Annotated in this window: 53 protein-coding genes (2 of these 53 cut by a window edge); 39 read left to right on the top strand and 14 right to left on the bottom strand. The window is 51.1% G+C overall.

Annotated elements, in window-relative coordinates:
* Positions 1-191, top strand: partial view of a bifunctional 2-methylcitrate dehydratase/aconitate hydratase gene (locus AC0YN4_RS29315; protein WP_475837444.1) — the final stretch only. Its footprint begins 1,252 nt before the window's first position; only the last 191 of its 1,443 coding nucleotides appear in the window; its start codon lies off the left edge, out of view; the stop codon is at positions 189-191.
* 275 nt (positions 192-466) lie between these two features.
* On the opposite strand, the gene AC0YN4_RS29310 is transcribed toward AC0YN4_RS29315, so the two are convergent.
* Positions 467-2,284, bottom strand: coding sequence for an APC family permease (locus tag AC0YN4_RS29310; RefSeq protein WP_475837443.1), 1,818 nt, complete (start codon positions 2,282-2,284; stop codon positions 467-469).
* 231 nt (positions 2,285-2,515) lie between these two features.
* Between AC0YN4_RS29310 and hisJ the strand changes: the two genes are divergently transcribed.
* From hisJ to AC0YN4_RS29285, 5 genes are all read left to right on the top strand, one after another.
* Positions 2,516-3,346, top strand: coding sequence for a histidinol-phosphatase HisJ (hisJ, locus tag AC0YN4_RS29305; RefSeq protein ID WP_475837442.1), 831 nt, complete (start codon positions 2,516-2,518; stop codon positions 3,344-3,346).
* A 112-nt stretch (positions 3,347-3,458) separates the two neighbouring features.
* Complete coding sequence (locus AC0YN4_RS29300) at positions 3,459-4,199, top strand: MgtC/SapB family protein (RefSeq protein WP_475784256.1); 741 nt, start codon at positions 3,459-3,461, stop codon at positions 4,197-4,199.
* A 17-nt stretch (positions 4,200-4,216) separates the two neighbouring features.
* On the top strand, positions 4,217-5,155 hold the full coding sequence (locus AC0YN4_RS29295; protein WP_475837441.1) for a metallophosphoesterase family protein: 939 nt from the start codon (positions 4,217-4,219) through the stop codon (positions 5,153-5,155).
* A gap of 170 nt (positions 5,156-5,325) precedes the next feature.
* Positions 5,326-5,883: an SLOG family protein gene (locus AC0YN4_RS29290; RefSeq protein ID WP_475837440.1), complete on the top strand. Its 558-nt coding sequence runs from the start codon at positions 5,326-5,328 to the stop codon at positions 5,881-5,883.
* A 15-nt stretch (positions 5,884-5,898) separates the two neighbouring features.
* Positions 5,899-6,237 carry a DUF1904 family protein gene (locus AC0YN4_RS29285; RefSeq protein WP_475837439.1) on the top strand — a complete coding sequence of 113 codons (339 nt, stop codon included), beginning with the start codon at positions 5,899-5,901 and terminating at the stop codon, positions 6,235-6,237.
* 49 nt (positions 6,238-6,286) lie between these two features.
* On the opposite strand, the gene AC0YN4_RS29280 is transcribed toward AC0YN4_RS29285, so the two are convergent.
* Positions 6,287-7,048 carry a helix-turn-helix transcriptional regulator gene (locus AC0YN4_RS29280; protein ID WP_475837438.1) on the bottom strand — a complete coding sequence of 254 codons (762 nt, stop codon included), beginning with the start codon at positions 7,046-7,048 and terminating at the stop codon, positions 6,287-6,289.
* 175 nt (positions 7,049-7,223) lie between these two features.
* Between AC0YN4_RS29280 and AC0YN4_RS29275 the strand changes: the two genes are divergently transcribed.
* The gene (locus tag AC0YN4_RS29275; protein ID WP_475837437.1) at positions 7,224-8,141 is read left to right on the top strand and encodes a nucleoside hydrolase; all 918 of its coding nucleotides are present in this window, start codon (positions 7,224-7,226) and stop codon (positions 8,139-8,141) included.
* 171 nt (positions 8,142-8,312) lie between these two features.
* Here AC0YN4_RS29275 and AC0YN4_RS29270 read toward each other — a convergent pair whose 3' ends face one another.
* Positions 8,313-9,296 carry a M15 family metallopeptidase gene (locus AC0YN4_RS29270; protein WP_475837436.1) on the bottom strand — a complete coding sequence of 328 codons (984 nt, stop codon included), beginning with the start codon at positions 9,294-9,296 and terminating at the stop codon, positions 8,313-8,315.
* 247 nt (positions 9,297-9,543) lie between these two features.
* Here AC0YN4_RS29270 and AC0YN4_RS29265 point away from each other — a divergent pair, with 247 nt between their 5' ends.
* The 5 genes from AC0YN4_RS29265 to AC0YN4_RS29245 all read left to right on the top strand — a co-directional run bounded on the left by AC0YN4_RS29265 (position 9,544) and on the right by AC0YN4_RS29245 (position 12,762).
* A complete protein-coding gene (locus AC0YN4_RS29265; protein WP_475837435.1) occupies positions 9,544-11,172 on the top strand; it encodes a glycoside hydrolase family 26 protein in 1,629 nt (542 codons plus the stop codon).
* Between the two features lie 166 nt (positions 11,173-11,338).
* Positions 11,339-11,515: a hypothetical protein gene (locus AC0YN4_RS29260; RefSeq protein WP_475784264.1), complete on the top strand. Its 177-nt coding sequence runs from the start codon at positions 11,339-11,341 to the stop codon at positions 11,513-11,515.
* A 108-nt stretch (positions 11,516-11,623) separates the two neighbouring features.
* On the top strand, positions 11,624-11,836 hold the full coding sequence (locus tag AC0YN4_RS29255; RefSeq protein WP_475784265.1) for a hypothetical protein: 213 nt from the start codon (positions 11,624-11,626) through the stop codon (positions 11,834-11,836).
* Positions 11,837-11,925: 89 nt separating this feature from the next.
* Complete coding sequence (locus AC0YN4_RS29250) at positions 11,926-12,390, top strand: MEKHLA domain-containing protein (protein ID WP_475784266.1); 465 nt, start codon at positions 11,926-11,928, stop codon at positions 12,388-12,390.
* A gap of 18 nt (positions 12,391-12,408) precedes the next feature.
* Positions 12,409-12,762 (top strand): MmcQ/YjbR family DNA-binding protein, encoded by a 354-nt coding sequence (locus tag AC0YN4_RS29245; protein WP_475784267.1) that lies wholly within the window; start codon positions 12,409-12,411, stop codon positions 12,760-12,762.
* A gap of 50 nt (positions 12,763-12,812) precedes the next feature.
* Here AC0YN4_RS29245 and AC0YN4_RS29240 read toward each other — a convergent pair whose 3' ends face one another.
* Positions 12,813-13,595 carry a lipase family protein gene (locus tag AC0YN4_RS29240; protein ID WP_475784268.1) on the bottom strand — a complete coding sequence of 261 codons (783 nt, stop codon included), beginning with the start codon at positions 13,593-13,595 and terminating at the stop codon, positions 12,813-12,815.
* 155 nt (positions 13,596-13,750) lie between these two features.
* On the opposite strand from AC0YN4_RS29240, the gene AC0YN4_RS29235 reads away from it, so the two are divergent.
* Positions 13,751-14,941, top strand: coding sequence for a PP2C family protein-serine/threonine phosphatase (locus AC0YN4_RS29235; RefSeq protein ID WP_475784269.1), 1,191 nt, complete (start codon positions 13,751-13,753; stop codon positions 14,939-14,941).
* 1,277 nt (positions 14,942-16,218) lie between these two features.
* On the opposite strand, the gene AC0YN4_RS29230 is transcribed toward AC0YN4_RS29235, so the two are convergent.
* The 5 genes from AC0YN4_RS29230 to AC0YN4_RS29210 all read right to left on the bottom strand — a co-directional run bounded on the left by AC0YN4_RS29230 (position 16,219) and on the right by AC0YN4_RS29210 (position 20,382).
* Complete coding sequence (locus AC0YN4_RS29230; RefSeq protein ID WP_475784270.1) at positions 16,219-17,436, bottom strand: magnesium transporter CorA family protein; 1,218 nt, start codon at positions 17,434-17,436, stop codon at positions 16,219-16,221.
* Between the two features lie 150 nt (positions 17,437-17,586).
* The gene (locus AC0YN4_RS29225) at positions 17,587-18,324 is read right to left on the bottom strand and encodes a sigma-70 family RNA polymerase sigma factor (protein ID WP_475837434.1); all 738 of its coding nucleotides are present in this window, start codon (positions 18,322-18,324) and stop codon (positions 17,587-17,589) included.
* 41 nt (positions 18,325-18,365) lie between these two features.
* A complete protein-coding gene (gene rsbW, locus AC0YN4_RS29220; protein WP_090985166.1) occupies positions 18,366-18,845 on the bottom strand; it encodes an anti-sigma B factor RsbW in 480 nt (159 codons plus the stop codon).
* 33 nt (positions 18,846-18,878) lie between these two features.
* On the bottom strand, positions 18,879-19,202 hold the full coding sequence (locus AC0YN4_RS29215; protein WP_091225376.1) for an STAS domain-containing protein: 324 nt from the start codon (positions 19,200-19,202) through the stop codon (positions 18,879-18,881).
* Positions 19,203-19,278: 76 nt separating this feature from the next.
* On the bottom strand, positions 19,279-20,382 hold the full coding sequence (locus tag AC0YN4_RS29210; RefSeq protein WP_475784272.1) for a LacI family DNA-binding transcriptional regulator: 1,104 nt from the start codon (positions 20,380-20,382) through the stop codon (positions 19,279-19,281).
* 369 nt (positions 20,383-20,751) lie between these two features.
* On the opposite strand from AC0YN4_RS29210, the gene AC0YN4_RS29205 reads away from it, so the two are divergent.
* The 19 genes from AC0YN4_RS29205 to AC0YN4_RS29115 all read left to right on the top strand — a co-directional run bounded on the left by AC0YN4_RS29205 (position 20,752) and on the right by AC0YN4_RS29115 (position 45,059).
* Positions 20,752-22,353, top strand: coding sequence for a hypothetical protein (locus AC0YN4_RS29205; protein ID WP_475784273.1), 1,602 nt, complete (start codon positions 20,752-20,754; stop codon positions 22,351-22,353).
* Between the two features lie 280 nt (positions 22,354-22,633).
* Positions 22,634-24,367, top strand: coding sequence for a type 2 periplasmic-binding domain-containing protein (locus tag AC0YN4_RS29200; protein WP_475837433.1), 1,734 nt, complete (start codon positions 22,634-22,636; stop codon positions 24,365-24,367).
* Between the two features lie 82 nt (positions 24,368-24,449).
* Positions 24,450-25,424 carry an ABC transporter permease gene (locus AC0YN4_RS29195; RefSeq protein ID WP_475837432.1) on the top strand — a complete coding sequence of 325 codons (975 nt, stop codon included), beginning with the start codon at positions 24,450-24,452 and terminating at the stop codon, positions 25,422-25,424.
* A gap of 12 nt (positions 25,425-25,436) precedes the next feature.
* Positions 25,437-26,315, top strand: coding sequence for a carbohydrate ABC transporter permease (locus AC0YN4_RS29190; RefSeq protein ID WP_475837431.1), 879 nt, complete (start codon positions 25,437-25,439; stop codon positions 26,313-26,315).
* Between the two features lie 7 nt (positions 26,316-26,322).
* Positions 26,323-27,975 (top strand): glycoside hydrolase family protein, encoded by a 1,653-nt coding sequence (locus AC0YN4_RS29185; RefSeq protein ID WP_475837430.1) that lies wholly within the window; start codon positions 26,323-26,325, stop codon positions 27,973-27,975.
* Positions 27,976-27,996: 21 nt separating this feature from the next.
* A complete protein-coding gene (locus AC0YN4_RS29180; RefSeq protein WP_475784278.1) occupies positions 27,997-28,746 on the top strand; it encodes a phytanoyl-CoA dioxygenase family protein in 750 nt (249 codons plus the stop codon).
* A 24-nt stretch (positions 28,747-28,770) separates the two neighbouring features.
* Positions 28,771-29,973: an enolase C-terminal domain-like protein gene (locus AC0YN4_RS29175; protein WP_475837429.1), complete on the top strand. Its 1,203-nt coding sequence runs from the start codon at positions 28,771-28,773 to the stop codon at positions 29,971-29,973.
* Between the two features lie 118 nt (positions 29,974-30,091).
* Positions 30,092-30,625 carry a general stress protein gene (locus AC0YN4_RS29170; RefSeq protein ID WP_475784279.1) on the top strand — a complete coding sequence of 178 codons (534 nt, stop codon included), beginning with the start codon at positions 30,092-30,094 and terminating at the stop codon, positions 30,623-30,625.
* Positions 30,626-31,210: 585 nt separating this feature from the next.
* A complete protein-coding gene (locus tag AC0YN4_RS29165; RefSeq protein ID WP_475837428.1) occupies positions 31,211-32,305 on the top strand; it encodes a LacI family DNA-binding transcriptional regulator in 1,095 nt (364 codons plus the stop codon).
* 310 nt (positions 32,306-32,615) lie between these two features.
* Positions 32,616-35,468: a beta-galactosidase gene (locus AC0YN4_RS29160; protein ID WP_475837427.1), complete on the top strand. Its 2,853-nt coding sequence runs from the start codon at positions 32,616-32,618 to the stop codon at positions 35,466-35,468.
* Between the two features lie 85 nt (positions 35,469-35,553).
* Positions 35,554-36,471: an ABC transporter permease gene (locus tag AC0YN4_RS29155; protein ID WP_475784348.1), complete on the top strand. Its 918-nt coding sequence runs from the start codon at positions 35,554-35,556 to the stop codon at positions 36,469-36,471.
* Between the two features lie 11 nt (positions 36,472-36,482).
* Positions 36,483-37,388 carry a carbohydrate ABC transporter permease gene (locus AC0YN4_RS29150; RefSeq protein WP_090985138.1) on the top strand — a complete coding sequence of 302 codons (906 nt, stop codon included), beginning with the start codon at positions 36,483-36,485 and terminating at the stop codon, positions 37,386-37,388.
* A gap of 110 nt (positions 37,389-37,498) precedes the next feature.
* Positions 37,499-39,127 (top strand): ABC transporter substrate-binding protein, encoded by a 1,629-nt coding sequence (locus AC0YN4_RS29145; protein WP_475837426.1) that lies wholly within the window; start codon positions 37,499-37,501, stop codon positions 39,125-39,127.
* 813 nt (positions 39,128-39,940) lie between these two features.
* Entirely contained in the window at positions 39,941-40,465 is a 525-nt protein-coding gene (locus AC0YN4_RS29140; protein ID WP_475784283.1) for a sigma-70 family RNA polymerase sigma factor, read from the top strand.
* Positions 40,462-41,583: a hypothetical protein gene (locus AC0YN4_RS29135; protein WP_475837425.1), complete on the top strand. Its 1,122-nt coding sequence runs from the start codon at positions 40,462-40,464 to the stop codon at positions 41,581-41,583. The genes AC0YN4_RS29140 and AC0YN4_RS29135 overlap by 4 nt, the downstream gene beginning before the upstream one ends.
* Positions 41,580-42,560 (top strand): ABC transporter ATP-binding protein, encoded by a 981-nt coding sequence (locus tag AC0YN4_RS29130; protein ID WP_475837424.1) that lies wholly within the window; start codon positions 41,580-41,582, stop codon positions 42,558-42,560. The genes AC0YN4_RS29135 and AC0YN4_RS29130 overlap by 4 nt, the downstream gene beginning before the upstream one ends.
* Positions 42,557-43,390, top strand: a complete 834-nt coding sequence (locus AC0YN4_RS29125) for an ABC transporter permease (protein WP_475837423.1) — start codon at positions 42,557-42,559, stop codon at positions 43,388-43,390. Before AC0YN4_RS29130 ends, AC0YN4_RS29125 begins: the two co-directional genes overlap by 4 nt.
* Positions 43,391-43,414: 24 nt before the next feature.
* Positions 43,415-44,341, top strand: coding sequence for an ABC transporter ATP-binding protein (locus AC0YN4_RS29120; protein WP_475784287.1), 927 nt, complete (start codon positions 43,415-43,417; stop codon positions 44,339-44,341).
* On the top strand, positions 44,334-45,059 hold the full coding sequence (locus tag AC0YN4_RS29115; RefSeq protein WP_475837422.1) for an ABC transporter permease: 726 nt from the start codon (positions 44,334-44,336) through the stop codon (positions 45,057-45,059). The genes AC0YN4_RS29120 and AC0YN4_RS29115 overlap by 8 nt, the downstream gene beginning before the upstream one ends.
* Before the next feature lie 57 nt (positions 45,060-45,116).
* On the opposite strand, the gene AC0YN4_RS29110 is transcribed toward AC0YN4_RS29115, so the two are convergent.
* Entirely contained in the window at positions 45,117-46,007 is an 891-nt protein-coding gene (locus tag AC0YN4_RS29110; RefSeq protein ID WP_475837421.1) for an AraC family transcriptional regulator, read from the bottom strand.
* A 157-nt stretch (positions 46,008-46,164) separates the two neighbouring features.
* Here AC0YN4_RS29110 and AC0YN4_RS29105 point away from each other — a divergent pair, with 157 nt between their 5' ends.
* The 5 genes from AC0YN4_RS29105 to melA all read left to right on the top strand — a co-directional run bounded on the left by AC0YN4_RS29105 (position 46,165) and on the right by melA (position 51,924).
* Positions 46,165-47,730: a HEAT repeat domain-containing protein gene (locus tag AC0YN4_RS29105; protein ID WP_475837420.1), complete on the top strand. Its 1,566-nt coding sequence runs from the start codon at positions 46,165-46,167 to the stop codon at positions 47,728-47,730.
* A gap of 42 nt (positions 47,731-47,772) precedes the next feature.
* Positions 47,773-48,054 (top strand): hypothetical protein, encoded by a 282-nt coding sequence (locus tag AC0YN4_RS29100; RefSeq protein WP_475837419.1) that lies wholly within the window; start codon positions 47,773-47,775, stop codon positions 48,052-48,054.
* Positions 48,055-48,163: 109 nt separating this feature from the next.
* Positions 48,164-49,345 carry a SulP family inorganic anion transporter gene (locus AC0YN4_RS29095; RefSeq protein ID WP_475784292.1) on the top strand — a complete coding sequence of 394 codons (1,182 nt, stop codon included), beginning with the start codon at positions 48,164-48,166 and terminating at the stop codon, positions 49,343-49,345.
* 57 nt (positions 49,346-49,402) lie between these two features.
* Positions 49,403-50,302 (top strand): helix-turn-helix domain-containing protein, encoded by a 900-nt coding sequence (locus AC0YN4_RS29090; RefSeq protein WP_475784293.1) that lies wholly within the window; start codon positions 49,403-49,405, stop codon positions 50,300-50,302.
* Between the two features lie 113 nt (positions 50,303-50,415).
* On the top strand, positions 50,416-51,924 hold the full coding sequence (gene melA, locus AC0YN4_RS29085) for an alpha-galactosidase (protein WP_475837418.1): 1,509 nt from the start codon (positions 50,416-50,418) through the stop codon (positions 51,922-51,924).
* Positions 51,925-51,988: 64 nt separating this feature from the next.
* Here the strand turns inward: melA and AC0YN4_RS29080 are convergent, their stop codons facing one another.
* The 4 genes from AC0YN4_RS29080 to AC0YN4_RS29065 form a co-directional block, all read right to left on the bottom strand.
* Positions 51,989-52,765, bottom strand: a complete 777-nt coding sequence (locus tag AC0YN4_RS29080) for a pirin family protein (RefSeq protein WP_475784349.1) — start codon at positions 52,763-52,765, stop codon at positions 51,989-51,991.
* Positions 52,766-52,807: 42 nt separating this feature from the next.
* Positions 52,808-53,200 (bottom strand): DoxX family protein, encoded by a 393-nt coding sequence (locus AC0YN4_RS29075; protein ID WP_475837417.1) that lies wholly within the window; start codon positions 53,198-53,200, stop codon positions 52,808-52,810.
* Positions 53,201-53,282: 82 nt separating this feature from the next.
* Entirely contained in the window at positions 53,283-53,726 is a 444-nt protein-coding gene (locus tag AC0YN4_RS29070) for a MarR family winged helix-turn-helix transcriptional regulator (protein ID WP_475784296.1), read from the bottom strand.
* 241 nt (positions 53,727-53,967) lie between these two features.
* Positions 53,968-54,708, bottom strand: coding sequence for a hypothetical protein (locus AC0YN4_RS29065; protein ID WP_475837416.1), 741 nt, complete (start codon positions 54,706-54,708; stop codon positions 53,968-53,970).
* A 350-nt stretch (positions 54,709-55,058) separates the two neighbouring features.
* Between AC0YN4_RS29065 and coxB the strand changes: the two genes are divergently transcribed.
* Both coxB and ctaD read left to right on the top strand, forming a co-directional pair.
* On the top strand, positions 55,059-56,102 hold the full coding sequence (coxB, locus tag AC0YN4_RS29060) for a cytochrome c oxidase subunit II (RefSeq protein WP_475784298.1): 1,044 nt from the start codon (positions 55,059-55,061) through the stop codon (positions 56,100-56,102).
* 11 nt (positions 56,103-56,113) lie between these two features.
* A protein-coding gene (gene ctaD / locus AC0YN4_RS29055) for a cytochrome c oxidase subunit I (protein WP_475784299.1) crosses the window boundary here: on the top strand, positions 56,114-57,671 show its 5' portion. It continues 353 nt past the right edge of the window; the window shows 1,558 of its 1,911 coding nt (coding positions 1-1,558); it begins with the start codon at positions 56,114-56,116; its stop codon lies off the right edge, out of view.

Genomic DNA, 57,671 nt, shown 5'->3' with positions numbered 1-57,671 from the left:
TGACGGAATATCCAATTGGCCACAGGCGTAGGAGAGACGAAGGTATCCCACTGTTAAAGCGGAAGTTCGAGTCCAACCTGCTGACGCGGTTCTCACCGGAGCAGACAGCACGGATTATAGCAGTGTGCGAAGACCCGCAGCTGCTGGAACCGATGAGCGTGAGCGCGTTTCTAGAGCTATTCGCCCCTTGAAGAGAACCGACTCGCTAACTTAGGAGTCGGTTATTTGTTAGCCGCGGTGAACGCGTCAGCTAACTATCGCTAACCTGCTCTAAGTTACTCGTAAGCCTTGGCGGCTCTCAGCCGCCGAAACCCCTCGCCCCTCGACCTCGACAAACGCCTCTTGAGAATCGAAAAAAGCGACTCTCAGAGTCAAAAAAGCCGAAAAACAAAGCCGAGAGTTCAAAAATCGAACTCTCGGCCGCGAAAGTAGGCGGGGACAGCAGACAGCCCCTTCCAAAAATTAACTAACGGTGCAACCGGTAAGGAACCGTCGCAATAACAACGTCCTTCTGGTTGAATAGGTACGCGCGAAGCAGCAAACTCGATTGGTTGTGCAGAATGTTATGCCACCAGTGCCTCGTGATGAATTGCGGAATCAGCACGGTGATATGATCCGTTTCCTGCGTCTTCCATTCGACCGTCTCGATGAAGCGGACAAGCGGGCGGATAATGCTGCGGTAGCTCGATCGCAGTACGATCAGCCGCACGCCGGGATCCCACTCTTCCCATTTCTTCTCGAGCCGCTCGATTTCTTCCTCGTCGAACCCGACATAGACGGCAACCACATTATCCGTCAGCGATTTGGCATAACTGATGGATTGCAGAACAACCTTCGTAATACCAGCGACCGGAACTACGATAGTGCTGCCTTTAATGGCCGGCTTCTCTTTATCAATGTTGATGCGAAGCTCGTCCGCGGTGTTCATATAGTGGCGGTTGATCTTGTAGAACCCGATAATAACGATCGGCAAGAAGATGAAGACCATCCAAATCTGGCTAAACTTCGTGAAAATAAAGATTAACGTAATGATGAGCGTGGTCAACATCCCAATTGTATTAACCGTCAGCCCAACGCCCCAGTTCGCCGGTTTCAGCTTAATCCAGCGGACCATCATCCCAAGCTGCGAGAGCGTGAACGGGATAAATACCCCGACCGCATAGAGCGGAATAAGATTTTCAGTGTCCCCGTGGAACAGGACAACCAAGAGCGCGGAGAACACGCCTAGAAAAATAATCCCGTTCGAGAACCCGAGCCGATCTCCGCGCACCATAAACGCATGAGGCATATACTTGTCTTTGGCCAACATGAACGCGAGCAGCGGGAAAGCAGAGTAGGCCGTGTTAGCCGCAAGGAACAGAATCAATGCGGTAATCCCTTGAATGGCATAATAGAGGACACCTCGTCCAAACGTCGCATTCGCGATTTGGGAAACGACGGTCTCCGTAGCGCTTGGCACGATGCCGTACCAATAAGCGAGCAAGCTGATACCGATGAACATCGCGCCGAGAATGGTACCCATCATGATCAGCGTTGTTGCGGCATTGCGCTCCGCCGGTTTCTTGAAGTTCGGGATCGCATTGGATACGGCCTCAACGCCGGTTAGCGCCGAACACCCGGAGCTGAATGCCTTAAGTAACATGAATAAGCTGATGTTGGACACCGCGGCGCCGATCTCCGGCACATCGGCATGGACGCCGCCTACGATTACTTTTACAACGCCTGCGATAATCAATACGAAGATCGCGCCGACGAAGAGATAGACGGGATAGGCAAGTACGGAAGCGGACTCCCCAATCCCCCGCAAATTCATGACCGTTAGAAATACGATCATAATTAAGGCGATGCTGACCCGATGATCATGCAGCGAAGGGAATGCGGATGTGATGGCGTCCGTTCCTGCCGATGAACTAACGGCTACGGTCAGAATGTAATCGACCAGCAGCGACCCGCCTGCAAGCAGCCCGGTGGAAGTACCTAAGTTATCTTTGGCCACGACATAAGCGCCGCCGCCTTTGGGATAAGCGAAGATGGTTTGACGATACGAAATGATTAGTATTAGTAATAGACCGAGCACGGCAATGGATATCGGAATGGAGTACCACACTGCGGCAAATCCGGCAGCCATGAGTACGAGCAAGATCTGCTCCGTTCCGTACGCGACCGACGACAAGGCGTCGGAGGAAAGTACGGCGAGTGCTTTAAGCTTACTGAGCTTCTCGCCTTCTAGTTCTGCGCTTTTCATCGGCCGCCCGATAAGAAGTCGTTTGAATCGGCTGATCATACATGTTCCTCTCTTCTTTGCATGGGGCATGGAGTGAAAAATTTACAAGGATTTCTATTTTAGATTAACCTAAATGAACAGAATTCATTATAACAGAAATGCCGCTTGTTGGAAGAAGCAGTTTTGCGTGCGTCGATGCTTATTGAAGGCATTCTTCAAGATGATATACTGAGTAGGTACATATTGCCATTCGGGCAGTCATTATGCGGTTAGAGGAGTTGGTAGAGCAGCATGTCAAACGTAATGAAATGGGATGGGCATACGCATACAAAGTTTTGCTACCATGGCAGCGATGCACCATCGGAACACTATGTGGACCGTGCCATTGAGCTTGGTTTTACACGATATACAATTAGCGAGCATCCGCCGCTTCCCGCAAATTGGGTGCAGGATGCGAAGCTGATGTACGAGCTTGCCATGCCCGGCGAGGAGCTCCCTCTCTATATGGCTTATGCGAAGTCGATCAAGCAGCAATATGAAGGGAAAATCGAAATCGCCGTCGGCCTCGAGCTGGATTATTTGCAAGGCGCGCTGCCGTTTACGGAAGCGATCATCGAGCAGTACCAGCAGCAGCTGGAGGATGTCGTTTATTCAGTTCACTACTTACCGGGTAAAGACGGTATGTATTGTGTTGATTTCACGGCAGACGATTTCACGGCAAACCTCTTAAGTTACTACGGCACGATGGAGAAAGTCGTCGACGAATATTATAACCACGTCGAAGCTGCAATTGCTTTCGCGAGTAAGCTTCCGATGCGTAAACGGATCGGTCATATTAATTTGATTGAGAAATTCGCACTCAAGCTCCCGCCGATCGATGAAGCACAAATTCGGAGCCGCTTGACGACCATCTTACCGCTGCTGCAACAAGGAAATATCGGGATCGACGTCAATACGGCGGGTCTTCGTGTGCCTAGCTGCGGCAAGCCTTATGTGCCGGAATGGTTCATGCAGGCATGCATGACCAAGGGAATTGAACTGGTTTACGGCTCGGACGCACATCGTCCTGAGCATGTCGGCTCCGGCTGGGATTGGTTTGAATCGCAATTTGCACGCAGCTAGAAGCTCTGGGCTTATGTAAGGAATATATATTTTTTCGGCCTATCAGTAGGCATTCGCTGTCGCTTTGCGTATAGATAAGCAAAGGACCATAAACCAAGAAGGATTGACGCATATGGGAGAAACAGCGGTTCAAGTGTACGACCCCAGCATTTGGCAAATCAGTTATTTGGAGCTGACGATTCGATTAGTGCTGGCGCTATTTCTAGGTGGTTTGATCGGCTTAGAACGCGAGCTTGGCGGACATTCAGCCGGATTTAGGACACATATTCTCGTTTGTTTGGGATCAGCGGCGATCGTCTTGTTATCGATGTACGGATTTGCTGAGTTTGCTTCCGATCCGAATGTTCGGCTCGATCCGGCCCGGTTAGCGGCGCAGGTGATCAGCGGGATTGGTTTTCTTGGTGCAGGGACGATTCTGCGAACAGGGATCACGGTTTCAGGACTTACGACGGCAGCCTCGCTGTGGGTGGTTGCAGCGATTGGACTTACGGCAGGTGCGGGATTCTATTATGGCTCTGCAGTACTCACACTGCTAGTCGTGGTCAGCTTGTTTTTCCTGAATAAGTTCGAGAAGAAGTTCTCGCGAACCAAGCGCAAGCAGGATCTGGTGATGAAAATCAATAAAGATTCCGCAAGCCTGAACAAAGTAGTCACTCAGCTTCACCACTTCGGCATCCAGATCAGCAAAATCATCGTCGAGAACGAAGAAGCCGCGCAAGGCGATTTCGGCGAGATGCTGATTGTCCGCATGCAAGTGAAGCTTAATTATAAGAAGCGGTTCGAGGAAGTCATCGTTTCGCTTGCTTCAATTGAAGGCGTTATCGGGATTGAAGCCGGTGGAGAATCGCTTTAAGATGGGAGATGATTCAGATGGGGAAAGAACTGCATTACCGCGAGGACGGCACGTTTACCATCGTGCAATTTACAGATCTTCATTGGCAGAACGGGGAGCCGGGCGACATCCTGACTCGATTGCTGATGGAGCGGGTGCTCGACAAAACTTCTCCAGACTTGGTCATCTTTACAGGCGATGTGATTTACAGCGATGACTGCATCGATCCGAAGCAGTCGTTCCGCGAGGCGGTGCGTGAAGTCGATGCCCGGGGAATCCCGTGGGCAGCCGTGTTTGGCAACCATGACTCCGAGCATGAGGTCACGCGAGAAGAGTTGATGGACGTCCAATTGGAGCATGAGCATTGCGTGAGTCAGGCAGGACCGGAGGGGATTACCGGTGTAGGTAATTTCGTGCTGCTGGTCAGAGAGCCCGGCAGCGGCAAGCCGCATCATGCCCTCTACCTGCTCGACAGCGGGAGCTATTCCGAGAATCCGAATCTTGAGGGGTATGCCTGGATCAGCCGTGACCAGATCGATTGGTATACGGAGCAATCCGCGGCACTGACGGATGCAAACGACGGTGAGCCGCTTTCCTCGCTCGCATTCTTCCATATTCCTTTGCCCGAATACGACGAAGTATGGCGCAAAGAGCTGTGTTATGGCAGCAAATACGAGAATGTCGCATGCGCGCCGATCAATTCCGGCATGTTCACGGCGATGGTGGAGATGGGCGATATCGTAGGAACTTTTTGCGGGCATGATCATGTCAATGATTATTGGGGCGAAATGTATGGCATCAGCCTTTGTTACGGCCGGGCCAGCGGGTATCAGACCTACGGCCGGGAAGGCTTCCCCCGGGGCGCGCGCGTCATTAAGCTGAACAAGGGAGCGCGGGCGTTTACAACCGAGATCCTGCTGGATGATGGGACGGTCATTCGCGAGCCGAAGGCACATTACCCGAAAGGGATGGAATAGAATGACGGAGCTGTCTCGAACGTGCGCTGATGCGCGGTTTGAGACAGCTTTTTCGTTGCTCGGAGCAAGTGACCGGGCTGTGAATGCGTCCAAAAGTTCGTGACAGCTGGTGAAATTTTGCCACTCGTATGCTACCCTTATCTGGAAGAGTAGGCGAGGAGCAAACCGCGATGAAGCAGGTACTGATTACAGGCTATAGAGCAACAGAGCTGGGCATCTTCTCGGCCAAGCATCCCGGCATCGCCATTATCAAGAAGGCGCTGAAGAAGCAGATTACGGCTCTTGCGGAGGATGGACTGGAGTGGGTGATTGTAAGCGGCGGCTGGGGTGTGGAGCTGTGGGCAGCGGAAGTGACCATCGAGCTGAAAGCCAGCTACGAGAGCTTGCGCCTCGCGATTATTACGCCTTTTCTGGAGCAGGAAGAGAACTGGAACGAGCAGAAGAAAACGACGTACAGCGAGATTCTGGCTGGCGCGGATTACGTGAGCGCTATCTCTAAGCAGAAATATGATGGACCATGGCAGTTCAAAGCGAGAGATCGTTTCCTGCTCGATAACTCCGAAGGACTCATTCTCATCTATGATGAGGAACAGGACGGGTCGCCGCGTTATGTGCTGGAGCTGGCTAAGCAGCATGCCGAGATCACGCCTGACTACCGGATCATTACGATATCCGGCTACGATTTGCAAAGCATTGCAGAGGAAGAGCAGCTGCATGAATATGAGTAAAAGCGAGGATGACCTATGCCCCAATTAAGCGTACGAGGCGTTGAAACGTCTATTTTGGTGGAAGTGAGCAAGGATTTGGTCGAAGAAATGGCCGGTATCTGTCAGTGTGGCACCGATAATTTCACCATTGACGGGCTGCATATGATTTCTGTGTTCGGAGGCGAAACGGTGCCGACTTATCCGTTCGTCGAGATCGCTTGGTTCGATAGGGGGCAAGTCATTCAAGATGAGCTTGCCCATGCCGTAACGAAACATCTGAATAAGGCCGGTGTCGGTGAAGTTGAGGTTGCGTTCAAGGTGTATCAAGAAACCGCCTATTATATCAACGGTCGTCCTTGTGCGACGCCGGAATAGCGCAGCTGCAATCAGTTAGCGGCTGCCTGCTACCTGCTGCCTGAAGTCTTTAAGTCTTAGCGATTGTTCGGCTCTGTCTGAAGGTGCGAGGTGACTCGCCCTTCTCCCTTTTGAACATTGTACAGAATTGAGCATCGTTCGAGAAACCGCATTCCATTGCTATGGTAGTGACAGGGAGTGCGGAATGCAGGAGCAGATGCTCGGCTTTCTGAATGCGCTTACGGAGTAAATAGGAAATAGGCGATACACCGAATTTATCCTTAAACAGATGCCGGAAGTGGTGGTAGCTGTAGCCGACCATTTCAGCCAATTCTTCGATCGTAATCTTCTGGTTGCAGTTCTCGTCGATGAACGCGCGCGCGTATAGAAGATGATCAACCGATCCTCCCGATGTGCCGGTATTCGAGGCTCGCTGATGCGCGATTACGATGGAGCTGATGTAATGATTCAACTGGTCGGCATAATAAGCGCGCTGTTCCTGCATTTCCTCAATCATCTTCAATAGAAGCGGCAAGATGGGGGAAGAGGGATCATCCTCATAGAGCCCTTCTTGTACCTGCAGCTCCCTCCTAGATAACCGAAAGCCGACAAAAATAACATCCGTATCCTCTGTTCGCCGCTCGTCATGCAGTGTACCTGCCGCAATGATCGTATACGTGCCGGGTGTGTAGGTATAGACCGTATCGTTGAAGCGTGTAACGCCTTTCCCCGTTTGATAATAGACCAGCTCATAGCAGGTATGATCATGCATCGGCATATACGAATGCGCGTGCCTCGTAGCTTGAAACAGAAAATCCATTTGTGCCAGCATCCTACATGCTCCCCTCCTGTTATCCTAGCCAAATCATGCAAACAAACAGCCATATCCTATAATCTTCATCTGCGGTATTCGTTGTAGAATAAGCGTAGCAAGCGAGAAAAATCCTGCATTCATAACCACATCATAAAAGGAATACAGGATATATTCAAGGAGGATGACAAGGGACATGGCCGAATTTCCAAAATTGCCTCAGCAAAAGCTTCTACAGCGTTTAGAACATCCACAGCGCAAGGTTCGCATGGTATTGGATACGGATACATATAACGAGATCGACGATCAATTCGCCGTCATCTATGCATTGAAATCACCGGAGAGCGTCACGGTTGAAGCTTTCTATGCCGCTCCATTCTTCAATGATTTATCTGTGGGTCCGAAGGACGGGATGGAGAAGAGCTATAATGAGCTTCTCAAAATCCAATCGATCATGCCGGAGATGACGGATATTCCGATCTACCGGGGTTCGGAAGGATACCTGGCAGAAGCCGGCGTTCCTCAAGAGAGCGAAGCGGCAAGAAACCTGGTGGAGCGGGCAATGGCCTCCAGCGAAGACGATCCTCTGTATGTAGTTGCGATCGGAGCCATCACGAACGTTGCTTCCGCCCTGTTGATGGAGCCGCGAATTATTGAGAAAATCGTTGTCGTCTGGCTCGGCGGACACGCGCTGCATTGGCATGATACGACGGAATTTAATCTAGCTCAAGATCTTCATGCCTCCCGTACGGTTCTTAATAGCGGAGTTCCGCTTATTCTGGTCCCTTGTGCCGGGGTAGCCTCCCACTTGGCGACAACTTTGTCCGAGGTCGAGGATTATGTCCGTGACAAAGGGCCGCTCGGCCAATACTTGTACGAAACTTTCCGGGATTGCAGCAACAATCACTTCGGCTATTCCCGCGTGATCTGGGACATCTCGACCATTGCTTATCTGGTCGATCCAAGCTGGATTCCGAGCACGCTTGTTCACAGTCCGCTGCTGTCAGAGGATTTCCGCTGGAGCGTTGATCATTCCCGCCATTTCATTCGCTGTGCCCACTATGCGCACCGTGACTTCGTATTTAAGGATTTGTTCCAGAAGCTCGGCGAATAACGCAGCGACAATATTTATACGTAATAAAAAGGTGGCTCAGAGGCTTGATTCTGAGTCACCTTTTTTTCATCCGCCCCGCCTAATTAGCAGGGCTTGCTTTCGACAAGGGGGCCACGAGCAAAACAAAAGCTGCCACAAAAGTCAGTGGTACACTTTTGTGACAGCTTCCTATTAGTACTGCGCCATATAAGCTTCCAGCGTTTCGCCCTTCTTCTTGATTTCCTTTGCAATGGAAACGCCGACGTAACGGATATGCCACGGCTCATACATGTAGCCCGTTTCGTGTTCTTTGCCAATCTCGTAGCGAATGATGAATCCATAGTCCGCTGCGTGCTCTTTCAGCCATTTGCCTTCTTTCGTTTCACCGAAGCTCTTATCCAGATCGTATTTGACGCTGGCGCTCGACACATCCATCGCAAGTCCGGTTTGATGCTCGCTTTGTCCCGGATGTGCACTGAACGTATTGGCTTCTTCCTCGCCGTTCTTCTTGGCGTAGTTGTTGAAGATGGAACGTTGAGAAGCATACGAGCGATAGCCGGATACGGCTTTCAGCTCAATGCCGTCTTCTTTGGCACCGGCAAACAGCTTCTCCAGCGCCGTCGCCGCAATCTTGCGCAGCTGCTGCTTCGGATTGTCGCCGGAGAAGGAGAAGCCTACCTGTGCTTTCACGAGATCCTTCGGCACGTAAGTCGATTCGAGCTCACGCGTCTTATTGACGAGGACAAGCTGGCTGTCCGTATTGGTTACATAAGCGACACCGTCCTTCTTCTTAATGGTGCGAGACGGAGAATTCTCGTGCAGAAACGCGGTTAATGTAGATTGATTGCTGCCCGTCTGGGCATTGGCGGATGTATCGGCGTTCGATTTTCCGGGATCAGACGTGCCTGTGCCAGCACCTGTGCCTGCGGAGCCGGATGTACCGTCCTTGGGATCGGACTTGCCGGTTCCCGAATCACCATTCGTACCGGTACTCGTCTTTATTGGACTTGTCGGCGCATCATGACCTGCAGCTCCCGAGTTGCCGGTGCTTTGTTCATTGCTGCCCGAATTTGTTTTGCCGAATAAGTTGTTGGTGCATGAAGTTTGGGTCGTTAGAATAACGGCACTAAGCGCTGCGCCGAGGATGAGATAGGACATACGGGTATTCTTGTTCAATTGCGGTTCCTCCTATGAATAAAGCGCAAACCATAATAAAGATAATTATAGACGCTAGAATCTCATTTACAACTGGTCACTGCTTCCAAGCATGTCTTGCAGCCTATACTAGATTTAACGAATAGATGTCATAACATGTTGCATAAAGGCGTCTGTTGTCACAATTTGTAAAACTTTTATCTTCCCATTCCATCCCAAATGCTGTAAAATGTCGCTGTAACTTCTACTACTAGCACACGGAGGAATCATGGTGACTCACAAGCATTACTTCTCGTTTGGCCGTAAGATGATGGTGGCATTAATTACGATTATCGTTGCTTTCACGACATTCCATACCTACGAGGTCCAGGCGATGGATGTATGGGGAATATTCAAACAAGCACAGAAGCTCGATCAGCAGGGTAAATATGCGGATGCAATTGTAAAATACAAACAAATTGCGCCTGAGTTTCTAAAGAAGCAAGAGTACGGTAATGCAGCCGGCATGTACCGCCGCATCGGCGACGATTACGCCAAGCTGAAGAAATATGACGATGCCGTAACGAACTGGGATAAGGAAGCGTTGTATACCGGCAAAGCGAATATGACGCAAATGAGCATTGCCGCGAAACGCAAGGCCGATCAGCTTCGCAGCTCGGCACGACTGTTTGTGGAGACTACAGCTTCCGCACTCGGTTCATCGAACACGCACGGAGCGATATTCGAACCGAAGAATGGCGCCTATATCGGTGCTTACGCTGAACTTGATCCGGCGGTTCACAATGCCAAGACGGCCAAACCTTTCTACACCGAGGGGTTCCCGGCGCTTACGGGTAAGGATCACGCAGCTTATTTGATTTATTTTACATATGGGAAGCCGCTTTCAAGTATTAAGAGCCATATCGATCACGCCCGTGAGGCCGGAGTCGCCTTGCAGCTTGGCATCCAACCGCTTGATGGGCTTGGCGTAGTACAAGATGATGCGTATTTGCGCCAGCTGGCACGTGATATTGCGGCATCCGGCGTCAAGGTGTTCCTGCGTTTCGCGAACGAAATGAATGGGGACTGGGTACCTTGGCATGAAACGAATCCGAAGAATTACATCGATAAATTCCGTATTGTTGCGAAGGTCTTCCACGAGGAAGCGCCGGATAATGTGGCCATGGTTTGGGCGCCTGACCGCTCGCCGGAGTATAACATTAACGACTACTACCCTGGTGATGATGCAGTGGATTGGGTAGGGGTCAGTCTGTATACGATCTTTAACCCTACTCTTGACCCGCTGAAGCAAGGGGAAGACCGTTCGAGCCATTTGGAGAAATTCGATTATATCTACAAGCAGTATGCGTCGCGTAAACCGGTTTATATTTCCGAAGGCGGCGTAGCGTACATGTACCCGGAGAAGAAACAAGATAAGACGGACTGGGCCGTGTACAAAATGAAAGAGTTTTACGCTTCTCTGCCGATGCTGTACCCGAAGGTAAAAGCGGTATTCTGGTTCGACAGCAACCATGATGCTTCCGCTCGGATAAAATATTATATGCTTTCGGCCAATCAGAAGCTTCTGGAGGGCTACAAGCAGTCTGTTGCGAATCCATTCTATCTGAGCGGGCTTGGCGATGAATCACCGGTGGCTTACAAGCCGATTAATACCGCTTCGCCGGTACCGGCATCGACGCAGAAGGTTTCGGCCTATGTGAAAACATGGTCACCGACACTAAGCAAAGTGACCTATGAGATCGGCGGCAAGACGGTAGCCACGGTAACTGCGCTGCCTTGGACGGCACAGATCGATTTTGCACCGTATAAAGGGAAGAAGATTGAAGTGGTGGTCAAAGCGTTCGACAGCAAGAATGTTCTCGTGACGACGCAGAAGGTTGCGATTGCGGTGAAATAAGAAGCGAAGCAGAGAAATTAACATGCAAAGCTCCGATAGGTACAGCACTTGACGTTCTCCATGGAGAGCTCCGGTTGCTGCGATGTCGGAGCTTTTTTGTACATTGAGGCAGGTCAGCGTTACAATAGGGAGAAATGATGTGAATAGAGAGAGGGGGAAGCCGGCGATGAACGAGCCGATTTCTTCATTGCAAGAGCAGCTTACAGCGGCACAAGCCGAGATTGAGCAGCTGCGCGGGGACAAGCTCCGTCTGCAGCAAGAGGTAGCAAGGCTTCGCGGAATGCTGCGTGCGGGAAGTGCGGATAACATGTCCACCAGGCTGAAGGATGCGCTGCGGGAGTAGAATGCGGGATATAATGGCAAAGATGTGAAAATTGCTGCCTCGTGCACTGGAAAGCGAGCGAAAAAAAAGCTACAATACAACTAGTACAAACAGACGAGGTGATCTGAAATGGAAGAAAACCAAACGACGCCGGAAACGCAAGAGCAAGAGCCGAAGAAAATTTCCCTTGCTGAAGCGATGAAACAGAAGCTGGCACAGAAGAAACAAGAACAGGCGAATTTGAACAATAAGCAAAAGCATGGTCCAGGCGGCAACCAACAAACGATGAAAAGCCAAAACCACAAAAAAGTAAACAATCAGCGCAAGAAAATGGGCGTATAGCAGCGGAACCGAAGAACTGAGGGTGAATTTCACCTTCAGTTTTTTTAAATTAGTTGGAGTCGAAGATGAAGTTGGAGGGAGAACATGTCATGCTGCAGCAACTGACAGGCATCGGCGCGGGAGAGCGCCATGCCGCCATAATTTTGAACAGCTACAACCGGCTGCTGGGCAAGCCGTTGATTCCGCGGGCAGAACAGGAGTCGGCAGCTGAGGCTTTATTCCATGCGGATCTCGTGGTACTTTCACATGGTACGCAGCAAGACCCGGTACTCAATTACGGTAACCGCGCTGCATTGGCGTTGTGGGAAATGGAATGGGATGCTTTTACGCGAATCGAATCGAAGCATACGGCGGAGCCAATGATCCAAGAGGAACGGCAGCGATTTCTGGAAGCCGTCGCGGGGCAAGGGTATATTGACGATTACAGCGGCATCCGAATTTCCAGCAGCGGCCGACGTTTTCGAATCGAGCAGGCGATCGTATGGAATTTGTACGATGAAGCCGGCGAGTATTATGGACAAGCGGCGGCTTTTGCGAACTATACTTTGGTGTGAAGAGGGGAAGATAAGCGGATGGAAGCGTTACTTACCTATTGCTTGTCCATGCCGGGGGCGCAGAAGGATTATCCGTTTGGGCCGGATCCATTGGTGATGAAGGCAGGCGGCAAAATGTTCGCGATCCTCACGGAAAGCAGCATGTCCTTGAAATGTGATCCCATTATCGCGGAGAATCTGCGGCAGCAATACGAGGCGATCACGCCCGGCTATCATTTGAACAAGAAACACTGGAACTCCATCGCGCTCGATGGATCGATTCCGCAAGACGAGCTGCAGGATATGATTAAACACTCTTACGAGCTTGTGCTTAAAGGGATGACGAAGGCGGAGCGAAGCCGTATTGCGGAGCTGGCTGGTTTGAAGGGCTAGATGGATCGCCGATGCATACATAATAGGGATCGGCCCGGCTGATGTCCTCATTATTGAGGACACCAGCCGGGAGGTCCTGAACAAATCGCCATTGTAAATGTAGGTGCTTCCCGTGCCAAATCGGCAAAATAGCTGCTGATCACATGATTCCCTCCGACGGAGCCCATGCGGAAGTTTCGTTTGACCTCTTCCTTCACGTGCAAATAATAGTACGTTTTGTCGGTATTCGGGGATTGATATACGAGCGGCGGCAGGTGAGGCACGACGTCGTATTCATTTTGCACGCGGAAGGTGACGGGTACGGCTGCATTATAGGCGCGAACGAAGGCGGGATCTCCCGTGCGCGGCGATCCGTACGTATAGGTGATGAGGGCGGCAGGCATGCGGTTGGTCGCGATGTCAAGCGAGGCGAGTGTCGCCAGTGCTCCGCCAAGACTATGTCCGGTTATGAATAGCGGCTTTGACTTCGGTACTTGATCGAGCAAGCGGAAGATTTGATCCCGAGCCGACATATAGACCTCGGTAAAGCCCTTATGCGTATTGCCGCCATTCTTGACGGGCTTGAACGGAATTTGCTGGGCGATCATATCCATGACCCAGTCTGTAGGGGAGCTTGTGCCGCGGAAAGCCAATACGACCGCTCGGTCTGACTCGATGACGAAACCGAAGGGCTCTTCTTTTCCGGTGTAGGAAGCGGCGTTAAACGATCCGACCAGCCGGTAGGTATCAGGCACAAGAAAGTACCCGCCATTATTGTATTGCACATAAGTTTGCCCACATACTGCAGCCAAAAAGATGGCCGTTCGAATGTCCATCGTACTGCCATTGTTCATTTCTGCACCCACTCTCCTTGCTACCAGTGTATGAGGTTATGGGCCAATGTGCTTTAGGCTGCTGTCCTACATGTTCCAGATTCAAAGCATGATCTGCGGGGGTAACGAAGTACATCACGTCGTGCCGGTGAAGGACAATGATAAGGAGATCAGAAATGCCTAGGAAATTGAAGATGCGAATTGCAGTGGTGGACGACAATCCGATGAATATTACGGTTGTCAGAGAGATTTTGAAGCGTGCGGGGTATACGAATGTTTTGCAGGCTGCCTCTGGCAGCGAATTGTTTAGTTTAGTCGGTTTAAACAAACAGGGGCTTGAGCCGGAGGAAGCGCCGGGCGATGACGATCATGACATCGATTTGATCCTGCTCGATATGATGATGCCCGGCGTGGATGGGATTACAGCTTGTGCGATGATTCAGGAGTCGCCGCGTTTGAGGGATATTCCGATCATCATGGTGACGGCGATCGGCGACTCGAAGAAGCTGGCCGAATCGCTGGATGCCGGAGCGATCGATTATGTGACGAAGCCGATTAATCGGATCGAGCTGCTTGCTCGTATTCGCGTGGCGCTCCGGCTGAAGGAGCAGAAGGATTGGCATAAGGAGCGAGATCGGCGGATGAGGGAGGAGCTGCAGCTGGCGCGAGAGGTTCAGCTGGCGGCACTCCCGCAGCCGGTGGATGACGAGCGTATTGCGATCGATGCGATATTCCGCCCGTCTGAGGAGCTGTCCGGCGATTTGTACGCGTGGCATCGAATCGATGAGAATCGCTACGGTGTAGCTGTGATTGATGCCATGGGTCATGGCATATCGTCCTCGCTGGCGTGCATGTTTATCGCATCGGTGCTCAAGGAAGCGATGACGAAGTTGTCCGGGGCCAAACGGGTCATCAAGGAGCTGAACCGGCGATCGCTGCAGCTGCAATTTGCGGATCAGTTGATCCAGTACTATTTCACCGGGCTGTATATGGTCGTCGATTTAGGCGCAGGCACGCTAGAATACGTGAATGCCGGCCATCCGCCGGGCATGCTCATTCGAAGCGACGGCAGCATCGAACGTTTCGCCCAAGGCGGCGTCGCCATCGGCATGTTCAGCGAAATGCCAATCGAGAAGCACACGCTCGCCATCGGACCCGGCGACCGCATCGTGCTGCTGACCGACGGCATCTACGACCTCGTCGGCAGCGACTACGCGGAAGACCGCGAGGCCAGCCTCACCGAGCTGCTGCAGCCTTACGGCACACATGCTCCGCTGCAGGCACTAGAAGAAGCGCTCTTCTCGCGCGAGCTAACGGAGGAGCTGCAATCCGACGACCGCTGCTTGGTCGTTGTGGATTTGAAGTAGAGAGAGCCCCCAAGGAGTTGAGGCCACTCACAAAGTCCTATTGCTGAAAGGCGTAGACTTTCAATTTACTTGCCAGAGCCAGGGGTTTATCTAGAAGTTTTAATCGGCTTCCTCCTTGAGTTGTACAAACTACACGACAAACCGAAGCCTTCCGAGAAATAAGGTACTTAACATGAAAAAAATGCATTTGAAATACGGATAACCAGCTATATTCACTAGAAAAAAACGTATGAATTGTACGAAGTACACGTCATACGTCATTAGAGACTAGAAAGTAGCGAATGTGTTGTACTCCTTACACGTCATCTTCGAGCCGCGTGACAGGTGATCCCTCGCACCTCATTACATTGGGAGAGAGCAATGTCACAAAAAACCGAATCGCTAAGATCGCTGAAAACTTAAGTTCTTCAGTGGCCTCCAAGGAGTTGGGGGCTCTTTTGTTTGTCCTAAGCGGACGGGATGAAACCCCGGAACCGGGACAGGAGCGAAACCATCCACACCTGCACTCTCTATACGCGCTCACACCTGCAACTGCATCCAAATTCGCACCAAAGCAACACACCTACACTCACTACCACCAGCACGATCATCAGCATCAGAACGAGCACGAGCATCAAGCACGATCATCAGTATCAGAACGAGCATCAAGCACGATCACAGCACCAGCATCAAGCACGATCACAGCACCAGCACCAAGCACCGGCATCAAGCACGAGCACGAGCACGAGCATGAGCACCAGCACCAGCACTAGCACCAGCGCGACCACCAGCACTACCATCACCGCCAACGCCAGTCTCGACAGACTAGCTATTCTCGCATGATTTCCTTTGCCTTAAGAGGCATATCCGCTAACAGTGGTGGAAACCACCCGAAAAATGCAAAATAAGCGGATATGCCGCTAATAGTGCTCAATATCTCAACTAGCTGGCTTTTCTCGCATGAGTTCGACCACCTTAAGAGGCATATCCGCTAACAGTAGTGGAGAGCACCCGTAAAAAGCATTGTAAGCGGATATGCGGCTTACAATGCTCAGGACTCCAACTAAACTGCCCGCGCCAAGGCCTGAGAGATCCAAAATGGAACTCTCAGCGGCGAAACCGCACAAAAAAGAAGCTGAGAGTTGGTATATGGAACTCTCAACCCCTAGAAACTCCCCCAAACTGCCTGCGCCGAAGCCTGAGAAATCCAAAATGGAACTCTCAGCGGCGGAACCGTACAAAAAAAGAGCTGAGAGTTCAAAAATCGAACTCTCAGCTTCCATCCGCTCGCCTCAGCGCTACCGGCTCGACCGCGACGGCAGCGGCGCGTCGTGCTCGACGCCGCTGCGGCTGCCGGCATCCGCCGAGCGCGACGCGCCAGGATCCGCTGCGCCTGCGCGGCTGCCGCCTCGGCTGCGCCGCGGCAGCGGCGCATCGTCGCCGCCGGCTAGCGCGAGGTCCGCGCCGCCTGAGCTGCCGACGCGGTCGCCTTTGTGACGGCCGTTCAGCAGATCGCCTGTCCAACCCTTACTCCACAACCACCAATAGATGAGGATGGTGGTGACGACGATCACGAGGCTGACGGTGATGAATCCCCAGCGCTCGCTGGCCCAAGGGATGTCCTTGAAGTTCATGCCCCAGACGGCGCCAATGACCGTAGCCGGCATGAACAGGGCGGTGAAGATCGTCAACGTCTTCATGATATCGTTGCCGCGGAAGTTCGAGATGGCATCGTCCATCATGAGCAGCGTGTCGATCTCCATCGCATAATGGCTGAGCAGACCTTGAATACGGTCGAGCTTCAGCTCCATCCGTTTGAACTCTTCCTGCTCCAGCAGCGTATGCATGAAGGCTTCTCTGGCCGCGCCTTGAATTTCCTTGATCGGAATGAACAAGTGGCTCCAGTGCAGCAGCTCATAGCGCCGCTCGAAGATCACATTCATCAGGCCGGTACGGTTCGACTTGCGCATCTTCTGCTCCAGATCCCCAAGTCGCGTCTCGAATCGGTCGAGACCGTCATGGAATGTCTCCAGCACGGCGCCAAGAAGCACGAAGAAACCTTCCGGCGCACTCTGACAGCGGTTCAGCTTATCCTGCCAAGGATCCAGCTGCAGCCTCACGGATAATCGCATATCCGACATATAAGTGACCAGCTTACGATCGGTCATTCGAAAATGCAAAGGGAGGATGTCGCTCTCATCCTCAGACACCTGGAACAGCAAGGTCCCATGCAGAATAGCGTCACCGCCCGGAAGTTCGGACACGATAATTTGATTGTGAGCAACGACTCCAACATCATTAATCCAGCCGGCAAGCTCCGGGTGGGCTTGCACAACGGCTTGTTTCGCGTGGGCCAGCTCTGCCGCCAGTTCAGCAGCAGTAGCAGGCGCCTCCGAAATGGTATCATCGGCTGCTGCTTTGCTGCTGCGACTAAGACCGGACGTTCCCGCCGGCCGCTGTTCGTGAAGCATGAGCCATTCCCACGCTTGCGGAAATTGCAGCATCCGATGCATCATAGTTTAGAGCCTCCTGCTTGTCCGTGCGTATAGCTATACATGTTACCATCATAACGCGAACCCCGCGTGAAGCACAACAGCGCCGCCGACAATTTTATCCAAAAACACAAAAGCACGCCGCGGCCATGATACTCGGCCTACAGCGTGCTTCTACTCTTCCTGCTCATGATGCTCATGCAGCAGCTGCTTTAGTTTATCAATCGCACGCCGCTGTATTCGGGAAATACTCATTTGTGAAATACCAAGCTGATCCGCGATCTGTCGCTGGGGAAGCCCATCCTGATAGGCCAGCAGCAGCACTTTCTGCTCTTCAGGCTTCAGCTTCGATAGTGCAGCCTGGAGATCGAGTCGCCGATCGATGTTGTCAAAATCATTGGAATCCGATCCGAGCAAATCACCAAGCGATGACGTATTGTCATCATCCGAAATCGGCGTGTCCAGCGAGACGTAATGATAGAGCTCGCGACCTGCCAGAATTTCAGTCGTTTCTTCCACGGACAGCGACATGACCTCGGCGATTTCTTCGATCCTCGGAGAACGTTCAAGCTTCACGGTCAGCTCATCGATTGCTTGCTGAACGGCGATTCCTTTCTCCTTAATCCGGCGAGGGACCTGAACGTACCACGACTTGTCGCGGAGATAATTTTTCATATGCCCGATGATACTCTTCATGGCGTAAGGCTCAAACTGCACGCCGAGCGAACTGTCGAATTGGCCGAATAAACGAAGCAGCGCAATCTGGCCCACTTGCATTAAATCCTCGTACAAATCCGGGCGGTTACGCGAAATTTTACCGGCGGCCATTCGAACCATCGACTCGTAATGGGTGATGAGCTGTTCAGCGATTTCGTTGGACGGATCGCTTTGATAAGCCATTATAAGTTCCATGCTTGTGGGCGTGGGCTGCTTAATCGGCTGCGGCGCGCTCATCACAATTCACCGCTTTTGACAAGGCGCTTGGTAAGAACCACTTCCGTTCCCGTTTCACTGTTCACTTCCACATCATCCATCAGCGCTTGCATCAAGTACAGGCCAAGTCCGCCTGCCTGGAGTTCATCAATCGATTGTCCGTTTACCGGCTTCGCACGTGCGGCTGCGGCTGTTGCGTCAAAGCTGCGTCCATCATCTTTGACAACAATGGAGAGGGCATCGTTCTTCTTAATAAAGCGCACCTCAATTCGCGGCGCAGGCTGTGGAACGGGAGCGGCCTGCCCGGAGCTCAAATCGCCGTAAGCGTACAGAACCGCGTTGTTGCACGCCTCAGACACCGCCACTTTCATATCCTCGATTTCCTCGAAGGAGAAGCCGATTTTGACAGCTAATCCATAGAGAGTCAATCGAACCAGATCAATATATTCCGCCGAAGCCGGCACCTGCAAGGTGATTACTTCTTCGACTTGTATGTTCATTATGCACTCGTCCCTTTCTGCTGCAATTACGTATTAGGCTTGTTTGAGTAAAAATGGTGTGATGCCCGTCATATCAAACAGCTTGCGAATATGAGGCGGGACAGCTTCCACGGAAAATGGGGCTTGCTTGGCATGTCTGGCTTTCAGCACGGACACGAGAATGCCGATGCCGGTACTATCCACATAACGGAGCTCGCGCAAATTAAGGGTCAGCTCTCGATCAGTTAGTTCAATCAGTGGGGTCATCACTGCACGCATATGAACGGCGGACTCCAAATCCAGCTCGCCTCCGACATAAACGATACATTTGCCTTCCTGATTCTCCGTACGCAAAAATAGTTTATCGGTTTGTTTCATAGCTCGACGCTCCTGTATCTTAAATTTCTTATTACGAGTTGTATACCCCTTCCACAGGGAGTTGAAACATAACGGACTATGCCCGGAAGGAAGGTGCAGCCGTTGTGCCCCCGATAACAAGACGCGGAGACAGCACAATCTTCTTGCGCTCCTGAGCAGGATTGGTGACAAGCGAGAGCATGAGTCGGCCGGCTTGGGCACCGATCTCTTCCTCCTGCTGAAGGATACAGGTCGGACGCAGCGTCCACCGGGTCGAGTATTCATAGTCATCGAAGAAAATAACAGACAATTGATCGGGAATGGAGAGCTGCAGTCGCTCCGCTGCCGCAAATACTTTCAGGCCGAGTGAGGAATTTAGCGCAAATACAGCGGTGACATCCGGATTTTGCTGCAAGTAGAGCTCTATTTGTTCCGGCTCCGTCCGGGTAAAGACAAGTCTTGGATCGCTTAATAGGGCGTGGTCAGCCAAGGCTTGCCGATAGCCTTCGAGCCGGTCCTCCATGCTCGTCGTTCCCGTGTATGGAGCGGTAAGGAAGGCTACCCGATAATGCCCCGCCTCAATTAGATGAGAAGTGGCAGCATAGGCGCCGCTGAAATGATCCGTGCATACGCAGTTGGTTTCAAGCCCTTTGAGATAGCGGTCAATAACCACAATAGGGTAGCCGCGCAAGGTCATCCGCAGAATATCCTCGTTATAGCTCTCCCCTTCGACAGGGTAGACGATGACACCGGCTACGCCCATTTCCTCAGCTTCGGCAAGCAGCTGACATTCTGTTTCTACCGACTCATGAGTCAGCGAGACAATAACGCGATAGCCTTGACTCGAAGCGGCGTTTTCCACACCTTTGACCAAATTCACCATATAGGCGGTTTTCAGGCTGGGTATCAGCAAGGAGATCAGCTTCAGCTTACGAATATCCGGTGTTTGATAACGAAGAGGCTCACCCTGGGCTTGATCCGCAATGAAGGAACCTTTGCCTTGAATGCGGTAAACGGTGCCCTCTTTCACGAGGGAGGATAAGGCGCCTTTGACGGTAATGCGGCTGACGCCAAAATGCTCCGCAAGCTCGTTTTCCGATGGCAGTCGATCTCCGGGGAGCAGCTGGCCTTGTACGATTTGGTCGGTAATATACGTGCGTATTTGGTTGTAAAGAGGAACTCGTTTCGTTGGTACAGTCATCTAATCACACTCTCTCTCCTGATATAATGAATATACAACTTTCTTTGCGAGTTTCCAATTTTTTTCTTTACAGAGGCTGTAATATGGGAGTATGATGCAGGTAAACAGCCACCAAGTCAAGTTTATAAGTTGTATATTTGATATATAATTATGAACTGCCTCCTTGTACACCACTTCAGCAATACCCACCATTTCGAAGTTTTTCTCACAGCAATCCTCATCTTCAAGTACATCATCAGGCTTCGACACAACTTTTTTCTAAGCTCAAAATGTAAGCGCTCTATTTATTTCGTCTTGTCTCCATTCACGTTGATTAGCTATTCGATTCATGCCTATAGAATCTATGCGAACAAACAGGGGGAAGGAACGATGGTAAACGAAGCTCACATGGCAAGCAGACCGAAGACGTATTATTTGCAGGAAGCGATCGAGCGCGGCTTCAGTGCGATTGCGAACCGATTGGATCCCGAACAGAACATGCGGCCGTATTTTCTGCTTCGCTTGCAGCCCGAGCCGAAGCTTGAGCACCATATCTGGGATTTAGGCGATATGTGCTCCCGATTCACCGATGCGTATTTACTCGGCCGTCCGATTACCGGTGCTACTGACTATGTAGAAGAAGAACAAGCACTGCGGGCGATGCTGGACACCTGCGACCCGTTTCTGAATCCCTTCATGGCAGGGAGAATGCTCCTGGCCTACGTCGATTTGTACCTGGATTCGCCTTCGGAAGCGGGCAAGGAGATCATCGAGAAGCTCGCAGTCGCCATAAGAAGCAAGCTGCAGCATGAAGAGGACTACAGCTACTGGTTCCGCAATGCCGAAGGCTGGAACACGATGGAGCATGCCGTATTCGGTGACTTCAACGGCTACCCCACCTTCCCGCTCGGCGGAATCATGCTGGCATTAGCTCGGTACACCGAAAGTGTCGATGCCCCGGATTGCGAGGACTTGCTTGATCGGATGGGTCGTTTCGTGCTGAATGTCAGCGGAACGTTCGATGCGGAGGGACATTATCAGGGACATACACATTCCGGCGGAATCCTTACAGCGGCCGTTGCGCTCATGCGCCGTGCACTGAAGACGAATGACACCGCAACGGTCCGGAAAATGAAAACGGTCTTCGATTGGACACTGCGTTATTCCAGCACGTGGGGCTGGATACCGGATGGGGTCGGTCCGGACGACGCTTCATGCGAATCGTGTTCGATTACGGATGCCATTCATTTGGGACTGCTAATCGCCCGTCATATCGATTCGAATTATTATGCGATCTTAGAGCGGTTCGCCCGCAATCAATTGCTGGAGAACCAAATCGTACATACCGATCCGATGCTGCCGAACGTCGATCAAGCACAGAAACCGCAATTCGAGCGGGCGCTCTATGGAAGCTGGGCCTCCTGGTCGAAGCCGGGGTCGCTGGACAATTGCCGGGAGAGCGTGGAAGGCTGCTGCCTCGGAGCAGGCATTCGAGCTTGCTATCTGGTTTGGGATGATATCGTAACGAAGCACGCGGATATCGTTTCCGTCCATATGTCGCTTAGCCGAAGCAGCGATTGGGTTGAGGTTATCAGCTATCAGCCGTATGAGGGCAAGCTCGAGCTCATCATCCACGATGCGCCAAGTTTACGTGTACGCGTACCGGATTGGGTTAATTTTGAAGATATTACCGTATCGATCGACGATGCTGTCATAAGCGTTCAGCTTCCGGAGGACGGTTATATCCGCCTTGAGGGGTTGGAATCGGGTCAGCTGGTACAGCTTCTCTACCCCATAACCACTGTAGAGAAGGTCGAGCGTGTTTCCGGACAGGACTACAACGTTCGTTGGCGCGGCGACACCGTCATCTCCGTTACGCCTTCGGGTCACATTTATCCGCTGTTTAAGCGTGAATGGATGAATCAGCAGGCAGCGCCGCTCGTTCAAGGAATTCCATACGCAGCTCAGCGCAGCAGCAAGGTTCATTGGTAGTCTAGTCGTAGTCGCAGCCGAATGGCTGCAATAAACCTGGGATGAGGATGGGCGGGGGACTATATCTCCCGCATCACCTGTACCACATAGATTGGGATTGCGATTGCTTGGCATTGCCAAGGGGGGCATGAGAATCCCGCACACAGGTATCGCGTGAATAAAGTAAGGGGGAGTGGAGCACGGTCGATTGGCCGGGTGGCGTGGACTGCACTGCACTGAAGATCAGTTGTGTTCCTTTATTGAGCAAGGTTCCATCACTCATGTACAGGGGGAATAACGTGTGAGAATCCAGCGTAAAGTAGGCATTCTGTTAAGTGTAGCAACCCTTTCTCTAGGCGTTGTTGGCTGCAGCGGCAGCAACAACAATGACAATAAGACCAATACCGCCACGAATGATGCAACGAAAACAAACAACGCAGCAGCAACGAACAACTCCGCTACGAATAATGCAGCAGCGACAAATACAGAAGAGAAACCGCTTGGCACGGTCAGTGATTTGAAGATCACGGCATTCAACTGGGGCTGGGATAACGCCGACCCGGCTAAGGACATCGTCCTCCCTGAGCTGACGAAGCGCGTTGGCCTGAACAATTTAACGTATGACGTGCTCAAAACAGGCAGCTACGGCGATGTCGTCCAGAAGCTGCAGCTGTGGGCATCCACGGGCGGTTCCGATTGGCCGGATTTCGTAGCGGTCGGGGCAGACGGCAAAACAAAGCTGATTCTGAACACCATGGGCGAAAGCGGCAAGCTGGAAGACTTGACGCCTTGGCTGGATAAATACCCGAATGTGAAGAAAGCCGTCGAGAAGCTGCTTCCTTTCTCGACCAATCCTCACGATGGCAAGCTGTACAGCATCCCGCAAAACTTCTCCAACATGCAGGCTTACGCGATCGACCAGCCGACCATCTGGATTCGCAAGGACTGGCTCGATAAAGTCAATCTGGGTTATCCGAAAACAATCGATGAGTTCTATAATGCGCTGAAAGCATTCAAGGAACAAATCAAAGATGTAAACGGCCAGCCGGTCGTACCTTACTCGGTATTCGGCGAAAACTTCCGCAACATGATCAACGTGTTCTTCCCGCCGGGCCAAAACAATGGCACGGGCTGGTGGTACACGGATGCCGACGGCAAAGCAGCACGCTCCGACGTGTCGCAGCCGGAGAATCTGATTAGAGCGCTGACCTTCTATAACAAGCTGTACAAAGAAGGTTTGATCGAAGAGGAAAGCTTCTCGCTCAAGCAAGGTCAGATCGACGAGAAAGGGAACCAAGGCCGCATCGGTGCCGTTCACGGCGCTTATTGGGAGCAGGCGAACCCTTACACGGACAGCATGAAGAAGACCGATCCGAACGCGAAGTTCGTCGGCATTCAGCTGTATGACCCGACAATCGCTTCGGGGCCAAGCTTGCCGCAGTTTAGACTTGAGGCTTGGAGTCTATGGGCCGTGAAGGCTGGTCTTCCGCAAGAGGAAGTCAATACCTTCTTCAAGACGCTTGATTATGTTCTCTCCGAGGATGGTACGATCCTTACCAAATACGGCTTGGAAGGACAGCAGTGGGAGCGCAACGCCGATGGCAAAATCGTAGACACGAAAGCCTTCTTCGATGAGACGCAAGGCGACTGGAACAAACGCGCTCATCTGGGTATCGACGTCTACTCGTTCATTCCGAACTACGAAGCGCTGATCAAGAACCAAGCTCCGTCCGGCTATGAAATGCGCGAAGATATGATCGAAACGTGGAAGAACCTGGGCTCCAAGTTCCCGACGGAGTTCATTACCGATCCGCAGCGTTATGTAGATCCGGGCGATGTAGAAAACAAAGTAACCGTAGGCGAAAGCGATCGTTACAAGCAATTGGTGGCGAAGTCTATTACAGCTAAGAACCCGGATGATATCAAGAAGCTTGTAGAGGATTGGGGCAAGAATGCCCGCGCGCTCGGCTATGACAAAGTCGTGGAAGAAAGAACGGAAGCGGCGAAGTCGATTAATCTCGATAGCTTAAAGTAATCGAAGTAATAACCAAACTCGCATAAGAGGGGAGCGTTCCTGCGCTCTCCTCCACCATTTATCCGAAAAGGAGGGTCTCGCGATGACGACTCTCGCTGAAACGCAGACGCACACGCCAAGCAAGAGACAGCTTCTCATGGGGAAAATAGGCCGCAAAATGTGGGATCAGCGCTGGTTGTATATTTTTGCGATACCGGGGCTTATCTTCTTCCTCTTGTTCTCTTATTACCCGATGATCGGGATTATTATGGCTTTCCAGGACTACAATCCGGTTAAAGGATACTCCGGCAGTGAATTCGTCGGCATGGATAATTTCCAAACCATCTTCCATTTGCCTGACTTTACGAACGCGCTGCGCAACACGCTGATCATCAGCGGACTTAAGCTGGTCATTGGATTCCCGGTTACGATTCTGTTCGCACTGCTCATTAATGAGATCCATCAAACTGTGTTTAAACGCTTCGTTCAAACGATCAGCTATCTGCCTTATTTTATCTCGTGGGTTATCGCGGCGGGGCTGTGGTATAAGCTGCTGTCTCCGGATGGCGGGCTTATTAATGACATGCTGACTAAGATCGGCTTCTTGAATGAACCGTTCTATTTCATGGGGAGCACGAGTGCTTTCCTGCCGATTGTCATCTTCACTGAACTTTGGAAAAATATCGGCTTTAACGCCATCATTTATCTTGCAGCCCTTTCAAGCATCGATCCTCATCTGTACGAAGTATCCAGCATTGACGGCGCAAGCCGAGTTCGCCAGATCTGGCATATCGCGCTGCCCGGCATTCGCGGCACGATGGTGCTCTTGTTCATTCTGAGCGCTTCCGGACTCATGAGCGCGGGCTTCGACCAGCTCTGGACGATGGGAAACCTGCAGGTGCAAGAGGTCGGTCAAATTCTGGATACGCTCATCTTGAGTTATCTGCGCAATTCAGGCGGATTTATGGGTTTATCGCTCGGCGCGACTATGGGTGTTTTCCAAGCGACGGTGGGACTGTTTCTATTCCTGATCTGCAACTTCATCGCCAAGTTATTCAAGCAGGAATCGCTAATTTAGAGGAGGGTAGACATGCAGAGATCACGTGGAGAAAAATGGTTTAACGTTGTCAATATGCTGCTCATGCTCGCGTTCTCGTTGCTGTGCCTCTATCCGTTTATTTATATTTTAGCGATTTCGCTAAACGATGCGATGGATGCTCAGAAGGGGGGCATTTACCTCTGGCCGCGTATTTTCACTTGGAAGAATTACAGCGTTATTTTTAACGATAAAGATATTTTCCTTGCTTATGGCGTGACCATTGCTCGGGTACTCGTGGGCGTGGTTACCCAGGTGCTGCTCGTGGCTATGTTTGCCTTTGTCCTCACGAAGAAAACGTTCCCGCTGCGCAAGTTTCTGAACTGGTGGATTGTCATTCCGATGTTCCTGAGCGGAGGGCTTATTCCGTTCTACATCACGCTGCAGCAGCTGCACTTGCTGAACAGCTTCTGGACCTATATTATTCCCGGGCTGTACGGCGCCTTTAATATTATGCTGGTGCGCACGTTTATGACGGAGCTCCCGGAGGCGCTTGAGGAATCGGCGAAGATCGACGGAGCTTCGGATTTCCGGATTTTCTTCAGCATTATTTTCCCTCTCTCCAAGCCGGTTCTGGCTACGATTGCGTTGTTCGTCGGCGTAGGCCACTGGAATGATTGGTTCACGGGCTTTACGTTCATTTCCAATACGAAGCTGTGGACGGCGCAGAATATGCTGCTGTTCCTCATTCAATCGAACGAAGCGTCTAACCTCGCGGTCCTGAGCAAGATGCATCAGGGAGCCGTTACGGTGACGGCGGAATCGATCAAGATGGCGATGCTGATCGTAACGACGGCACCGATTCTATGTATTTATCCGTTCTTGCAGAAGTATTTTGTGAAGGGCATCATGCTAGGCTCATTGAAAGGGTGATTAGTAGGTGGAACTCGGCAGAGCACTGGATTACAGAGAATTGGCGGCGTTAGCGATTCATCATTACAAGGAAATGCTTGATCCGGACTATCATCATTTACCGTATTTCTTCGCCAAGATCGGCAGTGACGAATCGTTTGCTTGGCATAGCGAGTGGGACTTCGGCGATGCGGTTGGCCGGTTTCTCGATGCCTCGATTCTATGCGGCGAGATCGTCGGCGAGCGTCTGGGCCGGGATGCCGAGACACATATGAAGGATGCGCTGCGCTGGATGCAGAGCGAGTCGGATGGGCTGTTCTACCGGATGAGCAATGATTGGGATGTTCCTGCCGGCGCCAATATGTTTGACCAGCGGAGCGTGTTTCTGGGCCTCTTAAGCTGGCTCAAATTCGATAAAGAAGATGAAGCGAAGACGCGCATCGAGCGGATGCTGCAAGGGATGCGGAGCATTGCGGTCGAGCGTGAGGATTATATCTGTTATCCGTTCGAGACGTATGTCCCCGGCATGGCGGTTCCGGAGGAAATCTATACGGAGCACGGGTTTATCGTGGAGCCGACGCATTATGGCGGCGGCGTCTTTATCCTGCCGCTGGCGATTTATTATGAGCAATATGGCGATCCGCTTGCCGCAGAAATGCTGGAGAAGCTGACGCGCTTCGTCGTGAATCATTCACGCGTATTCGAGGCGGATGGCAGCTTCTGGTCTCAGGGACGTTACCCGGATGACGGCCATTTCCATTCCAAGATGGGTGCAGTTGCCGGTATTCTGCGTTACGCGACCATTAAGCAGGATGCGGAGCTGATCGCTTGGTGTCAGAAGGTGTATGACTGGGCATGCAGTATGGGCAGTACATATGGCTGGTTTCCGGAAGGCACGGGCCTGAACGGAGAGGAGCCGGTAGATGAACGGTACCGCTGGCTGCCGGGCGTTATTCAGCACAGTGAAACCTGCTGTACGACGGATATGATTCATACTGCGATTTATTTGGCGAAGAACGGTAATATCGCCTGCTGGGACGATGCGGATCGGTTCGCCAATACGCTCGTTGCTTCGCAAGTGAGGGACGTATCGTGGGCTAAGGAAGTGACCGATAAACCGGACACGCCGACGCGCACGTATCGCAACGTGCCGCAGCGTTACAGGGGCGGTTTCACGGGCCGGATGAATCCGAATGATTTCTCCAACCGCGGCAAGGTGGATACGATGGCTTGCTGCTGCGCCGCCGGGGGCCGAGGACTGTATCTGATCTGGGATCATGCCACTTCGCTAAGTGAAGATCGGCTTTATGTCAATCTGTGGCTGACGAAGGAGAATGAGCACGTCAAGATGGAGTACGAGGTGCCGGGGGCCGGTGTGCTGCGCATACAGCCGAAGCAAGCCGGCGATCTATACATCCGTGTCCCGGGCTGGCTGTCGACAGATGCGATTACTTGTCATACGCCGCGTAAGCAGAGCGTATCGCTTGCGCATCCGTATTTGGTTGTTGCGGGGCTGGAAGCCGGCGAAACGGTGGAATTGTCCTTTCCTTCGGAGCTCGTGCAGCGGGAAGAAATCGTCGCCGGCGAGCGATACGAAGGCACTTGGATCGGCAATCGATTATTTGATGTAAGCCCAAGAGGCGTTATGCCGATGAACAAGGCGCTCATCATGAAATCATGATTACAAGGGGGAATTACGGAAATGAGCATGACACTCGAAGAGCAGGTCGAGCAGTTTAAGCGGGATGGATATTTTGTCGTGAAGCAGGCCTTGTCTCCCGCGCATGTATCGACATTAATCGATAAAGTGATTGAAATTTCGGAGGGCTTTACGACGCGGGAAATTCCCGACATTATCGACCGGGACGAGGCGTTTGTACCGCTGCTTGTTAACCCGCCGGTATTTAACTTGATGCGGGCGCTAATGGGGCCGCGCATTCAGATGGAAAGCGTGAATGCCACGCGTATTAAGCCGGGCCAAGGAATGCCGGTCGGCTGGCATATGGACTCGCATGTATTTCCTGATCCGCTGCCGCCTTATTGGTATTTTCCGATATCGATCAACTGTGCCTATTACTTGGATGACATTACGCCGGAGAAGGGGCCGCTTGTCGTCGTTCCCGGCTCTCATCTCTCTCTGAAGAATCCGCCGGATGGGCTAAGCGAAATCGAAGGTCAGATCGATGTGCTGGTCGAAGCGGGAGACGCTGTTATTTTCCATGGTGCGCTCTGGCATGCGGCGAAGCCGAATGTGCATCCGACCGAGGAGCGGCGCGCCTTGTATTATAATTACTTGCAGTCGTTCTGCAAGAATCGGGTGGATAATTTCGTCGGCGAGCGTTCCCGTCAACTCCGTGAGAGCGGACCGTTCTACATTCAGCAGATGCTCGGCAAATTCGATGGTTGGCATGAAATTCCCGCGGATGCTGAAGAGCAGCTAGCTAATCTATAGGGTTCAAAAGGAGCTGTCCTCTCTATGGCACAAGTGGAAATCAGGGACGTACGGGTCATCATGACCGCGCCCGATGGGGTTAATCTCGTTGTCGTGAAGATCGAAACGAATGAGCCCGGTCTATATGGCCTAGGCTGTGCAACGTTTACGCAGCGGCATCTTGCAGTCGCGGCGGCGGTGGAGCACTATTTGAAGCCGTTCCTGATTGGCAAGGATCCAAGACGGATCGAGGATATTTGGCAAACCGCCATGGTCAGCGGTTATTGGCGCAACGGTCCGGTGCTGAACAATGCCGTCTCCGGCATTGATATGGCATTGTGGGATATTAAAGGCAAGCTATGCGGCGTACCCGTCTTTGAACTGCTAGGCGGGAAAGTGCGGGATGCTGCAGCCGTCTATCGCCATGCCGACGGTCGCGATGCCAGCGAAGTGGAAGAGAATGTTCGCATGTTTATGGAGCAGGGCTGCCGGTATGTCCGCTGCCAATTAGGCGGATATGGCGGTCAAGGCCATAAGCTGCATCAGCCTGATCATGTGCTGCCGGGTGCGTATTTCGATCCGGATGCTTATGTGCGCAGCGTGCCGCAAATGTTCGATCATTTGCGCGCCAAGTTTGGCTTCGAAGTCGAACTGCTGCACGATATACATGAGCGGATTGTGCCTATCGAGGCGGTGCGATTGGCGAAGCAGCTTGAGCCGCATCGCTTATTCTTCCTCGAAGATCCGCTGCCGCCGGAGCACTTGGATTGGTTCCGACACATCCGTGCGCAATGTGCGACACCGCTCGCGATGGGGGAGCTGTTCGTCCATTCCGCGGAATGGATGCCGCTCATTACGGAGCGGTTGATTGACTTCATCCGCTGCCATGTCAGCGCGATTGGCGGGCTGACTCCTGCGGAGAAGCTGGGTACGTTATGCGAAGCCTTCGGCATTCGCACGGCTTGGCATGGGCCCCCGGACCTGTCGCCGGTTGGCATGGCAGCGAACATCCATCTGGACCTCAGCAGCCCGAACTTCGGCGTCCAGGAATGGAGCGCGATATCCGATCGGATGCGCGAGGTGTTTCCGGGCAGTCCTGTTCTTCGCAACGGTTACGCCTACGTCCCGGATACACCGGGTTTCGGCGTAGAACTGGATGAACAGAAGGCGGCGCTATACCCTTGTCATGACGTGCTGCCGGGGTGGACGCTCTCTCGTATACCGGACGGTTCGCCGTCTCGTCCATAACCGTCGGGCGGTCCTGTTAGAGGCTTGTTTTCCATGGCAGAATTTCCTTCGTCATCCGGTTTAATCCTCCCCATTTAGGGTATAACAAACTTAAATACGGGATGCGGAGGCGATGAACATGACGTACAAAATAGGCATATTCAATACGGAAAATGAAGCAGTGACGGCCATTCAGGCACTGGAGCAGGCGGGGTTTACGAACCACGAGCTGAAGGTGCTGGCTAAGGATCGGGAGCACTCGCGGCGGGTCGAATCGGAGACGAACGTGCATGCCGACGAGATGACGGACCTGCTTGGTACACGAGCGGCTGCAGACGATCATGGGGTAGAAAACCTTCGCGTCTATGCGCCGATGTCTGCGGCAAGCGGATTGAATATAAGCGGTGGCTTCATCGGCGGCATGACCTATCCCAGCAATGGCTTCCTGATCTCAACCGCCTTCTTGGGCGATGACCGCAATGTGGAGAATGCGCTGACTGACATTGGATTGACGAGCAGTGATGCAGAACCATGCCGCAAGGCGCTCAGTCAGGGAGCCATTATCGTGGCAGCGGATATCGGCAACAGCGATCAGGCGGACGGCCCGGATTTGTCACGCGGCGGGGCGGCGGAAGCTGCTTTCCGCAGCAGTGGAGCGGCAAGGATTTTGTAAGTTTTGCATAGCCTATAGTTGCGATGGGTTCCACGAAGGGCCGCCTCAAAAGTGCTGTGACTTTTGAGGCGGCTTTTTGTTTAGCGTGATGGTGCGTGCATAATCTTGCCGAATGAAAGCTGGAGTGACGACAATAGAAATAACACATTCATGATTCCTATTTATTGTAATATTATTTTGTGAATGTTCTGATAATTGGAAGCCGTTTATTGAATCGATTTCTTGGCCGGTTCGTTCCGGAAACGGGCTTCTTTGGTAGGGCAGCAAGCTAATTATTGCAACGCTAGCGCGATAGAAGTACAGGTTGAAGCAAGCATAACGATATGGATATGCCGAGCCAAGCTTTACACAATCCTGCTGAGAAATCGGGATATCGGAACCCATCGTAGACTGCAAGATACATACATGTTAAGATAAAAAGAATTAATATTTATCTCATAATATTTTCAAATATATGTATTTCGTTTACATGCATATTTTCAAATTTGCTAGATTAGCTTGACCCATTTACAAGAAGGAAAATACTCTGCTATGCTAGTGAAAAACTGTCACCTAGACAGATCTTAGCCCAAAGGGTGAGGCAAAATGAAATCGGTTACTGTTTACGACATTGCCAGAGAAGCAAACGTTTCCGTCGCAACCGTCTCACGTGTCTTGAACAACACGGCGCCAGTGAAAGCATCGACTCGGGAACGCATCTTGGGTCTCATCCAGAAGCACCAATTCCAGCCCAATGCGCTTGCACGCAGCCTGATCAAGAAGGAAACCGGCATGATCGGCATTATTTTGCCTGACATTACGAATCCATTCTTTCCGGAAGTGCTGGCAGGCCTGGAGCAGGAAGCAAGAAATAACGGCTATACGTTCTTCCTTTGCGACACAGGCTCCTCCAACCAGGACATCAAGGCGCAGTACCAGCGGGAATCCCAGTACTTGAATATCCTCATGGAGAAGCAGGTTGACGGCATCATTATGATTGGCGGCCGGATTGACCTTGCCCGTTGCAGCAAGGAGATGGCGAAGGAAGTAGCGGAAGTGAATAAGCGTCTGCCTGTCGTGCTCATTAACGGCAATTTGCCAGGGGCGAAATTTCACCGCGTCATTATCGATGAAGTTGCAGGGGGAGTACTTGCGACCGAGCATCTAATTGGACTTGGCCATAAGGACATTGCTTTTGTCGGCGGCTACAAGCAGATGTCCAATACGGTGCAGCGCTTTGAAGGCTACACGAAAGCGATGCAGCAGGCTGGATTGCCGATTCGCGAGGATTGGATTATTACCGGCGGCTTCACAGTGGAGGCTGGCAAAGTTTTCATGAATGAGCTGCTTAGCGCGGAAGGTGTACGCCCAACGGCTATCGTTTGCGCGAATGATCTATCTGCGATCGGGGCGATCAAATCTGCCGTTAAGCATGGTTTGCGTGTTCCTGAGGATATGTCGATTATTGGCTTCGACGATATTCCGCTAGCGGCTAATTTAATTCCGGAGTTAACCACCATTTCGCTCAAATGCTTGGAGCTTGGCCGTACGGCTGCTCATATTCTGCACCAGCTGATCGGGAAGAACAGCATTGATACGCTGACCGTCCTTCAACCTGAGCTCGTCGTGCGTGAAAGTACAGCCCCTTTGTCGGTTAATGTCAGCGTCAAAGCAGCCGATTACCTGTCGTCTCTGGGGTAAACCATCTTTCAAAAAAATAGTATTGACAGCGCTATCATTTTGAATGTAAACTTCAAATCAAGATGACCCTCTAGCAAGGGTTTAATTTTAACCCAGGTATGAAATGGGTTTCATAAAACCCGCACAATCGTATAGTTCCGGCACGATGCTAACGCATGTAGTCTCCTGAAATACACTTACAAACGGTATCTGTGATGTTGTTCAAACTTCGCTCAAACCCGCAACGTTAAAGTGTATTTTTATTTTTACAGCGTATGAAATGGGTTTCATAAAAAAGTGGTCACTGCTCACCTCAGGGAGGATCGAACGCATGAACATGGACATGAAAACAAGTTCCGCCTTACAGCTTTCGTCTTCGGCACTCCGCATCGGCGGTCAAGCCGAAATTATCCTCTGCGCATCGCTCTTCTACTTCCGCAATCCACGTGCCCATTGGCGCGAACGTTTGGAACAGGTGAAGGCCTTCGGGTACAACGCCATCGATGTGTACTTCCCTTGGAACTTTCACGAGCTGGAAGAGGGAAGCTGGGATTTCACCGGCGAACGGGATGTAGAAGCCTTCCTGCAGATGGCTGCTGATGTGGGTCTCTGGGTAGTAGCAAGACCAGGGCCGTACATTTGCTCCGAATGGGATGGAGGCGCTCTTCCCGCTTATCTGTTCGCTAAACCGGATATGGTTATCCGAAGCACGGAAAGCACTTATTTGCAGGCCGTAGAGAAGTGGTTTGATCGTATTCTCCCTCTGCTGGCCAAGTATGAACAGCAGCGAGGCGGCTCCATCATCTGCGTGCAGCTTGAGAACGAGCTCGACTTCTACGACTGCCCTGATCCGAAAGGTTACATAACCGCGCTTCGAGACATGGCAGTTAATCGCGGCATACAAGTTCCGTTAATTGCCTGTGCAGGGCAAGGCGGACTTTACGAGGCTTCGGGCCTTGTGGAAGGTGTCGCACCGACTTGTAATTTCTATCCGAATGACAAAGACCCCGAGTTTGAATACAAAGTAACCGCTTATGAACAGAGACTGGCTCAGCATGATCTACCGCTGCTAGTCACCGAGACCAACCGATCGCATTTCCTGCTTCGTCGTTTATTATCCTGCGGGGCGAAGCTGCTTGGTCCTTACCTTCAAGTTTCCGGAACAAACTTCGGCTTCACCAACGGGACCAATAACTGGGGAAACCCGCTGGCACTCATGACATCCGATTATGACTTCTATGGCATGATTTCGCCGGAAGGCCACATTCGCAAGGAAGCGTATGAAGGCCGATTGATGCGCCGCGTGATTACGGCTTACGGCAGCTCACTTGCAGAAGCGCAATCTGCTTCAGCAGCGGACATTGTTACTGCAAGACGGTTCGGCGATTCAGCTGATGGAGCAGCGACGGGTACTTTGGTTCAACGGCAGCTGCAGCTTGCGCAAGGCGGACATCTCTTGTTCGTAGCCAATGTAGGCGAGCAAGAGGAAGTCGTGCAGCTAGAACTGCAAGGAACTGGCGGTGGCTTGATTCCGCAAGCTTCGAAGCTTCGCACCATTCCGGCCAGATGCGAAATGCTGCCAATCGGAGTGCCGATGAGCGGCTGGGGGATAGAAGGCGTACTGCGCTATTCGACGGCAGAGCTGTCGGATGTACACCGCGAAGCTGCGAAGACGGTTATCGTATTCCACAGTGAGTATGAAGGCGAAGTCGCGCTGAACTTGAACCAGCCGGCAGTTCGCATCGAAGAGAATGGCGTTGCAGCTTCGGCTAACGGTGAAGATGGCGATTATCTCTTCGTCTTCCAAGCGAAAGTCGGAACGATTGCTTCATGTACATTAGAGCTGGCGGATGGTACGGTGCTTGAGCTGGTAGGCTTGGCAAGAGCGGATGCACTGCTGATGAATGTCATCCAAGATGGCGAAGTAACGATCGGCAGCCCGATTACTTATGATGTAGCTCCTCGTGAGACACTTGTAGATTGGTCTTTGAAAGCGGTATCACCAATGGAGTCCTTGTCGACAAATGCAGCAGTATCTCTAACAGCGGCGGAATTCCTGGAGCATAACGGAATCTACCGCGGTTATGCGTGGTACGAAGCGGAAAGCGGCATCGATACGGCTGAACAAGCTGTGCAAGGGATCCTCGTTCAGAATGGCAGCGACATGATCTCGCTCTATGCAGGAGACAGCTACCTGGGAACGATTACGCCCGGCGGCGGCAGCCGATTTATCCGCAACAATAGCGGTATCGGCGGTGTGGGAAGCAAGCTTACGGCTCGCGTGGAAATTTGGGGACATACCAACTTCGATGATCCTCGTCTGCCGGCGCTAAGACTTGACTCCAAGAAAGGGTTGACCGGACTTGTCTCTGTCACGGGCGTGAAGCCATTGCTGCATTGGCGGATACTGCGAGTGAAATCGCGCACGCTGCAGCCGGAAGTGCTGGAACGCGACTATGATGATCAAGCGTGGGCGATTTGCACCTTTGGCGGATGGCTCTCACCGGATCATCCATCCAGTGAATATTATCGCAAAACCTTCACGGCGTCTGAGAGCGCAGATTCGTGGACGCTGCACTTCAAAGGTATCCAAGCGTTGGCGCAGGTGTTCGTGAACGGTGCATCCGTCGGTACGGTTCACCCATTTGATCCGTATCTCAATATCTCAGAGCATGTACAACCGGGCGAAGAGGTTCAGGTAACCGTGTTCCTGGAACGTGTACTCGGATTAGGAGCCGGGGAGGTTATCGTATACGAAGGAAACGCTGCTCGTAATTGGCAGCTATCCGCTGCAGACGAAGCCGGATTGCTCGCTCATGCGGAAGCCTCGCAGCAGGGTGCAGCACCAACTTCGCTGCCGGTCTCCATGGAAGCGGGAAGTGTGTCTTGGCTGTACGGAACATTGCCGGAAGCCAGCGGCTCGAATGGCTGGCGGGTGTATGTGAAAGGCAGCGGGATGAAAGCGACGGTTTATTTTGGCGGCGTGATTGTAGGGCGTCTATGGACAGCAGGCGGCGAGTCGAGACCGGCAATGAGCGGAGGCAGTCAAGATTCCTTCTTCCTCCCGGGGCCTTGGTTCGCGGAAGGCGATAACAAGCTTCTTATTCTGCTGGAAGCGGTTGAAGCCGGATCGACATCGCAGCTCGAGAGCTTATCCTTTGTACCTGCCGGCGTGCAGCTATAGTTAGTTACAACTTGATCTGGAGGGGGGAGTTAGGATGAAAACAATCGCGCAGCCGGCAGCAGCCGCGAAGTCGACCTCAAAGTCGATGCAAACGCGAAGGAAGAAGCTGTGGAACAATCGTACGCTGCTTCTCATGTGTGTACCGGCTATTCTGTTCTTCGCCATATTTGCCTATTTGCCAATGCCGGGCTTGTACCTTGCCTTCATTCGATACAACTATACGGACGGGATTTTCAAAAGCGCATTTATCGGAATGGATAACTTCCGATTCCTAGTGATGACAGGCGATCTCTGGAGATTGACTGCCAATACGATTCTGTACAATCTGGCCTTCATCATACTTGGAAATTTCCTGCAAATCTTTATCGCCATTCTATTGAATGAGCTGCGCAAGAAATGGTTCAAGAAGGTATCGCAAACGATCATGTTCCTGCCGTTCTTTATCTCGTTCGTTATTATTGGGCTTATTGCCTACAACATCCTAAGCTACGATTACGGGATGCTGAACGGGATCTTGAAAACCATTGGTGCGGATCCGGTCAAGACGTACTCCAATCCACATGTTTGGCCGTTCATCATTATCATTACTTACCTTTGGCAGTCGACAGGTTACGGGTCAATCGTTTATTTTGCCGCCATCATGGGGCTGGATTCCGAAATCGTCGAAGCGTCCGAGATTGACGGTGCCAACGCCTTGCAGCGGATACGCTACATCGTTCTGCCATGGCTGAAGCCGACGTTTATTATTCTGCTTCTGTTCTCACTTGGCGGCGTGCTTCGAGGCAACTTCGGTTTGTTCTACAACCTCGTCGGCGCGAACAATACATCTCTCTACGCCACAACCGATATTATCGAAACGTATGTATTCCGCTCCTTGATGAACAACTTTAATTTCTCGATGGGCAGCGCAGTAAGCTTGTATCAGTCAGTATTCGGTTTCGTCGTCGTCCTCACAGCAAACTGGCTTGTGAAGAAAACATCGCCGGATAACTCGTTATTCTAGGAGGGACTCGCATGGAAGTGGTCCACAAACGCATTCGGACGGATGGGACGTCCTTAATGGTTCGAGGCTTCGGTTATGTATTCATCGGCTTGTTCGCACTCTGCTGCTTGGTCCCGTTTCTAGTCGTACTGGGCACTTCGTTTACCAAAGAAGCGTCCATCGCGAAACACGGCTTCAACATATGGCCGCGGGAGTTCAGTACATTTGCTTACAAAATCGTCTTCGAGAATCCGGATTTAATCATCGGTTCATACGCGGTGACGATCGGACTTACGATAGTTGGCACCATTGCAGGATTATTCTTGGTTGCCATGACCGGATATGCGCTGCAGCGGCCGGACTTCGAGCAGCGGAATTCCATATCCTTCTTTATCTATTTCACAACGTTGTTCTCCGGCGGACTGGTTCCATTCTATCTGCTTATCAAACAATACTTAAGCTTGGGTGACAATTACCTTGCGGTCTTGCTGCCGGGATTAATGAGCCCGTTCCTCATCATTATGATGAAGAGCTTCACGAAATCGATCCCGCATGCCATTACCGAATCCGCTAAGATCGACGGTGCAGGCGATTTCACCATCTTCATGCGACTCATTCTGCCGATGACAACACCCGCGCTCGCTACGATCGGCTTGTTTATTGCACTGGGCTATTGGAACGAGTGGTATAACGCGATGCTGTTTCTGTCACCGGACATGAAGTATCGACCGCTGCAGCTGTTCCTCTATAACGTCATCACGAGCGCAGATTTTATTCGAAACTCGTCAGCCTCATCGAACGTTCCGCTCCGGGATATGCCGCTGGAATCGATGAAGATGGCAACCGCAGTTGTTGCGACAGGGCCGGTTATCATGTTCTACCCGTTCGTACAACGTTATTTCATTCAGGGGATTACGGTTGGTGCAGTAAAAGGGTAACAGGTATATGAGGGAGTTTGCCGGCCCTCTTGCCATAGCCGCACGAAAGCGCTTTCGTAACTTTTGGAGCGGAACAAAGCGATTTATCTAAAATAGGGAGGCTACAAAGAATGGGAAACTTGAAGCGGGTATCCACTATCGTACTTATGCTCATCCTAGTTTTCAGTATCACGGCTTGCGGAAGTAACAACAACAACAAGAACACGGGTAACACAGGTAACACAGGGGACACTTCCGGCAACACATCAGGTGATTCCACCAGCAATACCGGCAATGACAGTGCAGATGTAAGCAAGATCGATACAAGTGAATTTGAAACCATTTCGTATGTCGTGCTAGGCGATAAACCAAAGAACGGCCAGCTCGAAACCGTTATGGAGAAAGTAAATGCGATTATGAAGGAAAAAATCAACGCGAAGCTCGAGTTCAAATGGGTAGAGTGGGCAGACTGGCAAACGAAGTACAACTTGCTGCTTGCTTCCGGCGAACCGATTGACTTGATCACAATCGGTACGGACTGGCTCGATACATGGGGCAATGCGCAGCGCGGTGCTTTCCTGCCGCTGAACAATTTGCTGGAGCAATATGCACCGCAAACGTTTGCTGAAATTCCGCAAGAGGATTGGGAGCAAAGCAAATTCAAGGATGATATCGTCCTGATTCCGGAGAATCACTACACGCAATGGGTTAACCACGGTGTTTACTACCGCGGCGACTGGGCGAAAGAGTTCGGCATTACAGAGCCGATTAAAGATTTCGAAACACTTGGCAAATACTTCCAAGGTGTGAAAGACAAGAAAGAAGGCGTTGTTCCTTACGATGTAAACGGCGGAACAAGCACGTTCTATAACGGCTTTGCTACTACGTACACAGATAACATTGAGCTGCCGATTTCCACAGGTTATGCGAACGTTTACTATGCCAAATCCTACGACGATCGCTACACAGTTGACAGCCCGATCTTCAACGATGATTTCATTAAATTTGCTGGATTGATGAAAGAGTGGGCAGACAAAGGCTTCTGGCGCGAAGATGTGTTGAACTATAAAGGAGACACGCGTGCAGCACTTAAAGCAGGTCTCACAGGAGCAGATTCCCACCATACGCAAACGTACAAAGGTCTTCGCGTTGAAATGGATAAACAACAACCAGGCTCCGAGCTGCAAATGTTCTCCTACTCCGATACTCGCGGAAATCTGATCTCCATGCCAATTACGCATGGCGGTACGTCGGTAGGCGCGCACAGCAAACATCCGGAACGCGCTCTGATGGCTTATGAGCTGATCCGTCAAGACAAAGAAGTGTACCAACTGATCAACTACGGCCTTGAAGGCGTTCAGTATGAAATCAAAGACGGCAAGCGTTTCCGTCCAGCTGCTTACGATGAAGCAAAAGACGGCTTCTACACAGACTTCTGGGGCGGCCGCGTCGACAAATTCGAAATTCCTTCTGACACGGACTGGAGCGGCATAGGCGATGTTTATGCGAAATACGACCAAATCAAGAAGCCATTCCCTTACGGCAAATTCGTATTCGACAAAGCAAGCGTTGATCCTGAGATGACTGCAATCTCTCAAGTAGTTGGCGAGCAATTGCCCGCAATTCTGTTCGGTAAAGCAGGCGACCCTGCTGCTGCAGTTAACGCACTTCGCGACAAGCTGAAAGCTGCCGGCTATGACAAAGTGAAAGACGAAATCCAAAAACAACTGGATGCCTACAAAACACTAATTGAAGGTTAATGATCATCATCTTTCTATCGAAAACAGCCGACAGAGGTCACTCTGCGGCTGTTTTTTTGTTTCTAAGGTAGACTCAGGGGGAGCGAGTTGAGGAGTGCGGACACGAAAAAAGGGATACGGAATACGCTAACGAACCGTAGAGGTCTTATTCGTCCCGGAATAGCTTCAAAAAAATTCTAACGAACCGTAGAGTTTCTATTTGATGGTTGTGGGGGGATTCGAGGTGGATTTTGCCAGAATAAGGCTCGTACGGTTCGTTAGATTCTCAAAGTCCCAAAATTCGGCCTGATAAGGCCTGTACGGTTCGTTAGAGCCAGCGGTTATAGAAGTTTTTATCGGCTTCCTACTTGAGTTGTACAAACTACACGACAAACTGAAGCCTTCCGAGAAATAAGGTACTTAACGTGTATAAAATGCATTTGAAATACGGATAACCAGCTATATTCATTAGAAGGAAACGTATGACTTGTACGAAGTACAAGTCATACGTCATTTGAGATTAAAATGCAGCGATTGTGTTGTACTCCTTACACGTCATCTTCGAGCCGCGCGACAGTTGATCCCTCGTACCTCATTACTTTGGCAGCTGGAGAGCAATACCACAAAAGAAATCGAATCGCTACGATCGCTTGAAAACCTGAGTTTCTCAGTGGCTGCGAAGAAAACCTGTCGCATCATTTGTATTCGGGAGTGGATCTTGCGGCGCTCGCACTCTCAGCACCAAGCGTGCTGGGAGCAAACGTTAGCTTTTTTTTACCGGTGTGCTATATTTGGGCTAAATGCGTCGTCTTAACAGATGAAGGAGGCGAATACATGGTAAACCAGAATAGGCCGGAACGGTTTCAAGCGTTGTTCCGGGAACATTATCCCGCCGTGCTGCGGAAAATTATTGCTCTTATCGGAGATCGCGCAGCAGCGGAGGATTTGACTCAAGAGGTATTCCTGCGGCTTTACCGTAATCCACCGGAAGAGCTAGATCGCATGGGAGCATGGCTGCACCGGGTACTGACCCGTATCGTATATGATCATTATCGCAAGTCCGGCAGACAACAGAACCTGACGGAGAAACAGATGAACGAAGCGTTAACGGAAGAACAGGTCCATCCATCTAATGATGCAGCTGTCATTCAGAATTGGGAACGAGATGTCGTCCGAAATGTACTGAATAAATTATCCGAGCGGGACCGTCAGGCACTGCTGCTCAAAGAAAAAGGCTATACGCATGCTGAGATTGCGGAGGCATTGCAGGTGAATCCCAAAATTGTCGGGACCCTGCTCATGCGGGCGGCTAGTCGGTTTAAGAAGAATATGAATGCTGAGGAGGTCATGGAGCAATGAAACATAAACCATTGGATCATATAGATGCGCAAGAGCTGGGCATTAGCGATGCTGATGTCGAGAATGCGCTCGATCGATTGTTCGAGGCGGTGAAGGACGAGGAGGTACCTGCTGTCTGGATGGAGAATGCTGAGCCGAACCAAGCTAATCAGCAACCAAACGAGCAGCTATTGGGTGAGGAACTGACTGCGCGCGAAGAGCCGCCAGCGCCAAATCAAATTGCAGCTATTAATGAAGGAACACGTCTGAAGAAACCTCGCAGGCTGAAGAAACGGTGGCTGTCCGGCGCGACGGCAGCGGTGCTTGCAGGCATGCTGTTGTTCACGTCCTGGGGGCAAGACGTCATGGCGTCCATGCTGGGGACGTTCCGCGTGCAGCACTTTGAAACGATTGAAATCAGCCAATCCGATATCACATCTTTCCGCGATGCGCTGCAAGCGGGAACGGCCGGCATCCAACAGCTTGATTTGAATCGGTACGGCGATATCAAGCAAGAAGGCGGAGGAACGGCGCGCGATGTCGATGCTGCCGAGGCAGCGACCTTAGCCGGAGAACAGAAGCTTAAGCAGCTTCCGGGCGATGGGAAAAGCATTATAACCTACATGCCGGAGCAGCAGATTACCTTTAACCTGCATCCGAAGGAAATTAACAAAATGATCGCGCTGCTCGGAGGCGAAACGAAATTCCCGGCTTCCGTCGAGGATTCGCCGATTGTCATTCGTATGCCTGGCACGTTTAGGATGGATCAGGCAGCCGAGGATGGGAGTACGGCTAAGCAGCTGTTACAGATGCCTGCCCCGTCTATTGAAGTATCCGATGACGTCGATGTGGAGCAAATTCGGCAGGCAGTCCTTGATTTGCCTATCATCCCCGATGAAATGAGAGCGAAGCTTGCGGGTATTGGCGATTGGCGCCATACGCTGCCGGTTCCATCGACTTCGACAGACAACGTCCGCACGTTGAAGGTCGATGGCAATGACGCCATCCTGACCATGTCGGGCAGCGGCAGATCCCTGATTTGGCTTCAAAATGAATGGGTCTATCAGCTAAGCGGCTCCACTGAGGCTTATCCATCGGAAGAGGCCTTAATTAATGAAGCAAGAGGAATTATGAAATGATGATTCTGCAAACGAATGGACTGTCTAAGACCTATGCGTCCGGAACGGGCTGCACCGATATTTCCCTGGAAATAGAGAAGGGGAAAATCTTCGGTCTGCTCGGTCCGAACGGCGCAGGCAAGAGCACCTTTGTGAAGATGGTTGTCGGTTTGCTGCGTCCGGATTCCGGCGGCGGTACACTCTTCGGCAAACCGATTGGACATCCTGAATCACGAATCAAGCTCGGCTATTTGCCGGAGCTGTTTCGCTTCCAGGAATGGCTGACAGGTGCAGAAGTGCTCCGTTATCATGCCGGATTATGCGGAATGACGCGATCTCAGTCGAAATCAGCCGACTTCACGGCCCGTATTGAGGAAGTATTTCGTATTAGCGGGTTGAACGAACGAGGCTGGAACCGTGTCCGCCATTACTCTAAAGGCATGCAGCAGCGACTCGGAATCGCCTGCGCGCTGCTAATGGACCCGGAGTTTATTATTTTGGATGAACCGTCTTCGGCACTAGATCCGATCGGCCGTTATGAAGTTCGCATGCTGCTGGAAAGGCTTCGTTCGGAGGGGAAGACCGTTTTCCTGAATACACATTTGCTCGAGGATGTCGAAGCGGTTTGTGATGATGTCGCATTCCTTCACCTAGGCAAACTGCGTGCAGTGGGGCCGATGCGAGAGCTTCTGCGAAGCGGCACGAGCTGGGAGGTTACGACTTCGGGCTGGCTGCCGGAGCTGCAGGAATCGCTTTCGGGTCAGCTGCTGCCGGGAATGTCCTTTACGATTGCAAAGCAGGATGGGGATGGCAGCGCCGTCCTTCATGTGTCTGCCAAGGGGCGGGAGCAGATTGGATATCTGAACCGGCTGCTGGTCGAAGAAGGCGTCACGGTCTACGAGGTACGGCCGGTTCAGGGCAGGCTCGAGGAATGGTTTCTGGCCATGTCCGGGGAACAGGGCAACAGCGGTGCAGGTAAAGGCGGTGTACGTTCATGATGTGGATTGCGTTTGCCGGCAAAGAATTGTTCCGCAAGAAAATCGTATGGGTCAGCGTTGTACTGACAGTGTTGTTTGTCGGGTTGTTCTGTTATGGATTATCCCGTACCCCTGATGATCATAATCAGCTTCAGGTGGCAGAGTTAATGAACGGCGTGATGCTGCTTTCACTTGGACTGCTCTTCGCGCAAATGATCATTGCTTTTCTGGTTTTGTTCACGACGATGGGAGCGATCTCCGGTGAAGTGGAGAACGGACTAATGCTGGCCGTATTAGCCCGCCCGATCCCGCGATGGAAAGTGTACCTGGGTAAATATATGGGTATCGCATGCTGGCTCATCGGGTATAGTATCGTTTTGTTCTTCGCGATTCTGCTTCCGATCCACTTCTGGCTGGATTTCCCGCTATATCCGCTCGTCATCTTGAAGTCGCTGCTGCTATTCATCTGGGCGCCGCTGCTGCTGCTTGCCCTTACGATGTTTGGCTCGATCTTCTTGCCCATGCTCGGAAACGGCGTCGCTTGCGCCATGCTGTATGGAATAAGTCTATTCAGCGGTTTCTTGGAGAATCTCCCGTTCGCCAGTGAGAAGATCTCACAGTTCGCGTTGTTCTTCTCCATGCTGCTGCCATCCAATATGATGCTGAAGCGGGTGACTTATGAGCTCCTCAATGGACTCGATTTGCCGGTGACGACCGATATGGTGAACACGATGGGTCCGTTATCCGCCATCAATGTGCCTAGTATGGCATTTATTCTGTATACGGTCTTCTATTTGCTTGTGCTGCTCGTTGCCGGATGCTTCGGGTTCCGGCGCAAAGATATTGCTTAAATTATCGAAGGAGCGTTACTAACAATGAATCAACCTATCCTGCAGGTCCGCGGACTCTGCAAACATTATAAAGGCGTTAAAGCCGTGAATGGCATTGACATGACGTTAATGCCCGGCGAGATATACGGCTTCCTCGGACAGAACGGAGCCGGCAAGACGACAGCGATTCGGATGATGATGGGACTCATCCAGCCGACGGCCGGATCCGTAGAGCTGCTTGGAGAGCGGATCGGCAAGGGCCGCAATGCGGTGCTGCGGAAAGTCGGATCGGTCATTGAATATCCTGGCTTTTATCCGAATCTAACGGCTATTCAGAATTTGGACGTTCACCGCAAAATGATGGGTGTTCAAGGTCAAGACGCGATGGAGGATGCTCTTCATACGACAGGTCTATGGGAGGCCAGAAACCGCAAAGCGGCTAACTTTTCCCTTGGTATGAAGCAGCGTCTGGGCATTGCCAGAGCGATTCTTCACAGTCCGGAGATGCTCATTCTGGATGAACCGACCAATGGCCTCGATCCAATGGGGATTAAAGAAATTCGATTGCTGATCCAGGAGCTCGCGCAGAAACGGAAAATTACGATACTCGTTTCCAGCCATATTCTAAGTGAAGTGGAGCAGCTGGCGACGAAAGTCGGCATCATCCATCGCGGCGTTATGCTGGAAGAGACAACGATGCATGCTCTTAAGGAGCGCAATCGTCATTATATTAGTTTACAGGTGGATCAGCTGGAGAAATCCAGGGAGCTGTTAGTTTCGGAGATGGGCATTCGCGATTGCCGAATCGATGAGGATGGCTGGCTCCGTGTCTATGATGATGGACTGATTCCGGGCGAGATGAACCGGTTGCTCGTGAAGGAAGGCATTCTTGTGAATAGTCTTTCCGCCATGAAAGATTCGCTCGAAGACTACTTTGTGCGCCTTGTGGAAGGAGGTGCGGCCCGTGCTTAATCTCATTGCCTGTGAATGGCTCAAATGGCGTAATTCCCGCATGTTATGGCTGATTCTGCTTGGTGCGCTGCTTCCGGGAGCACTCGGATTCTTCATACAACTGAACAATTCGGGGGCTTTTGAGTGGAAGGGGTTGTTCGAGAATAATTTGTTCATTTTGACGATGCTGATGTGTCCGGCCTTATTTGCCTTATTGGGTGGTTACTTATTCGCAAGGGAGTTCCAAGAGCGTACCGTAAACAATATATTGACGGGGCCGCATTCGCGCAATCAAGTGCTTGCAGCAAAGTTTATCATCGCTATTCCGGTTCTGTTATCGGTTATCCTGCTCTCGTTCCTGCTTACCTTTGGTACAGGCTTCCTGTTTACAAGCGAGATGCCGACCTTAGCTGTATTCGGAAAAGAAGCCGGCAAATACGGTCTGCTCTTCATCTTGCAATATGCCCTATTGCCAATTGCGGCTGCAGTGGCTCTTATGTGGCGCAGTTATATTCCGGCAATGGGTCTTGGCGTGTTTGCCGTCGTTTCGGAACTCACCATCATGCAGTCCAGATTCATTATGTATTATCCGTGGAGTGCGCCGCTGAATCTGGTTCTTAACATGTCGCCGGATCATAACTCTGTTTCCACCGGAGTAACGACGATGCTGATTGCATTCTTCGTTCCGCTTCTCTTTATCGGCTTATATTTCCGTAGAGCAGACGTACACAGCGGATAGTTCCTGTTCCAAATGACCCTTTAGCCTGGCAGTGCATACACTGCCGGGCTATTTGTTTTAGAACAGAATTCTGTTCGAGACTTCGGATTCTCGGTAGGTCTGAGGAGACATGCCGACATATTTGCTGAACATTCTGGAGAAGTAGTGAACCGAATTGAACTGGTATTTGTCCGCGATCTGCATAACGCTCAAATTGGAGGAGCGCAGATCTTCCCTCGCTCTGTTAATGCGGAATTGATTGATGTATTGAACCGGTGATAAACCCGTTGTTTTCTTGAACAGCTCGAAGAAATAACCTCGGCTTACACCAAGCTGCTCCGAATAGAGCTCCAATTCAATAGCTTTGCCGTTAATTAAATCCGACTCAATGCGTTCGAGCAGCTTGCTAATCCTCGGATCTGGGATATGCCTCTCTTGCAGCGAGTAGGTTAAGAAGTGATTGATGAATACGGCAAAATGGCTCTGCGCAGCCATGCTCCGCAGGAAGGTTCGCTCTGTCGTATGCTCGCTCGAAATAAAGCTTCTCTGCAGCAGGTCCGTCCAGTTGAGCATGGATGCGCCGCTTATTGTGGATATTTCGGGCAGCGGGTAAGGAAACGCTTCGCCTACGAGCTCGGTTCGCAGCTGGGGATAGTCGTAGCATAGCGGCGCGGCGTGATCCTTGAATACTTCGGTTCTGTCTACATAATACCAATCGAAATAGCAGCATACATGAATCAGCGGGTCGGTGGCGTCAGCAATCCAATCGTGGGGCTGTCCGGCTTCCATATAGACCATCATGCCCGGAAGTGCTTCATATTGCCGGCCGCGCAAGCCGAAGATGCCTTTCCCTTCAATCACCATATAGATAGAGCTCGAATAGATATAACGGTTTAAGCTGGACTGTCCGCGATAGAAGGCATATTTGGTCGCGTAATAGACATAGGGATGGAACTTGCTGAAATCCATGGCGAGAATCTCCTTTATCGCAAACTTGCAAACGAAATTGGGCTAAAAACAACCTGACTATTGTGCAACTGGATGACTGTGAGCTAAATACAAAATTCACCCTCTCGTATACATTAAATATAACACATTAACTTACGAATGAAGGGGCTGCATCACAATGCTTGATGAAATGGAATTGCTAAGCGACGAGCAGATGATCTCATTTATTACCAATGGATTCGTGGTTTTACACAATGAGTTGCCGTCTGCGCTGCACCAGAATGTAATGAGACAAATTGACTACGTGCTGCAGAATGAAGGTAATCCGGGCAATAATATTTTGCCGCGTGTGCCTGATATCCAACGATTCTTTGATACGCCAACTGTAAAAGGTGCACTGACAAGCGTCCTCGGACCTGACTATTATATGCATCCTCACCGGCATATGCACTACAATCAGCCGGGGAATCAAGCACCGGGCGGCGGTCAGTGGCATAAGGACGGCTACTGGTCCTCGATGCGGAGCCATCGTCCTTGGTGGGTCATGATGTTCTACTATACGCAGGACATTACCGAAGAGATGGGGCCGACCGCTATTATGCCCGGCTCCCAATACAACGAGAAATTCCCGAATCAAGAAGTCATATTGCCTACCGGCAAAGCAGGGACGATTGCATTAGTCCATTTCGACATCTGGCATAAAGCATCGCTGAACACCTCGAATCTCGACCGGTACATGTTGAAATTCCAATTCGTTCGTTTGCGGGAGCCGAAGTCGCCAAGCTGGAATCATACGAATGGTACGCCGGCGTTTCCGGTTGAAGCACCGACAGCGCATCTTAATTTATGGCATGACGCATGGAACTGGCTCAGAGGAGAGAAGAACTTTACGCCTGTCATCATCGGTAACGAAGAAGTGGTGTCGGCTCTGATTGAAGAGCTGGCGGGCGCAGACGCAGACGCAGCTATTCGTGCACGAACTGCAGACAAGCTGGGCTTAATGGGCGAGGCGGCGGCTGCCGCAGCTCCGAAGCTTACCGCATTCATTCAAGATCCTGTGGAAGATGCGGCATTAAACGCGGTATATGCGCTGGGACACATGGGATCGGCCGGGATGCAAGAGCTGCTAAGCGTCCTTAAGGATGGGTCCAAATTAACTGCGCAGCGTGCAGCCTATGGACTTCAAGCAGCAGGCGCTGCAGCAGTGCCGAGTCTGATCGACGTACTTCAGCATGCAGAGGAGAACAGCAGAGCGCTTGCCGCTTTCGTACTCGGTATGCTCGGAGAAGAGGCTTCATCCGCAGTGCCTGCCTTAATAGCCCTGCTTGCTGATTCCAGTGAATGGGTGAGACGTAACGCCGTAGAATCTCTCGGGATGATTAACGGAGCGGCTGAAATGACGGTACCGGCACTGGTTCGTGTCATTGAGGAAGCTGTCCTGCAGGAGCAATCAGAGAATGAAGCGGCTGGCAGTACAAGCTTCTATGTACACAATCAAGAATATATCAAGAACAAAATCGGCTATACGGCAGCGCTGTCCTTACTTCGCATCGGGAAGTCCGGCGATCCTGATCTCGTGGTGTCCGGTCTGCAGTTCGGGTTGCTCAGCGCAGACCGTTATACGCGTGCCTATGCATTCGAGGCGCTGACTGCCATTCGAACAGATAAAGCGATCGATGTCCTCATTTCCCACTATCGCGCGGCACGTTGGTGTCCGGATACGCACAAAGCAAGTACATTTTAAGAGTAGCGGAGGAGACCCGGTACGACTGCGAAAGGCGACGAGATGATTGCGGTTACGATCGACCGTTACTACGCTCCCGTACTGATTGGCAAGGATCCGACGATGATCAAACAGATCTGGGATGAGCTGCGTTTTGGACCGATGCACTGGATCGGTTCGAGGAGCCGGCTACTGTTGACGGCTTCTACACGCTCCCGCAGCAGCCAGGTGCTTCAACGACGATACTTCCTCGCTATTTTGACGAATACCGGATTCGCTAATTTACCCTATCAAGCTCGCAAACTGCGCCTTTCTTCGAAAGGTGCCGGCTTGCGGGCTTTTTAATGTAGAAACTTATAAAAGAACGTTGACCGTCCGTGGAATCGGGGGTTATGCTAACCGATAGAATACCGGAATTTCGGCATCTATATCTATAGTTAGAGGTGAACGGTTCTTGAATGGATCTTGGCGTGATCAATGGACATCGGATGTCAGATTAAATGTGCTTGCCGGCATGACGGCAACACTTGCTTTAATACCGGACTCCTTGGCGTTTTCGTTTATGGCTGGGGTGCCGCCTCAAGTGGGGATTTACGCGACCATTTGTATTTTGCTGGTCATTACGTTCTTGGGCGGCAGGCCCGGCATGATTTCGGCGGCAGCCGGCTCCATGGCGGTGCTGATGCTGACACTGGTGAAAGAACAAGGCATCGCGTATTTATTCGCAGCGACGGTGTTAACCGGCGTTATCCAATATTTCATGGGTGTCTTCAAGCTTGGCAAAGTGATGCGTTTCGTGCCGCAGCCGGTCTTAACGGGCTTCGTGAACGCGCTCGCGATACTGATTTTCCTGTCACAGCTGCGCTATTTGGTGAATGCTTCCTTCATGATGTATGTGTTGATCGCAGCAGCGCTGCTCATCATTTATATCCTTCCTCGTTATTTCAAGGCTGTGCCGTCGCCGCTTGTTGCCGTGGCATTGCTGACGATACTTGTATGGGTGCTAGGGATTAGCGACGTCACTCGTATTGGGGATATTGCTGCCATCGATGCTTCGCTTCCATCATTCCTGCTGCCGGATATTCCGTTTACGTGGGAAACGTTCTTCATTATATTGCCGTACTCCCTGTCTCTGGCTGTTGTCGGTTTCACCGAAACGATGCTGACGCAGAACCTGCTCGATGAGATGACCGGAGACAAGACGGACAAGAACCGGGAAATGCGAGGTCAGGGGATCGCGAATTTCATCGCGGGATTCTTCGGCGGGATGGCAGGCTGCGCGCTTGTTGCGGAGTCTGTCCTTAATGTGAAGATGGGCGGACGGAATCGTCTGTCGACGCTCGTTGCGGCGTTATTCCTGTTACTGCTCGTTGTCGTGCTTGGCGATTTGCTCGCTCTTATTCCGATGGCCGCGCTCATTGGCATTATGTTGATGGTATGTATTGCGATTTTTGACTGGAAATCGGTGTTTAAATTGCGCTCCGTCCCTGCCAGCGAAACGATTGTTATGGTGGTTACCGTGGCTGCGGTTGTAGTTACTCATGACCTTGCGATTGGTGTTATCGTCGGCGTCATTCTCAGCTTCTTGATCCTCTTGCTGCAGAAGTCACTGGGGAGCGGTTCGCTTGAAGGGTAATCTTCATCTTCGGCTGTAAGTCTACTACTAAACGGTGAAATGGAGGCGGGGGCTTGTATGCGATCTTACAGCTTATACGATCCTTATTGGAGAGAAGGCGGAGATTTCCGCCCCAACATCGTCGCTTACTATTATAAGCAGTGGCTCGATTACGATATGGACTTTCATGCTCATGACGCGATCGAATTTATGTATGTGATTTCCGGTACGTGTACGGTGGAGACGATGAATGAGGTGTTCCAGATGCGCAAAGGAGATCTGATCTTATTGGATGCTCGCGTATCGCATAAACTTATCGTGCCGAAAGAAAGTCCCTGCCGGATGCTCAATGTTGAGTTTAACTTTACGGAATGCGATGGCATATATCCGTCTATGACGCAGCTTGCCCAAGGGCATGAAGCGTTGGCTCAGCTATTGGACCGCAAGATCAGTACGATCGTGCTGCGGGATCCCAATGAAGTGCATCATACGCTCAAGAGTATTGTCATGGAAATGGATACCGGCGGAGCGCAGCGCCGCAGCATGACACATTTGCTGCTTGCGCAGCTGCTCGTTCGTGTTGCTCGGCTAGCGGCAGATGAAGCGAAGGATGTTGCCCATGGGCAGCATCACCGCTATGTGCGCAAGGCAATAGAATATATCCATCAGCATTATGATTGCGATATTCAGGCGAAGGATGTTGCAGCAGCAGTAAGCTTACATCCGGTGTATTTGCAGCGGATTTTCAAAGCGAATATGAATGTGACGATTACGGAATATCTAGCCGAGCTGCGCGTGGAGAAAGCTAAGATGCTGCTCGCTCGCTCCGATGTCCCGATCATCGATATCGCTGATTATATCGGCCTGAACAGCCGCCAATATTTCAGCATGCTGTTTAAGAAAGTGACCGGAATGTCTCCGGCGGCTTACCGCAGATCCATCGAAACGATGCAAGGCTTCGATAAGCAGTTGCAATAGTTGACATGCTTGGCGCAATCCGGTTGGATTTGTGGAAACGCATTCTTGATGCTCCTGCTAGAATGAGGGTAATGAACGAGTATTCTATTCCACTAACCTCAGGAGGGTTTAGCATGTCTTTCAAAGTTGCTTTTATCGGAGCGGGCAGTATCGGATTTACAAGGGGATTGCTGCGTGATTTGCTTGCGGTACCCGAATTTCGCGACATAGAGCTTGCATTTACAGACATTAATGCACACAATCTGGACATGGTGACGCAGCTGTGCCAACGAGACATCATCGAGAATGGCCTTCATATCCAAATCCATTCGACGACCGACCGCCGCGAAGCATTAAAGGATGCCAAATACGTACTTACCGTTGTTCGTATCGGCGGCTTGGAAGCCTTCCAGCATGATGTTGACATCCCGCTCAAATATGGCGTAGACCAATGCGTTGGCGATACGCTCTGTGCAGGCGGAATCATGTACGGCCAGCGGGGTATCGCCGCAATGCTGGACATCTGCAAGGATATCCGCGAGGTTGCATCACCGGATGTATTGCTGCTGAACTATGCGAATCCGATGGCTATGCTGACTTGGGCCTGCAACAAATACGGTGGTGTGCGGACAATCGGACTTTGTCACGGCGTTCAAGGCGGTCATCATCAAATCGCGACTGCGCTTGGGCTGAAGAAGCAAGAGGTCGATATTATTTGCGCAGGCATCAATCATCAGACTTGGTATGTATCTGTTAAACATAATGGAGTAGACAAGACAGGCGAGCTGCTTGAGGCATTCGAGAACCATCCGGAGTTCCAGAAGACAGAGAAGGTGCGCATCGATATGCTGCGCAGATTCGGCTATTACTCGACGGAATCGAATGGACATCTCAGCGAGTATCTGCCTTGGTACCGCAAACGCGCGGATGAGATTCAGGATTGGATCGATATGGGCGTATGGATCAATGGGGAAACCGGCGGCTACTTGCGCGTATGTACGGAAGGGCGTAATTGGTTCGAGACAGATTTCCCGAACTGGATGAAAGGCGATCCATACGTATACAGCCCGGAGAAACGCTCGGAGGAGCACGGTTCCTACATTATTGAAGGGCTGGAAACAGGCCGGTTGTACCGTGGACACTTCAACGTTGTGAACAATGGCGTAATTGCGAACCTGCCGGATGATGCCATTATTGAAGCACCTGGTTATGTCGATGCGAATGGCATCAATATGCCGGTCGTCGGCGAGCTGCCTCTTGGCTGCGCGGCCGTGTGCAACGTGAGCATTTCCGTTCAACGACTTGCGGTGGAAGCGGCTGTTCATGGCGACGATAAGCTGCTCCGCCAAGCGATGATGATGGATCCGCTTGTGGGTGCTGTATGTAATCCGAAGGAAATTTGGCAAATGGTCGACGAGATGCTTGTTGCGCAGGCGAAATGGCTGCCGCAATACAGCGCTTCTATTGAGCAAGCTAAGGAGCGGCTAGCTGCAGGTAATCTCATTCCGACACGCCAAGACTATAAAGGTGCGGCCCGTCTCAAAACCAAATCAATCGAAGAGATGCTGGAGGATCGCGAAGCGGCAACCCGTAACGCGGGCGAAGCGGACAAAGCGAAGGAACGTCCGGCTGCAGCACACTAAATAAAGAAGGGGATCGGAATGCCAAGGCGGCACTTCGATCCCCTTTTGCCATACACCGTAATTATTAACGTTTAGGATATAGCGGGTAGTCAACGTTTGTAGGCACATCAATCAGAATGAGACGCAGCGGTGTGTTGCCGGCTGCAGTGATGACGGCTTCTTGCGCTTCGGCTGCTCTGGCTAAGATGAAATCTTTATGTTTAAAAGTGGTATCCTTCGCTTCATCTGATGAATAAGTCCAAGAGCCTTCTCCGCGAATGGCCAGAGCAGTCAATGTCCGTCCGCCTGCGATCGGATGTGTAAATTGCGCGCCAGGTGCAAGTTCAACATCCCACATCAGCGCATCTGCCGTGATGGAGATTGGCGAGCCTTCGCCCATTACCGTTTTCTTGGTATAACCGGCACCTTCAACTACAGGGAAGTCCTTATGCTCATACTGGTTGTACGTCGGCTGCTGTTTAAGGGCTTCCTGGATAGAGGGCTCGAACCAGATTTGAAAACCTTCCATGTCCGGACCGACAAAACGTTCTTCATGGCTGACGCCTGAGCCGGTTTGCATCAGCTGCACGCCGCCGGGACCAACCGTGCTCTTGGTGCCGAGCGTATCGCCGTGTTCCGCCTGACCTGCAACAACATAGGTCATGATTTCGAAAGCTTGGTGAGGATGAAGCGGAATATAGCCATCTTGCTTGGCGTGAGCCCATGCCCAGTAGAACAAGGTGCTCACACGTTTCACGACAGAACCTTCACCGGAGAAGCCGATTGGCTTCTGTTCCGTGATTTTGCCGCCATCAAATGCGCCTGTTGCTTGAAGAGAAGGACCGTATACGAGTGTTTGTATCATACAATTTACCTCCAATGAGTGAATGTATTGTTAATCCGATCAACCGCCGATTGCGTACTCGCCTGCTCCTATAAGGGCAACTCCGATTGCGATTGCAATGAGGACAATGTTGTATTCCATGCCATTGCCGGTAATCCAGAAGCCGTTTCTGCGATGAACGGCAATGATTGCACCAAGCATCGTAAGTACAATTAGTACAGCAGATACCGGCAGCCATAAGCCAAGGGCAAAGAGCGTACCGCCGATAAGTTCCGCAAGACCGGCTGTCAGCGCAATTAGAACGCCTGGCTTTAAACCGATAGAATCCATCCAGCCTCCGGTCGCCTTTAGGCCATATCCGCCGAACCAGCCGAACAGCTTCTGCAGGCCGTGTCCGACAAACGTCAAACCAACAACCAACCGAATAAGCAACAAGCCCAGTGCAACACTCATGAATGATTATCCTCCATAAAATAAAAATATTAAGTTTCTTAACATTAAGATATCCGGTCCGTCAAATTGAAAGGAAGAAGCTCTACGAGTAGCTGCTTTGTGCCGCGAGACCGAGTTTCTTTAATAGAAGAATGGCTTGCTTCTGTTCTTCGGAAGATAAACCACTCACTGCCGCGGAGATAACCTCACGGTGACTCGGAAAGACTTCATCAAGAAATTGTATGCCTTGCTCCGTAATTTCAGCATAGATCACACGACGATCGGTAGGGCATGCTTTACGATGCGCCAATCCTTTGGCCACAAGTTTGTCGATGACATAAGTAATGTTTCCGCTCGTCATCAGAATTTTCTCGCCAATTTGCTGCAGCGGCTGTTCACCCTTATGGTAAAGGAGCTCGAGTACGCCAAACTCCGTCGGGTTGAGGCTGTGCTTGCGAATATCTTGATGAACATGAGCGCTGACCCACTGATGTGCTCGGGACAATGTAATGAAGAGATGCAATTCCTGATCGATTTCGTTAGACATGATATTCACCTCGAATGCGGCAAGTTTTTGTCTTAATACTTGATATCTTAATTTAAAGATAAATGAATTCCGGTTATTTGTCAAGACTACCGCATCCTCGATTTGAGCACACTTGTACCATGTAATAAATGCAAAGCGTTGAATTTTTCCTTCATTATATAGATGCCATTTACAACTCGCAAAAGAGGACTGAAACGCATACTGCGCTTCAGTCCGGCTAATCGTATGAACACAATCGTTATTATTGGTGCATATGAGCGCGAGCTCGGAGCTGACTATCGATCGGTTGCGGAACTTCGTCCCCGCCTACAAATTGATGCTTAACGAGTTTATTAAATGAAGACAGCCACGGCGTGAGGGAATGTCCTGCCCAAGCCTCCTGTGCGTATTGTACCATGTGGTTGTTGAACTCTTTGTTCGCCGAGATATGAACCTCCTGAACAGCAGGAGCCAGCTTGCGGACATGAATGGCAATCGTCTGCTTCAATTCACCGGAGATTTCATTGTGGTCATTGATGGTGAGAGCAGAGTTGTAAGGTGTTGCGACCCGCTGATTGTTCCAATAAGGGCTGCCGTTGTCGACATTATAGACGCCTTCCGTTGTACCGCCGTTATTTTGTTCTTTGGGACCGCCTGTTTTGCGCGTGCCTGTAGCAGTCCAGTCCGTTGTAATGGCGACATAAGCATTCTTATCGGTAAGCATGACGATTGCACCGGCGACACCGTTAACATTAGACACATCATTCGAAATGAGGGAGCTGTATTCAAACCAGTCGTTGTCGTGCTGACCCGGCAATCCGCTCATTGTGCCATACATCCGGCTGCCGAGCATCTTCGGATCGCCTTTCTTCTTAGAGCCGTAGTCGAACGTGCTGTTCTGAACATGGCGCTCGTAGTTACAGCCGCTTAAGGCCATGACGGTTACCATTGCACAGGCGGCAATCAAAATGAGAAACAAACGATAAGCTGCTCGCTTTTTCATTAAGGGTAGCTCCTTTCATTAACCTAGCTTTAGGATGGGCTAGAGGGAAACAAATATGCATGCTATTTCGATACATAAAGAACCATGGTTTTTGCACACAATGTAGGATAGACATGGTGGTTCGAAACGGTAAAATGGCAAGCGGAAAAACCGTGAAAAACAGCGATTTTACTGGTATGAGAACAATTTGTGAACACGCCTGGGAACATTGACAAATAACACCTTCAACTTTATATTTAATAAAGTGATTAGATTGCAGAAGTTGTCTAAACATCTAGGATTTCACGCAGCACAGCCGCTTTTTGCGCCATCTACGGCAGCTGCGAAAACGTAAAAAGTGGGGTTGATTGATGATGAATCGGTGGCACGTTCTAAAACGGCTAATGCCGCTTCTTGCCGGAATGGTGTTGCTGCTGTCAGCTTGCGGACGAGCTGACTTGTCGACGCTTAGACCGCAAGGGCCGGTTGCCGAAGAACAGTACGGACTAATGAAATTAACGATCTGGGTTATGATCGGGGTCGTTCTAGTCGTTTTCGCTATTGCAGTTTATGTTATTATTCGCTTTCGCCGCCGTCCAGGCGACAAATCGATCCCTGTTCAAGTGGAAGGGAACCACAAGCTGGAGATTATTTGGACAGTCATTCCGATTATCCTGCTGATCATCCTCGGCGTTCCAACGGTGAAGTCCGTATTCGGACTTGCCAAGGACTATACGAAGGATCCGGCTGCAATACAGGTTAAGGTTACAGCTCACCAATACTGGTGGGAGTTCGAATATCCAAACCTTGGTGTGAAGACTGCACAAGAGCTGCTCATTCCAAACGATGCGGTTATCTCGATCGAAGCGAAAACAGCAGACGTGCTTCACTCTTTCTGGATTCCATCGCTAGCTGGTAAAACAGATACGAATCCGGGCGGCAACGTGAACATTATGTACTTCAAAGCACCGAAGACAGGTGTGTACTTAGGTAAATGTGCCGAGCTCTGCGGACCTTCTCACTCCTTGATGGATTTCAAAGTGAAGGTTGTAGACCGCGCTTCATTTGATCGATGGGTAGCTGCTATGAAGAATCCGGTTGCGCTGCCTGAGAATCAGGAAATCGCGGAACTGCTTAATAAACAGTGCTTGTCTTGCCATGCAATCGGCGGTAACGGCGGACAAATCTATCCGAATCTGACGGGTATCGGAAGCAAACAATCGGTAGCAGGTATTCTGGTTAATACAGACCAAGCGCAATACGCTAACGAAGGTACGGTTGAAGAGAACCTGAAGAGATGGATTACAAATCCACAAGAAGTAAAACCAGGCACATTAATGCCTAAGGTTGACCTCACCAAAGAGCAAGTCGATGCCATCGCGAAATACCTGGCAGGCTTGAAGCTAGAATATTAATTACTTACGGAATGAAGGAGGTACCTACTTTGGCTCACGGACATGCGGTTAAACGGTATAGTGGCCTGATGGATTGGCTGACAACCGTTGACCATAAAAAAATCGGCATTCTGTATCTGTTATCAGGCGGATTCTTCTTCCTGGTTGGCGGACTGGAAGCACTCCTGATTCGGATTCAGCTATGGAAGCCGTTAAATGATTTCGTAGCGGCGCATACGTTCAACGAATTACTTACGATGCACGGTACAACAATGATCTTCCTTGCGGCGATGCCGATCATATTCGCCTTAATGAATGCGATCGTACCGTTGCAAATCGGCGCGCGGGACGTTGCATTCCCGTTCGTTAATGCTATTGGTTTCTGGACATTCTTTGCCGGTGGCGTTCTTCTAAACGTCAGCTGGTTTGCCGGCGGCGCGCCGGATGCAGGATGGACAGCATACGCACCACTTTCGACATCGACTTATAGTACAACGCACGGTCTCGATTATTATGTTATCGGTCTTCAAATTGCCGGTATCGGAACGTTGGTTGGCGGTATTAACTTCTTGGCAACAATTATTAACATGCGTGCTCCAGGCATGAGCTTCATGCGTATGCCGATGTTTACATGGACGGCGTTCATCACTTCGGCGCTTATCCTGTTCGCTTTCCCTGCTCTGACAGTAGGCTTGGTTGCGATGATGTTCGACCGCGTATTCAGCGGTAACTTCTTCGAACCGACTAACGGCGGTAATGCCGTACTCTGGGAGCATATCTTCTGGATTTTCGGACATCCTGAGGTTTACATCTTGATCCTGCCGGCATTCGGGGTTATCTCCGAGGTTATCAGCGTATTCTCGCGTAAACGGTTGTTCGGATACAGCTCCATGGTATTCGCAACGGTGCTGATCGGTTTCTTGGGCTTCATGGTTTGGGCGCATCACATGTTCACGACAGGTCTTGGACCGGTTGCGAACGCATTGTTCTCCATTGCAACGATGCTGATTGCCGTTCCGACAGGTATCAAAATTTTCAACTGGCTGTTCACGATGTGGGGCGGTTCGATCCGTTTCACAACGGCAAACCTGTTCGCGGTTGGTTTCGTACCAACGTTCGTAATGGGTGGCGTAACGGGCGTTATGCTTGCAGCAGCACCAGCTGACTTCCAATATCACGATTCGTACTTCGTCGTTGCCCATTTCCACTACGTAATCGTTGGTGGATTGATCTTGGGTCTGTTCTCGGGTCTGTACTACTGGTGGCCTAAAATGTTCGGTCGCATGCTTAACGAGACACTCGGCAAAATCATGTTCTGGACATTCTTTATCGGCTTCCACCTTACATTCTTCGTACAGCATTTCCTTGGTTTAATGGGTATGCCGCGTCGTGTATGGACTTACTTAGACGGTATGGGTTTCAATAATCTGAATATGATTAGTACTGTCGGCGCTATGTTGATGGGTGTCGGTACGATCTTGTTCTTGATTAACGTTGTCATTACTTCAATGAAACCGCGTGATGCGGGCAATGACCCTTGGGAAGACGGACGTACACTGGAATGGACGATTCCTTCTCCGGCACCAGAGT

The organism is Paenibacillus sp. J22R3 (assembly GCF_056269305.1).
The sequence above is the reverse complement of the archived record's forward strand: the minus strand, read 5'-3'. Positions and strand labels throughout refer to the sequence as shown.

Bases quoted from the DNA above. Each gene is read 5' to 3' on its own strand.
- rsbW (WP_090985166.1), bottom strand. From the start codon at position 18,845: ATGAACATACAAGTCGAAGAAGTAATCACCTTGCAGGTGCCGGCTTCG.
- AC0YN4_RS29145 (WP_475837426.1), top strand. From the start codon at position 37,499: ATGGGAAACTTGAAGCGGGTATCCACTATCGTACTTATGCTCATCCTA.
- hisJ (WP_475837442.1), top strand. From the start codon at position 2,516: ATGTCAAACGTAATGAAATGGGATGGGCATACGCATACAAAGTTTTGC.
- AC0YN4_RS29090 (WP_475784293.1), top strand. From the start codon at position 49,403: ATGCGATCTTACAGCTTATACGATCCTTATTGGAGAGAAGGCGGAGAT.
- AC0YN4_RS29230 (WP_475784270.1), bottom strand. From the start codon at position 17,436: ATGATGCATCGGATGCTGCAATTTCCGCAAGCGTGGGAATGGCTCATG.
- AC0YN4_RS29295 (WP_475837441.1), top strand. From the start codon at position 4,217: ATGGGGAAAGAACTGCATTACCGCGAGGACGGCACGTTTACCATCGTG.
- AC0YN4_RS29225 (WP_475837434.1), bottom strand. From the start codon at position 18,324: ATGGAACTTATAATGGCTTATCAAAGCGATCCGTCCAACGAAATCGCT.
- AC0YN4_RS29100 (WP_475837419.1), top strand. From the start codon at position 47,773: ATGATTGCGGTTACGATCGACCGTTACTACGCTCCCGTACTGATTGGC.
- AC0YN4_RS29300 (WP_475784256.1), top strand. From the start codon at position 3,459: ATGGGAGAAACAGCGGTTCAAGTGTACGACCCCAGCATTTGGCAAATC.
- AC0YN4_RS29205 (WP_475784273.1), top strand. From the start codon at position 20,752: ATGGTAAACGAAGCTCACATGGCAAGCAGACCGAAGACGTATTATTTG.
- AC0YN4_RS29240 (WP_475784268.1), bottom strand. From the start codon at position 13,595: ATGAACAATGGCAGTACGATGGACATTCGAACGGCCATCTTTTTGGCT.
- AC0YN4_RS29075 (WP_475837417.1), bottom strand. From the start codon at position 53,200: ATGAGTGTTGCACTGGGCTTGTTGCTTATTCGGTTGGTTGTTGGTTTG.
- AC0YN4_RS29180 (WP_475784278.1), top strand. From the start codon at position 27,997: ATGAGCATGACACTCGAAGAGCAGGTCGAGCAGTTTAAGCGGGATGGA.
- AC0YN4_RS29130 (WP_475837424.1), top strand. From the start codon at position 41,580: ATGATGATTCTGCAAACGAATGGACTGTCTAAGACCTATGCGTCCGGA.
- AC0YN4_RS29135 (WP_475837425.1), top strand. From the start codon at position 40,462: ATGAAACATAAACCATTGGATCATATAGATGCGCAAGAGCTGGGCATT.
- AC0YN4_RS29160 (WP_475837427.1), top strand. From the start codon at position 32,616: ATGAACATGGACATGAAAACAAGTTCCGCCTTACAGCTTTCGTCTTCG.
- AC0YN4_RS29140 (WP_475784283.1), top strand. From the start codon at position 39,941: ATGGTAAACCAGAATAGGCCGGAACGGTTTCAAGCGTTGTTCCGGGAA.
- AC0YN4_RS29245 (WP_475784267.1), top strand. From the start codon at position 12,409: ATGGAAGCGTTACTTACCTATTGCTTGTCCATGCCGGGGGCGCAGAAG.
- AC0YN4_RS29250 (WP_475784266.1), top strand. From the start codon at position 11,926: ATGCTGCAGCAACTGACAGGCATCGGCGCGGGAGAGCGCCATGCCGCC.
- coxB (WP_475784298.1), top strand. From the start codon at position 55,059: ATGATGAATCGGTGGCACGTTCTAAAACGGCTAATGCCGCTTCTTGCC.
- AC0YN4_RS29125 (WP_475837423.1), top strand. From the start codon at position 42,557: ATGATGTGGATTGCGTTTGCCGGCAAAGAATTGTTCCGCAAGAAAATC.
- AC0YN4_RS29175 (WP_475837429.1), top strand. From the start codon at position 28,771: ATGGCACAAGTGGAAATCAGGGACGTACGGGTCATCATGACCGCGCCC.
- AC0YN4_RS29260 (WP_475784264.1), top strand. From the start codon at position 11,339: ATGAACGAGCCGATTTCTTCATTGCAAGAGCAGCTTACAGCGGCACAA.
- AC0YN4_RS29265 (WP_475837435.1), top strand. From the start codon at position 9,544: ATGGTGACTCACAAGCATTACTTCTCGTTTGGCCGTAAGATGATGGTG.
- AC0YN4_RS29190 (WP_475837431.1), top strand. From the start codon at position 25,437: ATGCAGAGATCACGTGGAGAAAAATGGTTTAACGTTGTCAATATGCTG.
- AC0YN4_RS29155 (WP_475784348.1), top strand. From the start codon at position 35,554: ATGCAAACGCGAAGGAAGAAGCTGTGGAACAATCGTACGCTGCTTCTC.
- melA (WP_475837418.1), top strand. From the start codon at position 50,416: ATGTCTTTCAAAGTTGCTTTTATCGGAGCGGGCAGTATCGGATTTACA.
- AC0YN4_RS29235 (WP_475784269.1), top strand. From the start codon at position 13,751: ATGCCTAGGAAATTGAAGATGCGAATTGCAGTGGTGGACGACAATCCG.
- AC0YN4_RS29210 (WP_475784272.1), bottom strand. From the start codon at position 20,382: ATGACTGTACCAACGAAACGAGTTCCTCTTTACAACCAAATACGCACG.
- AC0YN4_RS29255 (WP_475784265.1), top strand. From the start codon at position 11,624: ATGGAAGAAAACCAAACGACGCCGGAAACGCAAGAGCAAGAGCCGAAG.
- AC0YN4_RS29195 (WP_475837432.1), top strand. From the start codon at position 24,450: ATGACGACTCTCGCTGAAACGCAGACGCACACGCCAAGCAAGAGACAG.
- AC0YN4_RS29215 (WP_091225376.1), bottom strand. From the start codon at position 19,202: ATGAAACAAACCGATAAACTATTTTTGCGTACGGAGAATCAGGAAGGC.
- AC0YN4_RS29280 (WP_475837438.1), bottom strand. From the start codon at position 7,048: ATGCTGGCACAAATGGATTTTCTGTTTCAAGCTACGAGGCACGCGCAT.
- AC0YN4_RS29275 (WP_475837437.1), top strand. From the start codon at position 7,224: ATGGCCGAATTTCCAAAATTGCCTCAGCAAAAGCTTCTACAGCGTTTA.
- AC0YN4_RS29285 (WP_475837439.1), top strand. From the start codon at position 5,899: ATGCCCCAATTAAGCGTACGAGGCGTTGAAACGTCTATTTTGGTGGAA.
- AC0YN4_RS29065 (WP_475837416.1), bottom strand. From the start codon at position 54,708: ATGAAAAAGCGAGCAGCTTATCGTTTGTTTCTCATTTTGATTGCCGCC.
- AC0YN4_RS29310 (WP_475837443.1), bottom strand. From the start codon at position 2,284: ATGATCAGCCGATTCAAACGACTTCTTATCGGGCGGCCGATGAAAAGC.
- AC0YN4_RS29150 (WP_090985138.1), top strand. From the start codon at position 36,483: ATGGAAGTGGTCCACAAACGCATTCGGACGGATGGGACGTCCTTAATG.
- AC0YN4_RS29120 (WP_475784287.1), top strand. From the start codon at position 43,415: ATGAATCAACCTATCCTGCAGGTCCGCGGACTCTGCAAACATTATAAA.
- AC0YN4_RS29170 (WP_475784279.1), top strand. From the start codon at position 30,092: ATGACGTACAAAATAGGCATATTCAATACGGAAAATGAAGCAGTGACG.
- AC0YN4_RS29290 (WP_475837440.1), top strand. From the start codon at position 5,326: ATGAAGCAGGTACTGATTACAGGCTATAGAGCAACAGAGCTGGGCATC.
- AC0YN4_RS29105 (WP_475837420.1), top strand. From the start codon at position 46,165: ATGCTTGATGAAATGGAATTGCTAAGCGACGAGCAGATGATCTCATTT.
- AC0YN4_RS29110 (WP_475837421.1), bottom strand. From the start codon at position 46,007: ATGGATTTCAGCAAGTTCCATCCCTATGTCTATTACGCGACCAAATAT.
- AC0YN4_RS29070 (WP_475784296.1), bottom strand. From the start codon at position 53,726: ATGTCTAACGAAATCGATCAGGAATTGCATCTCTTCATTACATTGTCC.
- AC0YN4_RS29165 (WP_475837428.1), top strand. From the start codon at position 31,211: ATGAAATCGGTTACTGTTTACGACATTGCCAGAGAAGCAAACGTTTCC.